The 56,511-nt window shown below is 71.0% G+C and carries 56 protein-coding genes and 3 tRNA genes (1 of these 59 only partly in view); 32 read left to right on the plus strand and 27 right to left on the minus strand.

Going from position 1 to position 56,511, the window contains the following annotated elements:
* Both IF22_RS33065 and IF22_RS0112865 read right to left on the minus strand, forming a co-directional pair.
* On the minus strand, positions 1–324 hold a 324-nt coding region (locus tag IF22_RS33065), incomplete at its 3' end, for an RICIN domain-containing protein (protein ID WP_167337299.1).
* A 569-nt stretch (positions 325–893) separates the two neighbouring features.
* Entirely contained in the window at positions 894–2,006 is a 1,113-nt protein-coding gene (locus IF22_RS0112865) for a ricin-type beta-trefoil lectin domain protein (RefSeq protein WP_030331585.1), read from the minus strand.
* A gap of 257 nt (positions 2,007–2,263) precedes the next feature.
* Here IF22_RS0112865 and IF22_RS0112870 point away from each other — a divergent pair, with 257 nt between their 5' ends.
* The gene (locus tag IF22_RS0112870; RefSeq protein ID WP_030331587.1) at positions 2,264–2,605 is read left to right on the plus strand and encodes a hypothetical protein; all 342 of its coding nucleotides are present in this window, start codon (positions 2,264–2,266) and stop codon (positions 2,603–2,605) included.
* A gap of 348 nt (positions 2,606–2,953) precedes the next feature.
* Here the strand turns inward: IF22_RS0112870 and IF22_RS0112875 are convergent.
* Together IF22_RS0112875 and IF22_RS0112880 are read right to left on the minus strand one after the other, a co-directional pair.
* Positions 2,954–3,026 (minus strand) — tRNA-Arg (locus IF22_RS0112875).
* A gap of 35 nt (positions 3,027–3,061) precedes the next feature.
* Positions 3,062–3,152, minus strand: a tRNA-Ser gene (locus tag IF22_RS0112880).
* Between the two features lie 239 nt (positions 3,153–3,391).
* Between IF22_RS0112880 and IF22_RS0112885 the strand changes: the two genes are divergently transcribed.
* On the plus strand, positions 3,392–4,630 hold the full coding sequence (locus IF22_RS0112885) for a hypothetical protein (RefSeq protein ID WP_245233620.1): 1,239 nt from the start codon (positions 3,392–3,394) through the stop codon (positions 4,628–4,630).
* Between the two features lie 4 nt (positions 4,631–4,634).
* Here IF22_RS0112885 and IF22_RS0112890 read toward each other — a convergent pair whose 3' ends face one another.
* Positions 4,635–5,405, minus strand: a complete 771-nt coding sequence (locus tag IF22_RS0112890) for a CPBP family intramembrane glutamic endopeptidase (protein WP_030331591.1) — start codon at positions 5,403–5,405, stop codon at positions 4,635–4,637.
* Between the two features lie 144 nt (positions 5,406–5,549).
* On the opposite strand from IF22_RS0112890, the gene IF22_RS0112895 reads away from it, so the two are divergent.
* A complete protein-coding gene (locus IF22_RS0112895; RefSeq protein WP_030331593.1) occupies positions 5,550–6,665 on the plus strand; it encodes a globin domain-containing protein in 1,116 nt (371 codons plus the stop codon).
* 68 nt (positions 6,666–6,733) lie between these two features.
* On the opposite strand, the gene IF22_RS0112900 is transcribed toward IF22_RS0112895, so the two are convergent.
* Entirely contained in the window at positions 6,734–8,263 is a 1,530-nt protein-coding gene (locus IF22_RS0112900; protein ID WP_030331595.1) for a peptide deformylase, read from the minus strand.
* Between the two features lie 325 nt (positions 8,264–8,588).
* Here IF22_RS0112900 and IF22_RS0112905 point away from each other — a divergent pair, with 325 nt between their 5' ends.
* Positions 8,589–9,365 (plus strand): IucA/IucC family C-terminal-domain containing protein, encoded by a 777-nt coding sequence (locus IF22_RS0112905; protein ID WP_030331597.1) that lies wholly within the window; start codon positions 8,589–8,591, stop codon positions 9,363–9,365.
* Positions 9,366–9,387: 22 nt separating this feature from the next.
* Here IF22_RS0112905 and IF22_RS0112910 read toward each other — a convergent pair whose 3' ends face one another.
* Complete coding sequence (locus tag IF22_RS0112910; protein WP_030331599.1) at positions 9,388–11,223, minus strand: DUF6311 domain-containing protein; 1,836 nt, start codon at positions 11,221–11,223, stop codon at positions 9,388–9,390.
* 213 nt (positions 11,224–11,436) lie between these two features.
* On the opposite strand from IF22_RS0112910, the gene IF22_RS0112915 reads away from it, so the two are divergent.
* Entirely contained in the window at positions 11,437–12,147 is a 711-nt protein-coding gene (locus IF22_RS0112915; RefSeq protein ID WP_030331601.1) for a class I SAM-dependent methyltransferase, read from the plus strand.
* A 99-nt stretch (positions 12,148–12,246) separates the two neighbouring features.
* On the opposite strand, the gene IF22_RS0112920 is transcribed toward IF22_RS0112915, so the two are convergent.
* Positions 12,247–12,789 (minus strand): YbhB/YbcL family Raf kinase inhibitor-like protein, encoded by a 543-nt coding sequence (locus IF22_RS0112920; RefSeq protein ID WP_030331603.1) that lies wholly within the window; start codon positions 12,787–12,789, stop codon positions 12,247–12,249.
* Between the two features lie 128 nt (positions 12,790–12,917).
* Between IF22_RS0112920 and IF22_RS34990 the strand changes: the two genes are divergently transcribed.
* Positions 12,918–13,073, plus strand: coding sequence for a hypothetical protein (locus tag IF22_RS34990; protein WP_156057529.1), 156 nt, complete (start codon positions 12,918–12,920; stop codon positions 13,071–13,073).
* A 301-nt stretch (positions 13,074–13,374) separates the two neighbouring features.
* The gene (locus tag IF22_RS0112930) at positions 13,375–14,265 is read left to right on the plus strand and encodes a hypothetical protein (protein ID WP_030331605.1); all 891 of its coding nucleotides are present in this window, start codon (positions 13,375–13,377) and stop codon (positions 14,263–14,265) included.
* A gap of 40 nt (positions 14,266–14,305) precedes the next feature.
* Here the strand turns inward: IF22_RS0112930 and IF22_RS0112935 are convergent.
* Positions 14,306–14,395, minus strand: a tRNA-Ser gene (locus IF22_RS0112935).
* Positions 14,396–14,556: 161 nt separating this feature from the next.
* On the opposite strand from IF22_RS0112935, the gene IF22_RS0112940 reads away from it, so the two are divergent.
* Positions 14,557–15,555, plus strand: a complete 999-nt coding sequence (locus IF22_RS0112940; RefSeq protein WP_030331607.1) for an NAD(P)H-quinone oxidoreductase — start codon at positions 14,557–14,559, stop codon at positions 15,553–15,555.
* Between the two features lie 28 nt (positions 15,556–15,583).
* On the opposite strand, the gene soxR is transcribed toward IF22_RS0112940, so the two are convergent.
* Entirely contained in the window at positions 15,584–16,057 is a 474-nt protein-coding gene (soxR, locus tag IF22_RS0112945) for a redox-sensitive transcriptional activator SoxR (RefSeq protein WP_030331609.1), read from the minus strand.
* Positions 16,058–16,104: 47 nt separating this feature from the next.
* On the opposite strand from soxR, the gene IF22_RS0112950 reads away from it, so the two are divergent.
* Positions 16,105–16,797, plus strand: coding sequence for a thiamine pyrophosphate-dependent enzyme (locus IF22_RS0112950; RefSeq protein ID WP_030331611.1), 693 nt, complete (start codon positions 16,105–16,107; stop codon positions 16,795–16,797).
* 8 nt (positions 16,798–16,805) lie between these two features.
* On the plus strand, positions 16,806–17,699 hold the full coding sequence (locus IF22_RS0112955) for a transketolase family protein (protein ID WP_030331613.1): 894 nt from the start codon (positions 16,806–16,808) through the stop codon (positions 17,697–17,699).
* Here the strand turns inward: IF22_RS0112955 and IF22_RS0112960 are convergent.
* On the minus strand, positions 17,685–18,392 hold the full coding sequence (locus IF22_RS0112960) for a glycosyltransferase family 2 protein (RefSeq protein WP_030331614.1): 708 nt from the start codon (positions 18,390–18,392) through the stop codon (positions 17,685–17,687). The two genes, IF22_RS0112955 and IF22_RS0112960, sit on opposite strands and share 15 nt — an antisense overlap.
* A 123-nt stretch (positions 18,393–18,515) precedes the next feature.
* Here IF22_RS0112960 and IF22_RS0112965 point away from each other — a divergent pair, with 123 nt between their 5' ends.
* Together IF22_RS0112965 and IF22_RS0112970 are read left to right on the plus strand one after the other, a co-directional pair.
* Positions 18,516–20,741, plus strand: a complete 2,226-nt coding sequence (locus IF22_RS0112965; protein WP_030331616.1) for a glycosyltransferase family 39 protein — start codon at positions 18,516–18,518, stop codon at positions 20,739–20,741.
* Positions 20,742–20,989: 248 nt separating this feature from the next.
* A complete protein-coding gene (locus tag IF22_RS0112970) occupies positions 20,990–22,591 on the plus strand; it encodes a ricin-type beta-trefoil lectin domain protein (protein WP_030331618.1) in 1,602 nt (533 codons plus the stop codon).
* Positions 22,592–22,631: 40 nt separating this feature from the next.
* Here the strand turns inward: IF22_RS0112970 and IF22_RS0112975 are convergent, their stop codons facing one another.
* The 6 genes from IF22_RS0112975 to IF22_RS0113000 form a co-directional block, all read right to left on the minus strand.
* Positions 22,632–23,231 carry a hypothetical protein gene (locus IF22_RS0112975; protein WP_030331620.1) on the minus strand — a complete coding sequence of 200 codons (600 nt, stop codon included), beginning with the start codon at positions 23,229–23,231 and terminating at the stop codon, positions 22,632–22,634.
* A gap of 56 nt (positions 23,232–23,287) precedes the next feature.
* Positions 23,288–24,754, minus strand: coding sequence for a sensor histidine kinase (locus IF22_RS0112980; RefSeq protein WP_030331622.1), 1,467 nt, complete (start codon positions 24,752–24,754; stop codon positions 23,288–23,290).
* Positions 24,747–25,439 (minus strand): response regulator transcription factor, encoded by a 693-nt coding sequence (locus IF22_RS0112985; protein WP_030331624.1) that lies wholly within the window; start codon positions 25,437–25,439, stop codon positions 24,747–24,749. The genes IF22_RS0112980 and IF22_RS0112985 overlap by 8 nt, the downstream gene beginning before the upstream one ends.
* 90 nt (positions 25,440–25,529) lie before the next feature.
* Positions 25,530–26,036, minus strand: a complete 507-nt coding sequence (locus tag IF22_RS0112990; protein ID WP_030331626.1) for a hypothetical protein — start codon at positions 26,034–26,036, stop codon at positions 25,530–25,532.
* Positions 26,037–26,147: 111 nt separating this feature from the next.
* Positions 26,148–27,161 carry an aminoglycoside phosphotransferase family protein gene (locus IF22_RS0112995; protein WP_030331629.1) on the minus strand — a complete coding sequence of 338 codons (1,014 nt, stop codon included), beginning with the start codon at positions 27,159–27,161 and terminating at the stop codon, positions 26,148–26,150.
* 55 nt (positions 27,162–27,216) lie between these two features.
* On the minus strand, positions 27,217–28,389 hold the full coding sequence (locus tag IF22_RS0113000) for a thiolase family protein (RefSeq protein WP_030331630.1): 1,173 nt from the start codon (positions 28,387–28,389) through the stop codon (positions 27,217–27,219).
* Between the two features lie 98 nt (positions 28,390–28,487).
* Between IF22_RS0113000 and IF22_RS0113005 the strand changes: the two genes are divergently transcribed.
* Positions 28,488–28,916, plus strand: a complete 429-nt coding sequence (locus tag IF22_RS0113005) for a PH domain-containing protein (RefSeq protein WP_030331632.1) — start codon at positions 28,488–28,490, stop codon at positions 28,914–28,916.
* 4 nt (positions 28,917–28,920) lie between these two features.
* On the opposite strand, the gene IF22_RS0113010 is transcribed toward IF22_RS0113005, so the two are convergent.
* Together IF22_RS0113010 and IF22_RS0113015 are read right to left on the minus strand one after the other, a co-directional pair.
* Entirely contained in the window at positions 28,921–29,832 is a 912-nt protein-coding gene (locus IF22_RS0113010; RefSeq protein WP_030331633.1) for a rhomboid family intramembrane serine protease, read from the minus strand.
* 88 nt (positions 29,833–29,920) lie between these two features.
* Positions 29,921–30,451, minus strand: a complete 531-nt coding sequence (locus IF22_RS0113015; protein WP_030331635.1) for a peptidylprolyl isomerase — start codon at positions 30,449–30,451, stop codon at positions 29,921–29,923.
* 84 nt (positions 30,452–30,535) lie between these two features.
* Between IF22_RS0113015 and IF22_RS0113020 the strand changes: the two genes are divergently transcribed.
* Positions 30,536–31,315 carry a hypothetical protein gene (locus tag IF22_RS0113020; protein WP_030331637.1) on the plus strand — a complete coding sequence of 260 codons (780 nt, stop codon included), beginning with the start codon at positions 30,536–30,538 and terminating at the stop codon, positions 31,313–31,315.
* A gap of 66 nt (positions 31,316–31,381) precedes the next feature.
* On the opposite strand, the gene corA is transcribed toward IF22_RS0113020, so the two are convergent.
* From corA to IF22_RS0113040, 4 genes are all read right to left on the minus strand, one after another.
* A complete protein-coding gene (corA, locus tag IF22_RS0113025) occupies positions 31,382–32,530 on the minus strand; it encodes a magnesium/cobalt transporter CorA (RefSeq protein WP_030331639.1) in 1,149 nt (382 codons plus the stop codon).
* Positions 32,531–32,856: 326 nt separating this feature from the next.
* A complete protein-coding gene (locus IF22_RS0113030; protein WP_030331641.1) occupies positions 32,857–33,951 on the minus strand; it encodes an aminotransferase-like domain-containing protein in 1,095 nt (364 codons plus the stop codon).
* A gap of 106 nt (positions 33,952–34,057) precedes the next feature.
* Positions 34,058–34,516 (minus strand): ester cyclase, encoded by a 459-nt coding sequence (locus IF22_RS0113035; RefSeq protein ID WP_030331643.1) that lies wholly within the window; start codon positions 34,514–34,516, stop codon positions 34,058–34,060.
* A gap of 84 nt (positions 34,517–34,600) precedes the next feature.
* Positions 34,601–34,993, minus strand: a complete 393-nt coding sequence (locus IF22_RS0113040; RefSeq protein ID WP_030331644.1) for a CBS domain-containing protein — start codon at positions 34,991–34,993, stop codon at positions 34,601–34,603.
* Between the two features lie 109 nt (positions 34,994–35,102).
* On the opposite strand from IF22_RS0113040, the gene IF22_RS0113045 reads away from it, so the two are divergent.
* The 5 genes from IF22_RS0113045 (at position 35,103) to IF22_RS0113065 (ending at position 38,880) form a co-directional block, all read left to right on the plus strand.
* The gene (locus IF22_RS0113045; protein WP_030331646.1) at positions 35,103–35,555 is read left to right on the plus strand and encodes an NUDIX hydrolase; all 453 of its coding nucleotides are present in this window, start codon (positions 35,103–35,105) and stop codon (positions 35,553–35,555) included.
* Positions 35,552–36,319, plus strand: a complete 768-nt coding sequence (locus IF22_RS0113050; RefSeq protein WP_030331648.1) for a helix-turn-helix domain-containing protein — start codon at positions 35,552–35,554, stop codon at positions 36,317–36,319. The genes IF22_RS0113045 and IF22_RS0113050 overlap by 4 nt, the downstream gene beginning before the upstream one ends.
* Positions 36,320–36,396: 77 nt before the next feature.
* Positions 36,397–37,128 carry a phosphocholine cytidylyltransferase family protein gene (locus tag IF22_RS0113055; RefSeq protein WP_030331650.1) on the plus strand — a complete coding sequence of 244 codons (732 nt, stop codon included), beginning with the start codon at positions 36,397–36,399 and terminating at the stop codon, positions 37,126–37,128.
* Positions 37,116–38,183 carry an iron-containing alcohol dehydrogenase family protein gene (locus IF22_RS0113060; RefSeq protein ID WP_030331652.1) on the plus strand — a complete coding sequence of 356 codons (1,068 nt, stop codon included), beginning with the start codon at positions 37,116–37,118 and terminating at the stop codon, positions 38,181–38,183. The genes IF22_RS0113055 and IF22_RS0113060 overlap by 13 nt, the downstream gene beginning before the upstream one ends.
* Positions 38,158–38,880, plus strand: coding sequence for a CDP-alcohol phosphatidyltransferase family protein (locus tag IF22_RS0113065; RefSeq protein ID WP_030331654.1), 723 nt, complete (start codon positions 38,158–38,160; stop codon positions 38,878–38,880). Before IF22_RS0113060 ends, IF22_RS0113065 begins: the two co-directional genes overlap by 26 nt.
* A gap of 148 nt (positions 38,881–39,028) precedes the next feature.
* On the opposite strand, the gene IF22_RS0113070 is transcribed toward IF22_RS0113065, so the two are convergent.
* Positions 39,029–40,336 (minus strand): glycosyltransferase family 4 protein, encoded by a 1,308-nt coding sequence (locus IF22_RS0113070; RefSeq protein WP_030331656.1) that lies wholly within the window; start codon positions 40,334–40,336, stop codon positions 39,029–39,031.
* Positions 40,337–40,360: 24 nt separating this feature from the next.
* On the opposite strand from IF22_RS0113070, the gene IF22_RS0113075 reads away from it, so the two are divergent.
* From IF22_RS0113075 to IF22_RS0113095, 5 genes are all read left to right on the plus strand, one after another.
* Positions 40,361–41,221, plus strand: a complete 861-nt coding sequence (locus IF22_RS0113075) for an Fpg/Nei family DNA glycosylase (protein WP_030331658.1) — start codon at positions 40,361–40,363, stop codon at positions 41,219–41,221.
* Between the two features lie 263 nt (positions 41,222–41,484).
* On the plus strand, positions 41,485–43,056 hold the full coding sequence (locus IF22_RS0113080) for a sugar transferase (protein ID WP_030331660.1): 1,572 nt from the start codon (positions 41,485–41,487) through the stop codon (positions 43,054–43,056).
* Between the two features lie 39 nt (positions 43,057–43,095).
* Positions 43,096–44,322, plus strand: coding sequence for a sensor histidine kinase (locus IF22_RS0113085; RefSeq protein WP_030331662.1), 1,227 nt, complete (start codon positions 43,096–43,098; stop codon positions 44,320–44,322).
* Positions 44,323–44,345: 23 nt separating this feature from the next.
* Positions 44,346–45,107, plus strand: coding sequence for a LytR/AlgR family response regulator transcription factor (locus IF22_RS0113090; RefSeq protein WP_030331664.1), 762 nt, complete (start codon positions 44,346–44,348; stop codon positions 45,105–45,107).
* Between the two features lie 65 nt (positions 45,108–45,172).
* Complete coding sequence (locus IF22_RS0113095; protein ID WP_030331666.1) at positions 45,173–45,835, plus strand: DUF5701 family protein; 663 nt, start codon at positions 45,173–45,175, stop codon at positions 45,833–45,835.
* A gap of 37 nt (positions 45,836–45,872) precedes the next feature.
* Here the strand turns inward: IF22_RS0113095 and IF22_RS0113100 are convergent, their stop codons facing one another.
* Positions 45,873–46,424, minus strand: coding sequence for a Uma2 family endonuclease (locus IF22_RS0113100; protein ID WP_167337300.1), 552 nt, complete (start codon positions 46,422–46,424; stop codon positions 45,873–45,875).
* Between the two features lie 203 nt (positions 46,425–46,627).
* Here IF22_RS0113100 and IF22_RS0113105 point away from each other — a divergent pair, with 203 nt between their 5' ends.
* The 4 genes from IF22_RS0113105 to IF22_RS0113120 all read left to right on the plus strand — a co-directional run bounded on the left by IF22_RS0113105 (position 46,628) and on the right by IF22_RS0113120 (position 51,305).
* On the plus strand, positions 46,628–47,041 hold the full coding sequence (locus IF22_RS0113105) for a DUF485 domain-containing protein (protein WP_245233621.1): 414 nt from the start codon (positions 46,628–46,630) through the stop codon (positions 47,039–47,041).
* Positions 47,042–48,685, plus strand: coding sequence for a sodium/solute symporter (locus tag IF22_RS0113110; protein ID WP_030331672.1), 1,644 nt, complete (start codon positions 47,042–47,044; stop codon positions 48,683–48,685). It abuts the gene before it with no gap.
* 167 nt (positions 48,686–48,852) lie between these two features.
* Positions 48,853–49,617 carry an ABC transporter ATP-binding protein gene (locus IF22_RS0113115; RefSeq protein WP_030331674.1) on the plus strand — a complete coding sequence of 255 codons (765 nt, stop codon included), beginning with the start codon at positions 48,853–48,855 and terminating at the stop codon, positions 49,615–49,617.
* Positions 49,614–51,305: a hypothetical protein gene (locus tag IF22_RS0113120; RefSeq protein WP_030331675.1), complete on the plus strand. Its 1,692-nt coding sequence runs from the start codon at positions 49,614–49,616 to the stop codon at positions 51,303–51,305. Before IF22_RS0113115 ends, IF22_RS0113120 begins: the two co-directional genes overlap by 4 nt.
* On the opposite strand, the gene IF22_RS0113125 is transcribed toward IF22_RS0113120, so the two are convergent.
* Complete coding sequence (locus IF22_RS0113125) at positions 51,302–51,508, minus strand: DUF397 domain-containing protein (RefSeq protein WP_030331677.1); 207 nt, start codon at positions 51,506–51,508, stop codon at positions 51,302–51,304. The genes IF22_RS0113120 and IF22_RS0113125 overlap by 4 nt on opposite strands.
* Positions 51,505–52,290, minus strand: coding sequence for a helix-turn-helix domain-containing protein (locus IF22_RS0113130; protein ID WP_030331679.1), 786 nt, complete (start codon positions 52,288–52,290; stop codon positions 51,505–51,507). The genes IF22_RS0113125 and IF22_RS0113130 overlap by 4 nt, the downstream gene beginning before the upstream one ends.
* Before the next feature lie 659 nt (positions 52,291–52,949).
* Here IF22_RS0113130 and IF22_RS0113135 point away from each other — a divergent pair.
* From IF22_RS0113135 to IF22_RS0113150, 4 genes are all read left to right on the plus strand, one after another.
* Positions 52,950–53,702 carry a flavin reductase family protein gene (locus IF22_RS0113135; protein ID WP_030331681.1) on the plus strand — a complete coding sequence of 251 codons (753 nt, stop codon included), beginning with the start codon at positions 52,950–52,952 and terminating at the stop codon, positions 53,700–53,702.
* A 177-nt stretch (positions 53,703–53,879) separates the two neighbouring features.
* Positions 53,880–54,245 (plus strand): DUF485 domain-containing protein, encoded by a 366-nt coding sequence (locus tag IF22_RS0113140; protein WP_030331682.1) that lies wholly within the window; start codon positions 53,880–53,882, stop codon positions 54,243–54,245.
* On the plus strand, positions 54,223–55,914 hold the full coding sequence (locus tag IF22_RS0113145; RefSeq protein ID WP_030331684.1) for a solute symporter family protein: 1,692 nt from the start codon (positions 54,223–54,225) through the stop codon (positions 55,912–55,914). The genes IF22_RS0113140 and IF22_RS0113145 overlap by 23 nt, the downstream gene beginning before the upstream one ends.
* A gap of 89 nt (positions 55,915–56,003) precedes the next feature.
* A protein-coding gene (locus IF22_RS0113150; RefSeq protein WP_030331686.1) for an NAD-dependent epimerase/dehydratase family protein crosses the window boundary here: on the plus strand, positions 56,004–56,511 show its 5' portion. It continues 470 nt past the right edge of the window; the window shows 508 of its 978 coding nt (coding positions 1–508); the start codon lies at positions 56,004–56,006; the stop codon falls past the right edge of the window.

The raw sequence follows: 56,511 nt of genomic DNA on the forward strand, positions 1-56,511 counted from the left end.
CGACTTCACCCGGTAGTAGCCTCCACCGGAGTCGACGAACTGCCACTGCTGCTGGTTACCGTTGTTGCGGGTCCACTGCGTGATCCGCGCGCCGTCGTTCGTGGCCAGGTTGTACACGTCCAGGGCCTTGCCGCTGTTGCGATTGATCAACACGTACCACGCGTTCGTGTCGACGGTCGCCGCTGCGGCGGGCGACGACACCACCGCTACGGCGGCGCCACCGACCATCAACGCCGCCGCGCTGGCGGCGAGGAGACGGGGCAACCACCAACGTTGCCGCCGCGACGGCGGTGCGATTGTTGGAGACCTATCGAGGGCAGACATGATCCTCCTCCAATGACCAAGAGCCGAACGGCCTGCCCGGGGTGGGCGTACCGCGACGCGTGGCCGAGCAAACAGGCGTCAAGAAGTTAGCGTTAACAAGATGCCGGCGAGCCCTGGCGCACGCCTGATTCGAGATCGACGAGGCAGGGCTTGCCCGGAAAGCCAAGGTGTCGTCGTCCTTAGGCATCGACTGTGAGCGATAACATGCCGTTCGTCAAGACGTAACGTGCTGGGAACATCAACGGTCGTCGAACCACGGATCTTGGAGCGGAACACCCTCGACCGACTTCCCGCAGGCATCGCCCCAGATCCCCGCCCAGAGCACGACCACCACCCTTGAGGCGGCGTCGAGCGCGCGTTAACATCGACGTTTGCCCATCGCCTGGGGAGCCGTGCGCCGTGGCCATCAGCGCGGGCGTCCTGGTCGGCATCACCCTCACCGACACCCGGCGCCAACGGCGTGCGGTGTCGGCGGCGCCGGGTGGACGGAGTGGTTGATCCCGCAGTCCAGCCGTCTGTTGACGTCGAACGTGGGGATGCGGTCCGACCACCCGGCGCGAGCGCCCGAGCTATCGGCGGCTCCACTGCTGGTTGGTCTGTCCGGTGCAGGTCCAGAGGACGAGCTTCGTGCCGTTGCCGGTGCCCATGTTGTAGGGGTCCAGGCAGAGGCCGGACTGCACCCCGGTGATGGTGCCGTTGGCGTTCACGTTCCACTGCTGGTTCGTGCCGCCGTGGCAGTCGTAGATGGTGACCTGGGTGCCCGGGGAGGTGCCGTAGCCGGCGGCGTCGAGGCACTTGTTGCCGTACACGGTCAGCGCCTTGCCGCTCGTGTAGGTCCACTGCTGGTTGGTACGACCGTGACAGTCCCACAACTGCACCTGCGTGCCGTTGGTGGTGGACGAGCCGGGGACGTCGACGCAGCGGCCGGACAGCGCGCCCACGATCGCGTTGGTCTGCCCGGAGCCGGTGCCCGGGTCGCCGATGCTGCCGGGCACCGACTGCAACGCGCTGTACCAGCGGGCGGCCATCTTGTCGTAGCCGCCGGAGGTGGGGTGGATGCCGTCGATCAGGTCGCCAGTGGTGAGGGCGCTGTGCATGTCGACCAGGCGCACCCGCTTGCCGGCGTTCACCTTGCTCTGCACGATGCCGGGGATCGCCGCGTTGAACGTGCGGACGGCCGCCTCCTGGTTGCTGTTGGACAGCGGGATGATCTGCGCGACGAACACGTCAGCGGTGGGAGCCGTCGTCGTGATCCGGTCGATCAGGGTGGAGAGCCGGTTCGGCGCGGTGCTCACGTTGTAGTTCTGCAGGATGTCGTTGGTGCCGATGTGCAGCAGGACGGTCCGCGGCCGTTGGGTGTTCAGCCAGCCGACGATGTTCGCGTCGATCTGGTCGATCCGCCAGCCCGGGTGCCCCTGGTGGTCGTGGTCACCCAGGCTGGCCGGCCCGTTGAACTGCGACCCGACGAAGTCCACCGTGTACCGACCGTTGACGAGGCGCTGCCAGAGCCCGATCCGGTACCCACCCGGCACCTGGGTGCCCTCGGTGATGGAGTCGCCGAGCGGCATCACCCGTACCCCGCCGTTGGATTCCGCGCTGGCCGGACCGGTCGAGGTCAGCACCCCGGCGAGGACGACCCCGAGCGCGGCGGTCGCCGCGAGCCATCTTGCCCTCGTTCGCATAGATTTCTCCCCTGCAGTGGTAGTGCTGACCGAGGAGTCAGGCCGTGGCGACCGTCACCACATCGGCATGACGATGCCGTCGCAGCACTGGGACGGGTTTGTTAACGCTAACAGCGATCCATGTAAATTCTTGTCGCTGACCTCGCCCACGTCAAGCGTGCCAGCACCCTTGGGTAGCGGCGCCGAACCAGCGCGACGCCCGCGCCCCTGCTGGCGGCGGTGATCCACGTCAACCGAGCCGACAGATCAACCAGTTCGTGGCCGTAGAGAGCCGGATCAGCGAGAACGTCGCCAGCACGAACAGCACCATCGAACACGGCGGCGGCGTCTACAACGGCAGCGGCACCGTCGTACTGCGCCGCACCCACGTCGACCGCAACCGGGCCATCGGCTCAAGCTCGCAGGGCGGCGGGATCTACAACAACGCCACCCTCAACCTCACCGAAAGCAAGATCACCGACAACATCTCCACACTGGCACCCGGCGGGATCTTCAACGACGGCGGCCAGGTCACCGTGGACCAGAAGACGGCCATCACCGGCAACCGGCCCACCAACTGCACACCCAGCTCACCGCCAGTGCCCAACTGCTTCGGCTGATCAGCCGAGGCGCACGGCACGTGGGTTGTCAGACGGGCATCCGGTCCCGCACGGATTCGATCATGACGATCGGACCGCTGCGGGACCGGACACCTGTCTACGGGACGACCTCAGCTCGGCCCCGCAAAGCGGGGACACCAACTGACGGTGCAGGGCGCATTGCGGCGACCCGAACTGCGCAGACCTACGCCCGTTCAATGCCCCCACCAGGAGAGCGGGGCCACCAACCGACGACCCAAGCGTGATTACGGAAAGCGACGACACCAACCTGGCAGCCAGCGCCCGACGGGGGTGGCCAACAAAAAACGTCTGGCCGCGTTTCCGCAGGCCAGACGTTTTATGATCTTGTGCGCCCGAAGGGACTCGAACCCCTAACCTTCTGATCCGTAGTCAGATGCTCTATCCATTGAGCTACGGGCGCTTGTGCTCAGCCAGTGTACACACCCGGCTTTCGCGCGGAGACTCCGGGATTCGAACCCGGGAGGGGCTTTAAGACCCCAACCGCATTAGCAGTGCGGCGCCATAGACCAGACTAGGCGAAGTCTCCCTGGTGATCCTCAGACCACCGCGCCCGAGGATACAGGTCGCCACCCACCGGGAGCAAAACGACTTCCGGGGTACGCCCGCCAGGGCCACCCGCCCTCGGTGATTCCACGCTGTGCGACGGCGTGATCGGGACTACGCTCCATCGATATGCAGGAGCAGCCGCCCAGCGAGTCGACCCGTCGAGAGCCTGCTGAGGGAGCGCGTCGGCGCTCCCCACGGGCCACCTTCAGGCCGCCGATCGTGGCCGAGCCGACGGTGGCCGAGGAGCCGACCGGGACGGCGGAGTCCACCGAGGCGGCGGCATCCCCGGCAGCCGCGCCGGCGAGCCCGCGTCCTCGACGGGCCAAGGCCGCCCCGGCGGTGCTCTTCCAACCACCGGATCCGGACCGCCCACTGCCCCGACAGCCTGGACGCGCACCGGCCGACCTGACCACCGACGCGACAGCGGGTCAACCAGAACCGTCGAACGGTGACGAACCAGGCCCGCCGAAGGCCCGCACCACCCCCACCCGCAAGGCAGCTGCCCGGAGCGCGGCCGAGCCGCCCGCCGAGGCGATCCCGACCACGCCGGCACCGCGCAAACGTGCCGCGAGCCCCACCAAGGCCGCGAACACCAGGGCCGCGAGCCCCACGAAGGCCGCGAGCACCACAGCCACGAGCCCGAACGAGGCGACGAGCCCTAGCAAAGCGGCGACCCCGGCCAGAGCCGCAAAGGCCACCAAGCGCGCGGCCGCCCCGCGCAAGAGCACCACGCCGGCCGAGCCCGCCCCCGAACCTGTCGCCGAGCAGGTCACGGCACCGGCGGCGCCCGTCGCGCGGCAGGCTGAGCCGGCTCTGGGGCGTACCCCGGAATCGGAGCTGCGGGCGGTCGCCGCGCGCGTGCTCGACCACCCTGGCTTCGCGCCGGAGCTGTTGGCGCTGGCCGCGGTGCGGGCGTTGGGGCCCGGCGCGGCCGGATGGGCGGCGGGGTTGCGCACCCGGTATCCGGACGCGTCGGCGGACGGCCTGGGACGGTTGGCGACCCGGCGGTTCGTCCGTTCGGCGGGTGCGGGCGGGGCGACCGCCGCGCTTGCCGGTGTCTTCGCGCCGCTGGCCGAGTTGGCCGCGGTGCTGTGGACGCATGCGGAGCTGGTGCTGCACCTGGCCGCGGCGTACGACAAGGATCCGACGCATCCCGACCGGGCCGTCGACCTGCTGGTGCTGACCCAGGTGCACCCGGACCGGGCGAGCGCGGTGGCGGCCCTGGCCGCCGCGGAGTCGGCGGGCGACCCGGTCGAGGGGGCGTGGCCTCGGGCGGCGGAGGCGGCCTGGCGGTTGGCCGCGCCGCTCACCGCGCAGGCCGGTGGTTGGGTGGCGTTGCGGCTGGTGGCCCGGTTGCTGCCGGGGGCGGCGGTGCTCGCGGCGGCGCTGGGTGACGCGGCGGCGGCCGACCGGCTCGCGGCCCGGGCGGTGGCCGTCTATCGACCCGGTCGGGGCTGACCGGTCAGAGCCAGTCGAACCATTCGCGGGGCAGCAGCGCGTAGCCGACGAAGGCGAACACGTCGAGCAGTGTGTGCGCGATGACCAGCGGCATCACCCGCCGGGTGCGCAGGTAGAAGAGGCTGAACACCACACCCATGATGGCGTTGCCGACGAACGCGCCGAAGCCCTGGTACAGGTGGTACGAGCCGCGGAGCAGCGCGCTGGCCGCGATGATCGCGGCCAGCCGCCAGTGGAGCTGGCGCAGCCGGGTGACCAGGTAGCCGACCACGATCACCTCTTCCAGCACGGCGTTCTGCACGGCGGCGAGGATCAGCACCGGGACCGCCCACCACACGTCCGGCAGCGCGGCCGGCACCAGCGTCGCGTTGAGGCCCAGGTGGGCCGCGACCCAGAACAGCGCCAGCCCGGGTAGGCCGATGAGCGCCGCCAGGCCGGCACCGCGCGCCACGTCCTGGCCGGGCCGCCGGGCGTCCAGGCCGAGGGTCCGCGCCGGGTCGCCGGGGTCACGGCTGAGCAGGTGTACGGCGAGCAGCACCGGCAGCAGCGCGAACACGATGCCGAGCAGTTGGTACGTGAGGTCCAGCCAGGGTCGGGCCGACGCCGAGGTGTTCAACGAGGCGGTCTGCTTGGAGAGCGGACCGTCGGCGGTCAACTTCGCGATGATCGACACCACCGCGTAGATCGCGGACTGGCCGAGGGAGAGGCCGAGGACCAGCAGCGTCTCGGTGCCCAGCAGTCGGCGGGACACCGGGCGGGTCAGCTCAACGGTCACCGCACCACTCTGCCCGACGGGCGGCGGCGGTGACATGGCCGACCGGCCAGCATGAGCCGATCGCACATTCTGTGCGACCAGTCGACACTCTCCGTGGAGATTCTATGGGCGCCCGATCCGTTGCCGTCTGGAGAAGGAGCGCCCGTGGACAACCTCGCGCGGTTGCTGAAGGAGAGTTGGGCCCTGGTCGAGGACGACCGGGTCCGGTTGAGCGGTCACTTCTACGCTCGGCTGTTCCTGCTCGACCCCGCCCTGCGGCAGCTCTTCCCGGTGCAGATGACCGGCCAGGGCGACCGCCTGCTCGAAGCGATCATCGCGGCGATCCACACCGTCGACGACCCGGAGAGCTTCGACGAGTTCCTCCGGGCGTTGGGTCGCGACCACCGTAAGTACCACGTCGACGAGCAGCACTACGCGACGATGGGCACCGCGCTGCTGGACGCCTTGCGCAGCATCGCCGGTGACGGCTGGAACCTGGAGTACGACCAGGCGTGGCGGGAGGCGTACGCGGCGATCGCCGCCCTGATGGTGGCCGGCGCGGCCGCCGACGACGACCCGCCGTTCTGGCACGCCGAGGTGCTGACCCACGAGCGGTACGGCCCGGACACCGCCGTGCTGACCTGCCGGGCGTTGCAGCATCCGCTGCGCTGGCAGGCGGGGCAGTACGTGAGCCTGGAGGTGCCCCGCTACCACCCCCGGGTGTGGCGCAACTACTCCGTGGCGAACGCCCCGAACGACGACAACGTGCTGGAGTTCCACGTGCGGTCTCCCGGGGCCGGCTGGGTGTCCGGCGCGCTGGTCCGGCGGGTGCGGCCGGGTGACCTGCTGCGCCTGGCGGCGCCGATGGGGTCGATGACGGTGGACCGCGCCTCGGAACGGGACATCCTCTGCGTGGCCGGCGGCGTCGGGTTGGCACCGATAAAGGCGCTGGTGGAGGAGTTGGCCACCTTCAACCGGACCCGGTGGGTGCACGTCTTCTACGGTGCCCGGCAGGCGGCCGACCTGTACGGCCTGGCCGCGTTGCAGGAGTTGGTGGCCGTACACCCGTGGTTGTCGGTCACCCCGGCGTGCAGTGAGGACCCGGACTTCGACGGCGAGCAGGGCGACATCCCGGACGTGGTGGCCCGGTACGGCCCGTGGACCACGCACGACTGCTACGTCTCCGGTGCCGCCCGGATGGTCCGGTCCACCCTGCGGGTGCTCGCCGCGGACGACGTGCCGCCGCCACACATCCGCTACGACACCTTCGGTGACCTCTAGACGTTCCTCCCCCCACACCGGGGCGCGTGCCCCTGCCCCCTGGGGCACGCGCCCCGGTCCCTCGTCGGTCAGTAACTCCACGGGTGGGCGGTCTCGCGGTACTCCTCCACCGGCACCAACGGCACGCCGGGTGCCATCCGGTCCACGTAGAGCCGGCCCTCCAGGTGGTCGACCTCGTGTGCGACAAGGCGGGCCATGCCGAACTCGAACGAGGTGATGATCCGGCTGCCGTCCCACCGGGCGTGCTCCACGTCCAGGCGCAGCGGTCGGGGCACCAGACCTCGGTGGTCGAAGAAGGAGAGGCAACCCTCGTACTGCTCGTCGGTTTCCAGGTCGGCGTCGACCACCCGGGGGTTGAGCAGCACGACCGGCTCCGCCGCCCGGTCGGGGGGCCGCACCACCGCTGCCGCCCGGTCGATGCCGAACTGCGGGGCGGCGACCCCCACTCCCTTGCTGAACGGGTGCAGCTCGTCCAACCGGGTCAGGATCGCGGTGAGCCGGTCGACAACGGCCCGGGCCCCCCGTTCCTCACTGGGCAGATCGAACGGGCGGGCACGCTGGCGGAGCAGATCGGCGCCGCGTTGCAGCACGCCGAGGCCGCGCATCCGGTCGCTGGGTCGGACCCGGGTGGCGCCGGGTCCGACGTCCGGTTCGGTGTCCGGTCGGGCGCGGAAGCGCCACTGCATCCGGTAGCGGGCGTTCAACGGCGGGTCGTCGGTCTGCCAGTCGTAGATCGCCCGGTCGTCCTCGTCGTGACGCTGCGGGGCCGTCCGCAGCGGGCCCTCCTCCGCGCTGAGCGAGGTCTCCACGCCCCAGACCTGTGGGTCGAGCGCCGCCGGCAGGTCCAGGCGTACGGCCAACTGCCGGGTGGGCAGCCGGACGGCTCGCTGGAACCAGAGGCCCCACTTCTCGTGCCCGACGCTGTACGCGTACTCGACGGTGGCCCGGTCACCCGGGTAGAGGGGGAAGCGCCGCTCTCCGTTCTCGAAGAGCAGCCAGATCTCCTTGAACGCGTCCCGGTCGTGTTTGGCCCGCCAGTGCATCGGCTCCGGGTCCCCGCCGCCGTCGTCCCGGCGGGCCTGTATCTGCAGCTCGGCGAAGGTGAGGGGGTGCTCCCGGTGGTGCCGGTTGGAACGGCCGGGGTCGTTCGGGTAGCGGTCGACGGCGACCCGGACCAGGTAGCGGGTGACCGGCTCAAGGCCGGCGTTGTACAGCTCCCGGCGGATGACGCACCGGTAGCCGTCCTCGGTGTGGGTGAGGGTGGCCAGTTCCCGTTCCACGACCAGGCCGGTGCCGGGTGGCAGCCACTGTCCCGGCAGGTACGGCCCGCGGTGCGGCTGGCCCACCCGGGCGTGCCGGAGGTCGTCGTACTCCCGGAAGCGTTGCCAGATCGCGCCGCTGGCTTCCAGGACGGCCTCGGCTCGGCGGGCGAAGTCCTCGGTGGGGCGGTGCCGGCGCCCCTCGACGTGGCTCACGTAGGACGGGTCGAACCCCATCAGAACGGCCAGTTGCTTCTTTGACAGCCCGCGCCCGGTCCGTTGCCGGGCGAGTTCGGCCGCGAAGGAGTCGGCAGCCCGTTCGAGGGGTGAGGTCGTCATCAGCTTCCTCGTGGCCGGGGATATAAGTTTCACGTTCCGTGCCCGAGCACACACTCATGTGGCATCTTTTCGACACACCGCTTGACAATTCGCCGAAGACACCAGCCGCGTGGCGGCGTTTCCCAGCATCGGCTCCGGGTAGTAGCCGAGGCGTCACACCCGCCGGATGCGGAGTGACCTGCGCCTCCGGGATTGGACCAAGGTGAGCCTTCCCTTACGGTCGCAGGTCTGGTTAGGCTAGCCTTAGCTCAGGACGGCACTCGTTCGTCCGCCGGGGCGCACTCCTCGGTCACAGAGACAGGGGACGACTCAGGTGACAGCGGTGATGCCGAGGTGGGAGGCCGCCACCACGCCGCTCGCTCCCGTCACCGCTGCGCTTCGGGCCATGTTCGGCACCGACGACCTCCCCGGCCTCGCCCGGGGTCTGCTGGTCGAGGACGAGTTCGGCTGGTCGCCCGCCACCACCCTGATCGACGGCAGCCGACTGCCGGAGCTGCTGAACGGCGCCGCCGTCCGCTGGGGCGGCACCCCGCACGCCTGCGCGGCACTGGCCTGGAAGTCGTACAGCTACTGGGCCGCGCTGCCGGTCGTGCTCGGCTGGGCCTCCGCCCGGCGGGTGCCACTGCTCGATCCGGCCGACCTCCTGATCCACTTCGAGGACCACCGGCAGCTGCTCACCATGGGTCTGCGGCGGGGCACCACGGTGGCAGTGCTGCCGAACGACCCGCTGGCGCTCGCCGGCCTGCCGGAGGTGCGGGTCGTCGCCGACGAGGCGGAGCTACTCGCCGCACTGCGCGCGTCACTGCTCGACGCCCATCTGGCGCCGCTCATCACGGCGATCCAGTCCGAGGTCCGGGTGGGCACCCGGACGCTGCTCGGCTCGGTCGCCTCCGGCATCGCGCACGGCATCCTGCGGGCCGCCGACGGTCTGCCCGGCTCCACGGTGCAGAGCATCGAGACCCTGCTCGGCGCACTCGACCTGACCGACCTGATCGAGTTGGTGCCCGGGCCGACCGGTGAGCCGACAGTGCAGCGGCGTACCTGCTGCCTCGCCTTCACCCTGCCCCGGCCGAAGGTCTGCCAGGGCTGCTGCGTCCGTTAGGTAAGGGCTGGGCCGGCGCGGCTCAGTCGGTCAACGACCGGACGTCCCACACCCACACCCCACCGGTGAAGACCGGTTCGATCCCGGTCAGCTCGGTCATCCCCCGACGCAGCGCGGCCTCGTGCTCGTGTGGCCCGAGGATCACCACCCCAGCCCGCCAGTAGCGCAGGTCGTCGACCGCTCGGACCCGACTCTGCGGGGTGATCGGCGGCACCGCGCCCGTGCGCCGGATGGTGGCGAAGAAGTTGCTGGTGGGGCGCGGAACCGCGCCGAACAGCGCGACCTTCGGCGGGTCGGCGTTCGGGCGGGTGTCCGGGCCGAGGAAGTAGCCCCGTGCCAGCGGCATGTCCAGCCGGGTCGACGCGGACCAGCGCAGCGGCTCCGCGTACGTGGTGTCCGGCAACGGCAGGGTGACCACACTGCGCCCACCGCTCACGTACGGACGCCAGGCCCCACTGGTCACGAAGGTGGGGATCGGGTCGAGGCGGGCCACCGGCAGCGGGGTGGGAACGATCGGCAACAGGGCCATCGTGAGCATGGTGGCGGTGACGAAGCGGATCTGTCCCCGGGCCACCGGGTGCGCGTACGCCAACGCGCGGGCCCGTTCGGCGCCGTAGGCGAGCAGCAGCCCGATGATCGGGGTGATCGCCAACGCCCAGCGCGTCGGCACCACCGAGTGCAGGATGGGCAGGTTCTCCAACGCCGCCCAGGGGCCCGGCACACCGGTACCCCGGTTGTTGAAGCGGACCTCCCGACCCAGTGAGAGCACCGCGAAGAGCAACCCGAGCCCGGCCAGCGCGAGCACCACTATCGAGCGGCGCAACCACCAGACCAGGGCGATCACCAGCACCACCAGTGCCCAGCCGAAGAAGCTGTTCTCCTCGGTCGGGTTCTTGGCCAGGCCCGCTGCGGTGCGCGCGTTCCCGGCGAGGGACTCCCGGGAGTACGCGACGAACGAGGCCAGGTCACTGGAGTAGCCGCGGATCAGGCGGGACAGCCCGGAGTACGCGTCCGGGCCGAAGAACTGCACGTACAGGGGGTACGCCAGCAGGAGCGCGGCGATCCCGGCGGCGACGGCCAGGCCGGCGAGGAAGGACCGGGCCCGTGACCGGATGTCCGCGCGGCCGACGGCGAGCACACCGATGACCACGCCGAGCCCGATCGCGGTCATCAGCAGGATCTCCAGGTTGAGGAATGCCTGCCAGACGATGACGAGCGCGAGGAGGACCCCGTTGCGCAGCCAGCGGCCCGGTTCGCCGAGTCGTAGCGTGCGCCAGATGATCAACGGGACGACGAACTGCGACACGATGTTCGGGTGACCATTGGCGTGCGACACCATCGCCGGCGCGAACGCGCAGAAGCCGGCGCCCAGCCAGGCCGGTCCCCGGCTGCCGATCAGGACCCGGGAGAGCACGAAATACCAGGCCGTGGCGGTGGCAATCATGCCGACGGTGAGAAAGACCAGGAATGACGCGCGCGGCCCGAACAGCAGGGTGATCGGCGTCATTGGCAATGAAATGGATAATACGGACGTATTGGCCATCAGATTCACGCCGTCGGGCACGTTCATCTGATTGGAATGGAACGGATACGCAAAGTGCGTGACTACTCGCGCACCGTGGGCCATCATCCATTCGAACTGCGACTGGTCGGACTGGTTGTCCCGCACATCGCTGCCCGGGTCCAGCCAGAGTCGACCGGTGACCCAGAAGCCGAGCACCACGAAGCTCAGCACTGCGGCCAGATCCGCCCATTTCCCCCTGCGGGAAGGCCGAACGGCACCGGAGGCCCCCTCCGCCGACGGCGCGGCGGCCGGGCCGTCGCTGCCGCTGGGCACGTCCGATTCAGGAGTAGTCATGACAATTCATAGGGTAGTCAGCGCATGGCACCGCCGTGACATGTTTCGGGGTACTGCCGTACTATGTGCCGGGTTCGCCGACCGCCGATCACGAATCCACCCCCCCGACCACAATTCGGCCACCCCGATGCCCCGATTCTTCTGCCGTCCCAGCGGATGATTCACTCTGTCGGTCCAGGCACGGGTCGAGTTCATATCGTGAGGAATCGACGCATGGCAGAAATCACTGGGGATCAGCGCGTGCAGTCCGAGGTGCTGGAAGGCCTGGCAACCGCTGTCAACCACCGTCGCTGGTTCATCGAGCTGGCCGTGCCGTACCTCGGCGACGACCCGATCGAGATCGGCAGCGGCCTTGGTGACTACGCGCTGGAATGGTCAGAGCGGCTGCCCCGGTTCACCGCCACCGAGGCCGACCCGGACCGGCTGGTGCAGCTCAAGGAGCGCCTCGCCGACCGTCCGAACATCGACGTCCGGCAGATGCTGCTGCCGCACAACGGCCGGGGCGACTACAGCGCTGCGGTCTCGTACAACGTCCTGGAGCACATCGAGGACCACGTGGGCGCGCTGCGGAGCATGCGCGACCTGGTCCGACCCGGCGGCGCCGTGATCATCATCGTGCCCGCGTTCCAGTTCGCGATGGGCCCGGCCGACATCGCCACCGGGCACGTCCGCCGCTACACCAAGAAGACGCTCGGTGCGGCGATGGCCGACGCCGGCCTGACCGTCGAGAAGATCCACTACGCGAACGCGCTCGGGCTGATCGGCTACTTCATGGCCACCAAGGTCTTCCGGCTGATGCCGAAGGAGGGCCCGATGGTCAAGGTGTACGACACCCTCGTCCTGCCCGCCACCAAGGCCGCCGAGCAACTGGTCCTCCCACCCTTCGGCCAGTCCGTCTTCGCCGTGGCCCGAGTCCCCTCCTGACCCCACCGCCGCGCGATCTTGCGCTTTCGGTCGTCGCTATGCCCTTTATGTCGAGAAAGTCGGGACAGAAAGTGCAAGATCGCGGCGGCTGGGCGGCGGTTACTCCTTGATCTGGTACGTGGGGCGGATTACCGCTCTCGCCAGGGTGTGGAACGTGAGGTTGAAGCCCACGTAGGCGGGGGTGGCGTCCGGGGTCAGGTCGAGGCGCTCGACGTCCACGGCGTGCACCGCGAAGACGTACCGGTGCGGGCGGTCGCCGGGGGGCGGAGCCGCCCCGCCGTAACCCTGGTCGCCGTAGTCGTTACGCACCGAGAACGCCCCGCCGAGGTCGGCGCCCGCCGCGCCGCCCGCCCCGCTGGGCAACTGGGTGACGCTGACCGGCAGGTTCACCAGCACCCAGTGCCAGAAACCGCTACCGGTCGGCGCGTCGGGGTCGTAGCAGGTCACCGCGAAGCTCTTCGTCTCAGCGGGAAAATCCGACCAGGTCAGCTGCGGCGAGACGTTGTCGCCCCCGGTGCTGCCATGCGCGTGCCGGGCGTCCATCGGCTCGCCGTTCTGCACGTCGTCGCTGGTGAGCGTGAACGAGGGCAGCGTCGGCAGCAACTCGTACGGGTCCGGGGCGATCGGTCGTTCCAGGGTCATGGGGACGCGTCCTTCCGATGTGCGGAGATACCAGCCCCTTCATACCCCGCTGCGGCCTGTCCGACGAGCGGCACTGTGGTTTTCCGGAGCTACGGTGGAGTTTCGGGCAACGTCCTCAGGGGGACATCGTGGCCGGCATCTGGCGGGACTTCGTGGTGGCCGTCTTCACCGCGTTCCGCCGCCGGGACGAACAGGCCATCGCCGACGAACGGCGACGCGCGGTCGAGCGACTGGCCGACGAGACGATCCGCCAGCAGCGTCGGACCACCGACCCTCCGCAGTGACCGGAACGTGGGGCCCAGCGGCAGCACAGGGCTGCCGAATGAGCCTTCCACCGGCTTCCGGAAATGGCGTCGTCAGCGTATCGCCACCATCAATCCCCTGGCCGGTGCCGATGTCGTCTACCCGACCTTGGCTGACCCTCAACGAGCGAACCTGCTATCTCTGAATAACGGCGAGACGTCGGCGATATGAGGCGGCAACCCCGCTCGACTGCTAACGAATCCGTGGAATATTCACCGGCCGGGCAGAGACGACGGCAGGGTGTGGGCGACTGATCAGTAGGCCGAGTCACGGAGGAACCGAGTGACTGTCATCGCGGACGGCATCCTGGTCGTCAACTCTCTGCGGTACGCACCACAGTGGGCAGCTGCCGAAATCTTCGCACTGGCGAGAGCGGGACACCTCACACTCGAATCAACAGCAGAGGGTGTGGCAATCACCCGCACCGACAAGGCCACCACCGGCATGGAGCTCGAGGAGCGACTGCTGCTCAATGCCGTCTCGCCACAGGCCGTGCTGCACACCGAACACCAGGTGCCGGTGGCGCAGACAGTCACAGCGCTCACCTGCCAGTTGCTACGCCACCGGGGGCTTGCCCGCAAGCTGAGCCCCCGCCGGTTCATGCGCCGGGTGAGCATCTGCAGCTATGCCTTCTCGACCGCCCTCGGGATAGCGCCGATCGCCATCTTCCATTCCGTCAATTCGGTGTGCCTGGGGCTCGCGCTCTTCGCGACGGGGGTCATGAGTTGGAACACCAACGCCGGTGTCAACAAGGCGAGGGCGCAGGCCGTGCGCTTCACACGGCAGGGAAAACGGCAACACAAGCGGCTCAAGAAGCTCAGCCGTCGCCTGATAGCCAGGTCCGAGCCGAGCCAGGAGGATCTACTTGCCCACGAACTGCTCTGGACCATTCACGTTCCACTCGTTCATGCCCCGACCGAGGCACCGCAATGGTTCACGGGCGAATGGCCCACGGATGCGGCGGAACGAACCGCATTGCTGCGGACGATGTTCGAATCCATCGCGACGGGATTGAACCAGCCCGCCGACAAGAAGGGCCGTTTCGCGTTGGACGAGAACACCATGAAGGAAGCCGAGCTGTATCTGACCATCGATGGCATCAAGGAGACGGGTCAGATCCTGGTCGGTGTCGACACCGGCACGGACGTCGACTTCTCGCCGGGCGGCCCGTAGTCAACGCCCCCGGCAGCCGAGCTGATCACCACCGGGTTGGTGGCGGAGGGTGTGGGATTCGAACCCACGAAGACATCGCTGCCTTACCGGTTTTCAAGACCAGCGCCATCGGCCACTAGGCGAACCCTCCTGGACCGCCACCCGTGGGCGTACGGCCACGCATAGTCTGCCACGGCTCACTCCGGGCGGCCCAGCGTCCCTCCCCGCTGCGCCGGCCAGGCATCTTGGCCCGTCCACTGTGGGCTGGAGGGTGCGCCTGCGGCACCGGGTGAGATCGGGAAGACTGGCCCCATGCGAGCCATCACGATTCCGGAGCCCGGTGGTCCCGACGCGCTGGTCTGGGCCGAGGTGCCCGACCCGGAGCCGGGCCCCGACGAGGTGATCGTGGATGTGCGGGCCACCGGGGTCAACCGCGCTGACCTGCTGCAACGGCAGGGGCACTACCCACCACCGCCGGGCGCGTCGGCGTACCCCGGGTTGGAATGCTCCGGGGTGATCACGGAGGTCGGCGCCCAGGTCGCCGGGTGGGCGGTCGGGCAGCAGGTCTGCGCGCTGCTGTCCGGTGGCGGGTACGCGGAGCGGGTCGCGGTCCCCGCCGGGCAGTTGCTGCCGGTGCCGGCGTGCGACCCGGTCGACGCGGCGGCGCTGCCCGAGGTGGCCTGCACGGTCTGGTCGAACCTGGTCCAGGTGGCCCGGCTCGGCGCGGGCGACACCCTGCTGGTGCACGGCGGGGGCAGCGGGATCGGCACCTTCGCCATCCAGTTCGGGGCGGCCCTCGGCGTCACGGTGCTGACCACCGCGCGCGAGGCCAAGCACGCCCGGCTGCGCGAACTGGGCGCGGCGCACACGATCGACTACCGGGAGCAGGACTTCGTCGAGGAGGCCCGGAGGGTCACCGACGGGCGCGGCGTGGACGTCATCCTCGACATCATGGGCGGGTCCTACCTGGGGCGGAACGTCTCCGCGCTGGCCACCGGCGGCCGGCTCGTGGTGATCGGGATGCAGGGCGGGCGCAAGGCCGAGTTGGATCTCAGCGCGCTGCTGGCCAAGCGGGCGAGCGTCGCCGCGACGTCGCTACGGTCCCGACCGCTCGCGGAGAAGGCGGAGATCGTCCAGGGGGTACGCGACGAGGTGTGGCCGCTGGTCGAGGCGGGCCGGATCCGGCCGATCGTGGACCGGCGGCTCCCGATGACCGAGGCGGCGGAGGCGCACCGGCTCGTCGAGTCGAACGACCACTTCGGCAAGGTGCTGCTGACCCGCCCGCCGGGAGGCGGGTCAGCCGTCAGCTGAGCGAGCCCGCCGGGAGGCGGATCGGCCGTCAGCTCAGCGAGCCCGCCGGGGTTGGGGCGTCCGTCGGTCGGGGCAGCACCAGTCGGGCACCCGGGCCCTCGCCGGCCAGCGTGTCCTCGGGGTTGTTGAGCGTGCAGCGCTGCAAGGACAGGCAACCGCAGCCGATGCAGCCGTCCAGGTCGTCGCGGAGCTTGGTGAGCAGCCGGATGCGTTCGTCCAGTCGGCTCCGCCAGCTCGCCGAGAGCCGCGCCCAGTCCTGTGGGCTGGGGGTGCGGGCCTCGGGGAGCGAGTCGAGTGCCTCCCGGATCTCGTCGAGCGAGACGCCGACCTGCTGGGAGATCCGGATGAAGGCAACCCGCCGCAGCTCGGCGCGGGCATACCGGCGCTGGTTGCCGCCGGTGCGGTCGGCGCGGATCAGCCCGAGTCGCTCGTAGTAGCGCAGCGCCGACGGCGCCACCCCGGAGCGGGCGGACAGCTCACCGATCGTCAACAAATCCGGCATCACCAGGTCCTTGAGTTGAAGTGCACTTCAACTCACACAGTAGTGGCATGACCACCGCACTGACCACCGACAGCAGCGCCCGCCTACCCGGGTTGATCCGCCGACTGACCGGCGACGAGAAACACGCACCCAGCGCGCACTCCACCATCGACGTCCTCCAGGTGCTCTACGACCGGGTGTTGCGGGTCACCCCCGACACCGTCGACGACCCGGAGCGGGACCGGTTCCTGCTCTCCAAGGGCCACGGACCGGCCGCCTACTACGCGGTGCTCGCCGCGCACGGCTTCATCCCGGACACCTGGCTCGACGACCTGGCCGGGCCGGCGAGCCGGCTCGGCCACCACCCGGACCGGCTCCTGGTGCCCGGGGTCGAGATCGGCTCCGGCTCCCTCGGGCACGGGTTCGGGCTGGCCGTCGGCACCGCGCTCGGCCTGCGCGCCCAGGGGCTGACCAAACCCCGGGTGTACCTGCTGCTCGGCGACGCCGAACTGGACGAGGGATCCAACCACGAGGCGATCGCGTACGCCGGAGCGACCGGCCTGGACAGCCTCACCGCGGTCGTGGTCGACAACGCGTCGGCCAGCCACGGGTGGGCCGGCGGCATCGCCAGCCGGTTCACCGTCAACGGCTGGACCGCCGACACCGTCGACGGCCGGGACCACGAAGCCCTGTACGCGGCGTTGACCGGGCACCGGCCACGACAGCCGCACCTGGTCGTCGCCCGCATCGGGAGCAACTGATGACCGACATGCGTACCGCCTTCATCGACACCACCACCGCGCTCCTCGACGAGGATCCGCGTACCGCACTGGTGCTGGCCGACATCTCGGCGAGCCAGTTCGCCCCAGTCGGGCACCGGCACCCGGACCGGGTTCTCAACGTGGGGATCCGGGAGCAGCTGATGATCGGTGTGGCCGGCGGGCTCGCCCTGACCGGGCTGCGTCCGATCGCGCACTCGTACGCGACGTTCCTGGTGGACCGGGCGTACGAGCAGATCAAGTTGGATCTGGACCATCAGGGCGTGGGGGCGGTCCTGGTCAGCATCGGCGCGTCGTACGACGGGTCGGCGGAGGGCCGCACCCACCAGTCGCCCGGGGACGTGGCGCTCTTCGACTCACTCGGCGACGGCTGGACGGTCCGGGTGCCCGGTCACCCGGACGAGGTGGCGCCGCTGCTGCGCACCGCCGCCACCACCGACGATCCGATCTACCTGCGCCTTTCCGAGCAGAGCAACGCCGAGGCGTACCCGGATGCCGCCCGGCTACGGGTGCTCCGGCGGGGCGGGACGGACGCGCCACTCGTGGTGGCGGTCGGGCCGATGCTCGACCCCACAGTGGCGGCGACGGAGGGGATGGACGTGACGGTGGCGTACACCCACACGCCCCGGCCGTTCGACACGCGGGGGCTGCGGGCGCTCGTCGACACCGATGTGGTGCTGGTCGAGCCGTACCTGGCGGGGACGTCGAGCGCGCTCGTCAGTCGGGCGCTGGCGGACGTACCGCATCGACTGCTCGCCCTCGGGGTGGGTCAGACCGACCTGCGACGGTACGGGAATCCGGCCGACCACGCCCGGTGGCATGGTCTGGACGCCGACGGTCTGCGGCGGTCGATCAGCGCGTTCCTGGGGTCAGTTGGCGGCTGAGGCGGTGGGGCGGCGACGAGCGCGCTCGCGCCCGAGGATCCAGATCGCCTCGACGCCGTCCTTCCAGGTGATCTTCTTGCCCTCTTCCCGGCCGCGCGCCCGGTAGCTGATCGGCACCTCGTACGGCCGGATCCGGCGACGCAGCAGCTTGCCGGTCACCTCGGCCTCCATGCCGAAGCCGCGCGAGCGCACCTCGAGCGACCGGTAGAGCGCCACCGGCATCAGCTTGAAGCAGGTCTCCAGGTCGCCGATGTAGGAGTTGAACAGCACGTTCGCCGCCATCGTGACGCCCTTGTTGCCCATCACGTACCAGAAGCTGTAGGCGCTGTGGCTGCCGAAGGTGCGGTTGCCGTAGACCACGGTGGCCCGCCCGTCGAGCACCGGGTCGAGCAGCTTGGGGATGTCCTGCGGGTCGTACTCCAGGTCAGCGTCGAGGATGACCATGTAATCGCCCTCGGCGTTGTCGACCGCCGTCTTGATGGCGGCACCCTTGCCGGCGTTGCGCTGATGGGTGATGACCCGCAGGCGGGCGTCGTCGGCGCGACCGAGGACCTCCCCGGTGCCGTCCCGGCTGCCGTCGTCGACGACGACAAGCTCGACCTCACAGGGATAGTCAACCGCCAGTGCCTGCTTGAGGGCATCCGCGATGCGTTCTTCCTCGTTGTAGACCGGCATGAGGATCGAGAGCTTCACGGGGATCTCCACGGTGGCGGCAACACGTCGGCCATAGCCTAGCCTGGTTGGTTTGTTCATCACCTACCGCCACTGCGGGGCAGTCGACGTGGCGGGTTCAGATCAATGGTGTTTACTTCCGCCATGTCGGCTGCCGGCTCCCTGCTCGCGGTGGTTCCCGCCGCCGCGGTGCTCCTGCTCACCGTCGCGGCGAGGCCACGCACGGTGGGCACCGTGGCACCGCTGCGGCTCGCCGTGGTGAGCGCCGTCCTGCTCGCCGGGGCGTACGCGGTGCTCGTCGTCGAGGTGCTCGGCGCGACCCACGCGCTGACCCGGCCCGCATTCGCCGTCGCCTGGCTGTTCTTCCTGGTCGCTGCCGCGCTGGCGGCAGGTCTGCGCTGGCGACGGGAGACCCGCCTCGGGCAGTCGGCGGCCGCCGTACCGCTGGCGGTGCCGGTCGGCGCGGTGGTGTCCGGTGGTGGCTCCGAGGTGTCCGCCCCGACCGCCGAGCGCGGTGAGCCCGCGCCCGCGCCGCCCCGGGCCGGTCGGGGGCCTGCCGGTCTGCTCGCCGCGGCGGTCGACACCTGGCATACGGCCCGACCGGGCGAGCGGCTCCTCGCCGCCACGATCGGCGGGCTGGTCCTGGTGGAGTTGCTGGTCGCGCTGCTGGCCGAGCCGAACAACTTCGACTCGCAGACGTACCACCTGCCGAAGGTGGAGCACTGGGTGGCCCAGGGTGACCTGGACTTCTGGCCCACGGCTATCCACCGGCAGGTGACCATCCCGCCGGGGGCCGAGTACCTGCTGCTGCACCTGCGCCTGCTCAGCGGCGGGGACCACCTGTACAACCTGGTGCAGTGGGTGGCCGGGGTGGTCTGCCTCCTGGTGGCCGCACGGATCACCGCTCAGCTCGGCGGTGGCCGGCGGGCCCAGTTGCTCACCGCGTTCGTGCTGGCGACCACGCCGATGGTGGTGCTCCAGGCGACCAGCACGCAGACCGACCTGGTCTGCGCGGCGTGGGTGGCCTGCGCGGCGACCCTGGCGCTGGACGGGCTGCGTCGACGGACCGGCTGGGGCACGCTGCTCGGGCTGGGGGCGGCTACCGGGCTGACCGCGGTGACGAAGACCAGCGGCCTGATCGCTGTCGGTCCGCTGCTGGTGCTCTGGGGGTTGGCCCAGCTACGGCTGGCCCGCACCGGGAGCGCGGCGGCGACCGAGCCGGCGGTGGGGAGCGCGGCTCGGCGGTCCCGGCCGCTCGGCGGGCTGGCCCGCACGGTCGGCGGTTCGGTGCTGATCCTGGTGGTCGCGGCCGTGGTGGTCGGCCCGTTCCTGGCCCGGGTGACAGTCGAGTTCGGCCACCCGCTGGGGCCACCCCGGCTGCGCGAGTCGATCCCGATGGAGCGGCACGACCCGGCGTCGGTGGTGGTCAACGCGCTGCGGATCGGGCACACCGCGTTCGACACGCCGCTGGCGCCGCTGCGCCGGGCCGGGGCCGAAGTGATCATCAGTGGTGCCGAGGCGATCGGGGTCGATCCGCAGGACCGTGCAATCACCTTCGGCCGGGAACTCTTCCCGGAGCCGGCCTGGTACCCGGACGAGGACCGGGTGGCGTTTCCGCTGGCCGGGGTGTTGGCGGTGATCGGCGCGGTGATCGCGCTCGGCCGGCCACGGCAGATCGCCCCCGAGCGGGCCGGGTCGCTGCGGGCGTACGCGGTGGTGGTGCTGACCGCCGTGCTGCTGCACACCGCGATGATCAAGTGGCAGCCGTGGGGCAACCGGCTGCTGCTCTACGCCGTGGTGCTCGCCGTGCCCCTCGCCGGCCTCTGGTTGGACGCGCTCTTCCGCCGCCGCTCGGACGACCCCGCACCAGCGGCTGCCGGCGGCGCGTCGGTGGGCGGTCGGGGACGTCGTTCGGTGGCCACCGTGGCTGCGGTCACCGTGCTCGCCACCTCGGCGTTGGCCGGAGTGCTCGCGCTGTCGTACGGCTTCCCGCGCCGGCTGGTCGGTGCGGGCTCGGTCTTCACCACCTCGGACTGGGACACCCGGTTCCTGCGCCGACCGCAGTGGGCCGACGAGTTCCGCTGGGCGGCGACAGCGGTCCGGGACAGCGGTGCGCGCCGGATCGGGTTGGTGCAGCAGAACGACAACTGGGAGTACCCGTGGTGGCTGCTGCTGCGGCAGCCCGACGGCGGCTCGCCTGAGCTGGTGGCGTTGCAGTCGGTGCTGCCGGAACGACCGCCGGCAGATCCCGCCTCGGTCGACGCGATCGTCTGCACCGGCGGCAAGGCGGCCTGCGCCAAGCTCGTTCCGGCCGGCTGGCGGCTGGAGTTCCGCGGCTACGTCGGCTACGCGCTGCCGCCGGGCCGCTGAGCGGGACGACCGACCGGACGCCGCCGGGTCCGGAGCCCGGTGCCGTCGACCTCGGACGGTCCGCCCCGGCGGCCAGGAACGGACCAGCACGGCCACCGAACCGCCGGACCAGAGGCCCGGATAGTCCGATCCGGGCGGTTCTGCATCCCGCGCGCAAGGATCCGAAGCGCATTCACATCTGTTGATCCGCACGTTACCGTCTGGTAACTCAATCGACGTCCCGCGATTGAGCCGAAAGGAGTGCGTCGATGCCTGCAATCCCCGCCAGGCCCGAACGCGCGACCCGACGACGGGCCATCACCGTCGCCGTCGCCGTCGCCGCTCTCGTGCTACCGATGCTCGCCGGACCGGCCACCCCCGCCAGTGCCGCCGACCGACCGACCGTCCAACCACTCCCCGCCAACCTCGAAGCCATCCGGGCCGCCGAGGCGACCGCCCTCTACGGCAGCCCCGCGATCCGCCCGATCGAACAACGCCGAACCGCGTTGATCACCATGGGTGACAGCGAGATCTCCGGTGAGGGGGTCGGCAACTACGTCCCCGGCACCCACCAGGACGGCAACTGGTGCGACCGCTCGTACGACCAGGCGGTGTTCCGCACCGGCATCACCTCGGACGCGCAGTACAACATCGCCTGCTCCGGTGCCACCCCCTGGAACCTGATCGCCGGCGGCCCCACCCAGCACAACGAACTGAACCAGGGCGACTACCTGGGCATCAAGGCGCGCAACACGCACGTGAAGCTGATCTGGGTGGTGGTCGGCGCGAACGGTGACGGCACCATCCAGTTCGGTCCGGTCGCCACCGACTGCGCCGTCCGCAGGGTGTTCTTCCAGGGCGCCTGCTACCCCACCTACACCGACCAGTGGACGATCCGCACCGACGGCAGCCGACAGGCGGTGGAGTCGGCGCTCACCGACATCCGGCAGACCATGACCAAGGCCGGCTACCTGCGCTCGGACTACGAGCTGGTGCTGATGTCGTACCCGAGCCCCGGCAGCCCCGACGTCGAGGACAACCCCAACTTCCCCGGCTGGTACGCCGGCGGCTGCCTGCTCTACCTGGCCGACGCGGCGTTCGCCCGGAACAAGGCGGTGCCGATGTTCGAGTCGGCGCTGCGGTCGGCCGCGGCGAACACCGGCACCCGCTACCTGGACGCCAGCCGGCTCTTCCACGGGCACGAGGTGTGCACCGACAACACGTCGGTACGCGGCCTGTACATCGAGGTCGGCATCTGGAACGAGAACGCCGCCCGCCAGTCGTTCCACCCCAACGCCCGTGGGCACGGCATGTTCGCCCAGTGCATCACCCAGTTCTGGAACTCCGGGCAGACGCGGGCCAGCTGCGTCGACCCGGCCAGCACCGGCAGTGGTGTGCTCTACCCGGGGCTGCTGGAGTTCAAGCAGTTGCGCAACCTCGCCACCGGCACCTGCGTCGACGGCAAGGGCTACGACTCCCGCAACGGCACCGTGCAGCAGCCGTACTCCTGCCACGGCGGGCGCAACCAGGGCTTCTGGTACGACTCGACCCGGCGGTCCCTGCACTCGGAGCTGTCCCACGACCGGTGCCTGGACGTCGCCAACAGCTCGATGACCGCCGGCACCGCCGTCAACATCTACGACTGCAACGGCACCGGCGCGCAGCAGTTCGTCTTCTCCGGCAACCAGATCAGGCCGGCCGCCGCGAGCAACCTCTGCGTGGCGTTCGACAACCCGTTGCTGGGCAGCTCCCGCCTGCGGTTGGCGACCTGCTCCAGCAGCACCCGACAGCAGTGGTCGTTCGAAGCCCGTACCGCCGCGAACCCGGTCGGCTACGGACACGACGACTTCATCGGCTCCCGCGTCTACTGAGTGGGGGCAGGGGCCCTGGCGTCGACCAGGGCCCCTGCGCTCACTTGGCGCGGGGAACGAGGATCAGCCGGGCCACGCCCTTGTCGCCGTCCTTGGCGCCGGCGACGCCGAGCGTCGCGCCGACTTTGACCTCGCTCGGCTGCACGGTGGCCCGCCGCTCGACGACCCGCAGGTCATCGCCGAAGGTCCAGGTCATCGTGAAGCCGTCGGAGGACTTGACGGTCATCGAGTCGCCGTCGATCGCCGTCACCTCACCGCGCTGCACGGCGACGGTCCGCGTACCGCCGTCCTTCGTCTTCACCACCGCCTCACCGTGCAGGGTGTTCTTCCGCAGCAGCACGCGGGCCTGGCGCCGCTTGCGCCACTCCTCGCCGCGCTTCTCCCGGCCCTTCTCCTGGGCGGCGGGGGATCCGCCCGGCGTCGGGGTGGCCGGTGCGGCGACGGTCAGTACGTCCAGGTCGTCGGCGTCGAAGCCCATCGCGGTCAGCGCCTGACCCTCGACTCCCATGGCGGCGGCGACCTCGACGGCGGTGTCCCGGGCGGGCTGGCTGGCCACCTCGGCCGCGCCGCAGCCGCTGACGCCGAGCGCGACCGCCGCGAGCAGTGCCGTGGTGCCGGTGGCGATACCCCAACGTGGCATGACTCTCCCTCTCGTCAGTGGAGCCCTCAGCCTTCCTGGGAACGACGAGCGGAGCGTCAAGCCGATGTTCGGGTCAGGTAAGGATCACCGGGCAGCCGGACCGTGAAGGCGGCACCGCCCTCCGGCGCGTGCCCCGCGGTGATCTCCCCGCCCAACCGGCGGACCAGCCCGGCGGCCAGCGCCAACCCCAGGCCGCTGCCCACCTTGCGCACGCCCCGGTACCGCTCGTGCAGCGCACCGCGTTCGAAGGCCACCGCCAGGTCGTCGTCGGTGAAGCCCGGCCCGCCGTCGCGGACCTCGAACACGCCGCCGTGCGCCGGGTCCGCGCCGGCCGACCGGACCGCGAGCACCACCGGCGACCCCGGGGGTACGACCCGCAGCGCGTTCTCCAGCAACCCGTCCAGCACCTGCCGGATCCTCCCCGGATCGGTGTACCCGGGCACCGGCCGACCTGGCGTCTCCACCCGGAACGGCACGCCCACCGCCGCGCACCGACCGGACCAGGTCGGCTCCGCGTCCACTGCCAACTGGGTCAGGTCCACCGGCACCGGTTCAAGGGGGAAGTCGGCGGCCTCCAGCCGGGCCAGCGCCAGCAGATCACCGATCAACCGGTCCAGGTGCTGCGCCTCGGCCAGCACCGTCCGGCCGGTGTCCACCGTGTCGTCGGCACCGAGCACCCCGTCGGCGAGCGCCTCGGCGTACCCCCGGATCGCTGTCAGCGGGGTGCGCAGCTCGTGCGAGACGGAGAGCAGGAACTCCCGCTGCCGGCCCTCACTGGTGGCCAGCGCGGCAGCCAGCCCGTTCAACGCCTCGGCCAGGTCGGCGACCTCGTCCGGCGGCTCGACCGGCACCCGGACGGCGCGGTCACCCGCACGCAGCCGGGCGGCGGCGGTGGCCGCGACACGGATCGGCCGGGCCAGCCGGCGGGCCAGCAGCAGCCCGGCCACCACACCGGCGGTCAACCCGGCCAGCAGCGGCAACCAGAGACTGAGCAGCACGCGCGCCCACAGCCCGGTGGCCAACGGGCGGGAGAGCACCACCCCGTTGCCGCCGGCCAGCGCCCGACCCTCGACCAGTGCCCACTCACCGTTGACCGAACGGCGAGCCGACACGTTGCGGCCCTGCCCGATCCGCTGCACCACCCGGGGAGGCAGGCCCGGCCGGTCGGCGGCACCGCGCCTGATCAGGTACGCGTCGATGCCCTGGTCGCGCAGTTGCTGGATGAGCCGTTCCTCGTCGGCGCTGCGACCCCGGTCCAGGCGGGTCCGCAGCACCTCGGCGGCGAGCCGGGCCTGGGCGGCGAGCGCCTCCTGCTCGCCCCGCTGCACGCCACGGATCGCCAACGGCACCGCCACGATGGCGGTGACCAGCACCGACACCAGCGCCACCGCACAGGTGACGAGCACCGCGCGGGCGGTCAGCGTACGGCCGAACCGGCCTCGTCGCGGTGCAGCGGGTGGGGTAGCGCCGACCACCGGCAGGGCCATGGTCGGCGACTCGACGTGCCCGGGGTGATCACGCATCGACCGCGTACCCCACCCCGCGATGGGTGCGGATCACGCTGGCCGGCCCGAGCTTCGCGCGTACCTGGGCGACGTGCACGTCCACCGTCCGGGTGCCGGCGTGCGCCGCGTACCCCCAGACCCCGGCCAGCAGCTCCTCCCGGGTGAAGACCCGGCCGGGCCGGGCCATCAGGTGGGCGAGCAGGTCGAACTCGGTGGAGGTGAGCTGCACCGGGGCGCCGGCGGCGGTGACCGTACGGCGGGCCGGGTCGAGCGTCACCGGGCCGACGACACGTGCCCGGTTCGCGGCCTCCGGGCCACCGGCGGTCCGGCGCAGCACGGCGCGCACCCGGGCGACCAGCTCCCGCGGGCTGAACGGCTTGGTGACGTAGTCGTCGGCACCCAACTCCAGGCCGATGATCCGGTCCACCTCGTCGTCCCGGGCGGTGAGGAAGATGACCGGAGTCCAGTCGCCGGCCTCGCGCAGCCGGCGGCAGATCTCGGTGCCGGGGAGGCCCGGCAGCGCGATGTCCAGCACGCAGGCCACCGGACGCAACCGGCGGGCCGCGCTCAGACCGGCCTCGCCGTCACGTTCCAGGTGGACGCCGAACCCGTCCCGGGTGAGGTAGAGCCGGACCAGGTCGGCGATGGCCGGCTCGTCCTCCACGACGAGGACGAGCCCGCGATGCGGCGTTTCGGCGGTCACCGGCCCATGATTGCCGACCCGGTGGGCCGGGTGCGATCGGTGCGTGTTCGAGTTCGGTAAAGGCGGTGCGAAGCCCGACGGGGCGTCAGCTCACCAGGACGGAGCGAACATCCCGGGCCGCGCGGCGGCCGGCGTGTCACCGATGCTGGCGACGACCCGCGCGCCGGTTGGCCGCAGGCGGGTCCGGAACGCCTGGTTGAGCAACGCGTCGAGCTGCCAGACCTGCTTCGGGTGGCTGGTCCGGATCAGGAACCGCTCACGGATCCCGTCGATCGCGGTGGCCGCCATCTCGACCGACTGCAACCGCGGGTCCGGGCTCCAGGTGACGTTGCTCAGCTCGCGGAGCTCGGTGTTGAGGTGCAGGCGCAGTCGGTGCAGGAGGCGGGTCTGCTGGGTCACCACCAGTCGGCGGTGCGTGAGCAGCAACAGGTAGTCGCCGGTGACCGGGCGGTCGGGGCGGCTGCAACGGGTGACCAGGATGGTGGCGTCACCGGAGCCGACGCAGCGGCGGAAGACCGGCATGTGCCGGCTCACCGTCTGCACGGCCAGGCCAGCCTCGGCGGCGGCCGGAAGGAACGTTCGGGAGAAGACGTCCATGACCTGCCCAACGACGTCCCCAGCGGGGTGACGTGGGTCACGGAGCTTTTTTGGAAGTTCCACGCCGCCAGTCGCACTGCCTGTCCGATTTTCGACTCGGACGGGTAGTGGTCAGACGGTGGGCTGAAGTGGACTGGCGGCGAACAGCTCCTCCAGCCAGCCCGGGACAGCGGCGGCGTACTCGGCGCGGGACTCCGCCGCCGTGTCCAGCGCGCGACGCCAGGAGAGCGACCGGCTCACCGGCCCCAGGGCGATCGCGAGGTCGGCGGCCTCCACCAGGGTCCGCCGGTCGTACCGGTCGGTCCACGCCTCCAGGTAGGCGTCTCGCAACCGAACCAGTTGGGCGTCGTCGGTGGCGAGCTTCCTGGCGTCCGCGACGGCACGCAGGGTCACCAGCAAGGTGCCGAACGGGTGCGCCACCGAGGCGTCGCCCCAGTCGAAGTAGCGGTAGCCGTCCCGACCCGCGAAGACGTTGCCGTCGTGCAGGTCGTCGTGTTGCACGGTGGCCGGGATGCCGATGTCGGCGAGCCGCCGGCACCGCTGCGCGTACGACGGCACCTCGGCCCGCAACCGCTCGTGCGTCTCCGGGCTGAGCCCGCCCTCGGCACCGATCAGTAACGCCTCGCGGTCGTCGAGCAGCTCGACGAAGAGGTCGGCCAGCACCTCCGGCCGCTGGTCCGGCACGCCCCGGGCGACCAGCTCGTCGGCGTGCGGGGCGCTCGCCAGTTGCAGCGCCGCGTACCCGGGCAGCGCCCGCTCCCAGTGCGCCAGATCACTGTCGCGCGCCAGCACGTCGCGCAACGACTCGCCGCCGTCGGGCAGCAGCGACCAGCCCTGCTCCGGGTCCACAGCTATCGGCGTCAGCACCCGGTCGGGCGTCAACTCGGCGAGCGCCGTGATCAGGACCGCCTCGTGCACGGTGCCGGGGTTGTTGGCCTTGAACCAGACCGGGCCGTCGTCGGTGGGCACCCGCCAGACCAGCGACCAGGGCCGCTCCCGAGGCTCCACCAGCCCGGTCACCCGGCGACCGGCCCGGCTCAGCTGCGCGTCGACCCAGGAGCGGGCCCGCATCTGCCACCGTTCGTCGGACCAGTCGGGGGCGCGCTCACCGGGGATCGTCGTCACACCGGGCACCCTAGGTGGCCCTCCCGGCCGGGGCCACGTCTTTTCCGACCGCGAGTCAGACCAGCTCGACGATGGTGGCGTTGGCCATGCCACCGCCCTCGCACATGGTCTGCAGGCCGTAGCGGATCCCGTTGTCGCGCATGTGCTGGAGCATGGTGGTCATGATCCGGGCACCGGAGCCGCCGAGCGGATGACCGAGGGCGATCGCCCCGCCGCGCGGGTTGAGCCGCTCCGGGTCGGCCTCGGTCTCCGCCAGCCAGGCCAGCGGCACCGGCGCGAACGCCTCGTTCACCTCGTACACCCCGATCTCCTCGATGCCCAGCCCCGCGCGGCGCAGCGCCTTCGCGGTGGCCGGGATGGGCGCGGTGAGCATGGTGACCGGGTCGTCGGCGGCGACCACGGCGGTGTGGATCCGGGCCAGTGGGCGAAGGCCGTGCCGGCTGGCCCAGTCGGAGGTGGTCACCGCGAGGGCCGCGGCGCCATCGGAGATCTGGGACGCGGAACCGGCGGTCACCACGCCGTCGGCGCGGAACGGAGTCGCCAGCTCGCCCAGCTTCTCCAGGGAGGTCTCCCGGCGGATGCCCTCGTCGGCGGCGAACTTGCCGCCGTCGGCGAGCGGCACCGCCGCCAGCTCCGGGTCGAACGCGCCGGCGTCCTGTGCGGCGGCCGCCTTCTCGTGGCTGGCCAGCGCGAACTCGTCGAGCTGGGTACGCGAGAGGCGCCACCGCTGGGCGATCAGCTCGGCCCCGACCCCCTGGTTGAACGGCAGCGGCGCGTCGTCGGCGAAGCCCTCGACGCCCCGGTAGCGGGCGCGCAACTGGTCACTGAACGGCATGCCGCCGGCCACGCTGGAGCCCATCGGCACCCGGGTCATCGACTCGACTCCACCGGCGACCACCAGGTCGGCCTGGCCGGAGAGCACCGTCGCGGCGGCGAAGTGCAGGGCCTGCTGGCTGGAGCCGCACTGCCGGTCCAGTGTGGTGCCGGGCACCGACTCGGGCCAGCCGGCGGCGAGCACGGCGTTGCGGGCGATGTTCCACGACTGCTCGCCGACCTGCGACACGCAGCCCCAGAAGACGTCGTCGACCTGGGCCGGGTCGAGCCCGGTGCGCTCGGCGAGGGCGCGCAGGACGTGCGCCGAGAGGTCGACGGGGTGGACGCTGGCGAGGCTGCCCTTGCGCCGCCCGACCGGGGTACGAACCGCGCCGACGATGACCGCGTCACTCATGTTTACTCCCCGGTAACTTGGGCTGCCCCGATCCTACGTCGTCAATCGGCGGGTCGTCCGCCCAGGCGGTACCCGACCACCGCTGGCATGCTGGGCGGGTGGATGAGACCTCCCCGGTACGACAGTGGCGAGTGCCGTCGACCCTCCCGGCGGCGAAGCTGGCCGGTGCCGTCCTGCTCGTCGCGCTCGGGTTGCTCTTCGCCGACGGTGACCCGGTCCGCCTGACGGTGGCCGCCCTGGCCGCCGCGGCGCTGGCCGGCTGGGCGGTACGTGACCTGGTCGCGCCGGTCCGGTTGGCGGTCGACCCGGCGGGGCTCACCGTCATCCACGGCTTCGCCGGGCGGCGGCTGCTGCCCTGGTCGGCGGTCGAGGCCATCGCCGTCGACCGACGACCCCGGCTGGGGCTGACCAGCGAGACCCTGGAGATCGACGCGGGCAACTCGCTGCACCTGTTCGGCCGCTACGACCTGGGGGCCACCCCGGAAGAGGTGGCCGCCGCCCTGCGGGCCGCCCGCCCGGTCAGCTGATCTGTCAGCTGAGCAGTTGGGCGGTGCGGAAGAGGACCAGCGCGAGCAGCACCGCCAGGATGATCGCCCCACCGGCGACCTGCACCAGCGTCCGCCGACCACGCGGCGCGTACGCGAGCACCAACGCCATCAACGCGCCGACCGCCAGCCCGCCCAGGTGCCCGGGGATCGAGATGCCCGGCACGGTCAGCGTGAACACCAGGTTGATCACCAGGATCGGGATCACCTGAGAGATGTCCCGACCCAGCTTGCGTTCGATGATGATCAGCGCGGCGAAGAGGCCGAAGACCGCCGTCGACGCGCCGGCCGTGGCCGAGTTCTGCGCGCTGAACAGGTAGGCGGCGACGTTACCGCCCAAGCCCGCGATCAGGTACAACGCGCCGAAGCGCAGCGGCCCGAGGTTGGCCTCCAACGACCGGCCGAGCACCCACAGCGCCCACATGTTCAGCAGCAGGTGGATTACGCCGTAGTGCAGGAACATCGCGGTGACCAGCCGGTACCACTCGCCGTCGGCGATGCCACCGAGCGTGCCGTCCGGGAAGAACGCCAGCCCGAGCACCGAACCCCAGTTGGTCAGCGGGGTGCTGCCACCCATGAGGCCGCCGAAGCCGGAACCGCCCACCGCCGCGTCCCCACCCCGGTCCGAGGCGATGGAGAGCAGCATGAGCAGCACGTTCAGGGCGATGAGGCCCTTGGTGACATAGCCGTGCCGGCCGGCCGTACCGCCGCCGAAGGCGGTACGCGCCGGCCGGACACTGCGACGCCCCTCGTTGACGCACTCCGGGCACTGGTGCCCGACCGAGGCCTCCCGCATGCAGTCCGGGCAGATCGGCCGGTCGCAGCGGGTGCAGCGGACGTAGGTCTCCCGACCGGGGTGCCGGTAGCAGACCGGGGTGGTCGGTGGCGACTCGCTCACCGGGCCGACCCTCCGTCCGCCGCCGCGCGGTCCACCGGCCATGCTCCGGAGCGCTCAATCATGCGAGCAAAGGTACCTCGCCGGTCGCTCAGGAAGCAGACCGCTCGATCTCGACCCGCTCGATGACGACGTCCTGGAGCGGACGGTCGCTCGGGCCGGTCGGGGTGTTCGCGATCGAGTCCACGACCTTCACCGACTCCTCGTCGGCGACCTGGCCGAAGATGGTGTGCCGGTTGTTGAGGTGCGGCGTCGGGGACACGGTGATGAAGAACTGCGAACCGTTGGTGCCCGGTCCGGCGTTCGCCATCGCCAGCAGGTAGGGACGGTCGAACCGCAGCTCCGGGTGGAACTCGTCGGCGAACTTGTAGCCCGGCCCGCCCCGACCGGTGCCGGTCGGGTCGCCCATCTGGACCATGAAACCGCTGATCACCCGGTGCGAGATGGTGCCGTCGTAGTACGGACCGTTGCCCGGCTGACCGGTGCGCGGGTCGGTGTACTCACGGTTGCCCTCGGCCAGGTCGACGAAGTTGCGGACGGTCTTCGGCGCGTGGTTGGGGAAGAGCTCCAGCCGGATCGGGCCAGCGTTGGTGTGCAGGGTGGCGTAGACAGCCTCGGCCACGGGTACTCCTCACTCGTTGGTCAGTTCCATGCGGATCCTCCCATGTGCCCGATCTGGCATCGCGGAGGCATCCGAAGGTGGAGGATGACGAAGGAACAACTCCCAGGAGGTAGGACCGTGTTTGGATTCGGGCGGCGGCAGTCCCAGGCGCAGTTGGCGAAGGCCGAGCTGAACCAGAGCATCAGCCACCTGATGCAGGCAGCCAACCACGCCGCGAAGGGCGCCGGCGCGACCGTCGGCCCGCGGGTCCAGGTGGCCCGGGGCTACGTCGGGCCGACCGCGGTGAAGGTACGCGACCGCGCGGCGACCGGCTGGGGCACGACTCTCACCACGCTGGCACCGCTGGCGGCGGCAGCTCGTGACGGCGCCGCTCAGGCAGGGCCGCTGACCAGGAAGGCCAAGTCGAAGACCATGCGGATCACCGGTAAGAAGAAGCAGCCGCGTCGTCGCGGCTCGATGATGACCGGCCTGTTGGCGGCGGGTGCCATCGCCGGCCTGGCCGGCGCGGTCGCGTTGCGCCGCCGCCGGGAGCAGCAGGAGTGGGCCGAGTACGACCCGACCCGCAGCACCCTGGAGCCGATGCGCGACGAGGTCGACTCGATCGAGGTCCGTACGCCGTCCGCCGCCAAGGGGTCGGACGGTTCCGCCATCTCCGGCGCGGCGGGGATGACCGGCGCGGGCAGCTCGGCGGTGGCCGGCGGTTCCAGCGCCAGCACCACCGCCCCGGCCAAGCAGACCGGTGTCCGCCCGACCGACAAGGTCCCGTCGGTCGCCGAGGGCGCCACTGACGTCTCCGGCCGGCCGACCGACGACCTCACCAAAGCGCTGGGCAAGGACACTGCCCGCACCAACGGCCGCCGCTGAGGTCAGCGACAGCGCGTGAAGCGCCGACGAGTGGTCCCCCCGCTCGTCGGCGCTTCCGCGTCACGGTCAGAGCCAGCCGTTGCGGCGGAACCAACGGTAGAGGGCCAGCGAGACGCCGAGCATGAGGGCCAGGACGACGGGATAGCCGTACGTCATCTTCAGCTCGGGCATGTTGTCGAAGTTCATGCCTTCGACGCCGGCGATGGAGGTCCACACCGCGGCGATGGCCGCCCAGGCGGCGATCTTGCGCATGTCGTTGTTCTGGTCGACGGTGACCTGGGCCAGCCGCGCCTGGAGGATCGAGTTCAGCAGGTCGTCGTAGGAGTTCACCTGTTCCACGGTGCGGCTGAGGTGGTCCTGCACGTCCCGGAAGTACTTGCGGATCTCCTTGGGCACGTCCCGGTTGACCTGCGAGGTCAGCGTCATCAGCGGCCGTTGCAGCGGCACCACCGCCCGCTTGAACTCCACCAGCTCCCGCTTCATCTGGTAGATCCGCTGGATCCGGCCGTGGCCGTGCCGATCGAAGACCTCCGCCTCCAGCACGTCCAGGTCGTCCTCGATCTGCTCGGCCACCTCCAGGTAGAGGTCGACCACCCGGTCGGTCACCCCGTACGCCACCGCCCACGGGCCGTGCAGCAGCAACTCCTGCTTGGTCTCCAGGTCGGCGCGGATCGGGGCGAGTCGGCAGGCGTCCCCGTGCCGGACGCTGATCACGAAGTTCGGGCCGATGAAGAGCATCACCTGCCCGGTCTCCACCACCTCGGAGTTCTCGGTCAGCTCGGTGTGCTCGCAGTACCGGGCGGTACGCAGCACCAGGAAGACGACGTCGCCGAACCGCTCCAGCTTGGGGCGCTGCTCGGCCTTGACCGCGTCCTCGACCGCCAACTCGTGCAGGCCGTACGTCTCCGCGATGGCGGTCATCTCGGCCAGCTCCGGCTGGTGCAGGCCGATCCAGACGAAGCCGTGCTCCTCGCGGCGGGCCGCGGCCAGCGCATCCGCGTACGTCCAGTCGCCGGGCTGCCGTTTGCCGTCGACGTAGAGCGCGCAGTCGACCACCGCGCTGCGGCCGGGGCCGGTCGGGGTCGGGGCGGGCGCCGAGCCGTCGGCGTTGAGGATGCGGGTCATCGCCCGCACCGGGGAGGGCCACGCCCGAGGTCGTAGCACCCGACCGGTGGTCGACGGTGCCGTCCGGTCCCGCTCTGTCCGATCCGTCATCGCGTCACCTCCCGCGCTCAGCTGCGGCTTGCAGGCTACGCCGACCGGCGTCGAGGACCGGTGTGACGGCGGTCGCGTGGGGGGCGGCGCCGGGCGGGCCGGGCCGCATCGGGGGGTGTGCGGGGGACGACACGGCCCGCCCGGCACCTGTGGGGGCGGGAGGTTGTGCTGCCGCGTCCACCCGGGCGGGGCCGGCCCGGGGGGCCGGGCGGTGATGTCCGCAGCTGACGGGGTGACGCTCGCAGCATTGTGGGTCAGCCGGCCGCCCGGAGGGGAGCCCCGGGACGGCCGGCATCGTCGTTCTGTCGGGAACCCGACAGATAATGTCAGTCCCGGACGGCCTCGACGGCCTCCGCGAGCCGCCGGACGCCCTCGTCGATCCGGTCGGCGGTCACCGCCGAGAAGGCCAGCCGGAGCGCGTGCCGCCCGCCGTCCACCATGAAGTCGCTGCCCTTGACCACGGCGACGCCGCGCTCGGCCGCCGCCGGGGCGAGCCGGTCGACAGACACGTCCTGCGGGAACTCCACCCACAGGAAGTAGCCACCGTCGGGCTCCACGAACCGCGCCTGCGGCAGGTGCCGGCGCAACGACTCGGCGAGCACCTGGGCCCGTTCGCCGAGCGCCGCCCGGACCGTCTCGATCGAGCGGTCGATGTCACCGGAGACGCAGAACTGGTGCACGATCGCCTGGGACACCATCCCGGGGGAGATGTAGAGGCTCGTCGCGTTCTTCGCGATGGCGGCGATCAGGTCGGCCGGGCCGACCAGGTAACCCACCCGCACACCCGGGCAGACCGTCTTGGTGAAGCTCGACGCGTGCACCACCACGTTGCGGGTGTCCAGCGAGAGCATCGACGGCAACGCCTCACCACGGAAGCGGATGTCCGCGTACGGGTCGTCCTCGAAGATCGTGAACTCGTACTCGGCGGCCAGGTCGAGCAGCTCCCGGCGCTTCTCCAGCGACAACGTCATGCCGGCCGGGTTCTGGTAGTTCGGGATGACGTGCGCGAGTCGGGGCCGGACCCCGGACTCCAGGAGCTTGCGCAGCTCGGCAGTGTCCAGGCCATCCGGCTGGACCGAGATGCCGTGCAGCTCGCTGCCCATCCGCTGGAGGTTGAGCAGCGTCCGGTCGTACGTCGGGCGCTCCACCACCACCGCGTCGCCGGGGCGGACCAGGTGGTCGAAGAGGAACGCGTCGGCCTGGAGAGACCCGTTGGTGACCAGCACCTGGTCGGCCTCGACCCCGTGCTTCTCGGCGATCCACTTCCGCAGCGGGAGATACCCGACGGAGGTGCCATACGCCGTCACCCCCGCGGGGTCGGCGTCGAAGGCGCGGACGGCGGCGGCCTTGAGCCCCTCGACATCGACGATGTCCAGCGAGGGAGCCCCACGGGCAAAGGAGATCAACTGCTCGGCGGTCATGGATGTTGAGCGTACGGGCGGCGACGGGGAACGCGCGGTCGGCACGGCGATGTCCGCATCCTGAGCCACCGGGTCGGGTGACCCCGCTGGACCGGTCGGCGGCAGATCAGACCGGAAGGGCGAGCGCGTCGTGCTGCGCGGCCCGGGAAAGTCCCCCCAGCTGCACGCCGAGCGCGTCGAGAAGCTGACTCCAGTCGAAGTAGGAACGCCAGGCGGTGATCCGGCCCTTGCGGGCCCGGACCACGTCGGCCACCTCCCAGCTCACCACCCGGCCGGTGGGAGCGACAGTGCCGTACGGGGAATGCAGGGTGCCGGTGTGGGTGCCGGTCAGCCGCAGCTCGACCGCCGCGCCCCCGCCGGTGCGGACCGAACCCATGGGATCGACCCGCAGATCCGCGAAGGCGCCGGTCCAGGTGCGCAGCAGCGCGGGCAGCTCGATCGGACGGACCGTCACGCCCGGCATGGCGTAGAACGCCTCCGGTGCGTAGAGATCCGGCAACCGGGCCACGTCCCGACGCAGAAGCATCGCGTACTGCTGCTCGACCAGCCGTTCCGCGTCGCGCATCGGGACCTCCCCCGCGGGCCACGGCATTTCCTCGCCCGCACGGGGATGTCTACCCATCGATCCGACCCGGCACACCACCCCCGGTCAGGTCGTGGCGACCGCCTGGTTCTCCGACCAGACCCGCATGATGTCCCGCACCGAGATCACGCCGGCGACCTCCCGGCCGTCCAGCACCACCAGGTGCCGGAATCCGCCCCGGGCCATCGCGGCGGCGGCCTCGGCCACTGTCCACTCCGGCCCCGCGTAGACAACGTCCCAGGTCAGATGGGCACCGGTGCGTTCCACGTCGCAGTCCAGGCCGGCGCCGATGGCCTTCAACACGTCGCGTTCGGTCATGATCCCCACGCCCTCGGAATCCGGGTCGATCACGACCGCCGACCCGACACCACGGGCCGACATCATCCGGGCCGCCTGGCGGAGCGTGTGCTCCGGACCGACGACGAGGACCTGGCTGGACATCGCATCCCGTACCTGCATCACGCATCACTCCTTTGGGACGGTGGCATTCGGTACAGACATGGTGGTCGGTGGATGTTTCCGGGACAAGAGCGGCATCGCACAAGCTGCGGACGCTGGCTACTGTCGGATGGTGTCCACCGAGCCCCTGCGCTGCGCCGGCGCGCTGATCGTCGACCATGACGGCCGCATCTTCTTCCAGCGCCGCTCACCACACCGACGCCTGTTCCCCAACTGCTGGGACATCGTCGGCGGCCACCTGGAGCCGGGCGAGGACATCGACGAGGCGCTCCGCCGGGAGATCACCGAGGAGACCGGTTGGGTCCTCTCGCACGTCCTGGGCCAGGTGGGCGAGTACAGCTACGTCGGCGACGACGGCCTGGCCCGGACCGAGCACGACTTTCTGGTCCGCGTCGACGGTGACCTCGACCGCCCGAGGTTGGAAGCCGGTAAGCACACCGAGTACCGCTGGCTGGCCGAGCACGAGCTGACAGTGCTCGACGAGCACCGCGACGTCAACGACGGGCTGATCCGGCGGATCGCCGAGGAGGGCTTCGCCGTCCTCCGGTCGATCGGTCTGTGAACACCGTCGCGCTGGCGCCCCACCGGATCGCCGGGCTGCTCGCACCGGCGGTGGACCGGACCTTCCGCGCCGGCATGCTGGCCGGCCGGGACGGTGGTGGCGCCGAACTGTCCCAGCGCTACGGCGGGGTCACGGCGACCGGCTTCCTGGTCGACCTGCGCACCCGACTGGCCGCACCCGGTGGCACCGTCGACGGGCCCGGGTTCGCGGCGATCACCCGCTACCACGACCCGGTCGTCTGCCGGCGAGCCGTGGACAAGCAGGTGGCCCACGGGATGATCTACCGCAGCCCGGACGGCACCCTCTCCGCCACCGAACGCGGCGCCGCCTTCCTCGCCGAGCTCTACCAGGTGCACGCCGAGGTCACCGAGGAGCTGTGGGCCGGTCACGACGACCGGGTGGCCCGACTGGTCGCCGTGCTCGGCCGACTGCTGTCGTACGCCCTGGTGCTGGCCGACGAGGAAGAGGACCGGGGCGGGTCGGCCTTCGCCGCGCTGGCGCCCCCGTACGAACCGGACGGCACCCCGTCGGGCGTACTGCTGCTCAACCGGCTCGGCGCGCTGCGACACCACCGGGCCGACGCGCACGCCGCCGCCTGGGCCGCCGCCGGGCACACCGCGTCGAGCATCGCCGCCCTGCCGCCCGGCCCCGAACGGCTCGCCATCGAACTGGAGACCGACCGGCGGGCCGCCGGCCCGTACGCCACGCTCGGCGCGGAGGAGCGCCTGACCATGCTCGCCGACCTGGCGGCGTTGCCCGGCTGACCGGTTGGCCGGAGCGACGCACCCGGCCGGGGCTATCCTCCAGCGGTGACCGGAGCAGGACGAGGGAGGATGTCGCGATGATCGGAATGGTGCTCGCGGCCGGCGCGGGACGACGGCTGCGCCCGTACACCGACACCCTGCCCAAGGCGTTGGTGCCGGTGGACGGCGAGACGACGATCCTGGACATCGCGCTGGGCAACCTCGCCGAGGTCGGGCTCACCGACATCGTGATCGTCGTCGGCTACGCGGCGGACGCGGTCCGCGACCGGCAGGCCGACCTGGAGAAGCGGTACGGGGTCACGCTCACCCTGGTGCACAACGACAAGGCCGAGGAGTGGAACAACGCCTACTCGCTCTGGCTGGCCCGGGAGTACTTCGCGCGCGGGGTGCTGCTGGTCAACGGGGACACCGTGCACCCGGTGAGCGTGGAGAAGACCCTGCTCGCCGAGCGTGGTCCGGGCATCCTGCTCGCCGTGGACACCCTCAAGCCGCTGGCCGAGGAGGAGATGAAGACCACCTTCGACGCCGCCGGCCAGCTCACCCGGATCACCAAGATCATGGATCCGGGCGAGGCGTACGGGGAGTACATCGGCGCGACGCTGATCGAGCCGCAGGTCGCCGACGCCCTCGCCGACGCGCTGGAGGCCACCTGGCGACGGGATCCGAACCTCTACTACGAGGACGGCTACCAGGAGTTCTCCGACCGGGGCGGGGAGGTGCGGGCGGCGCCGATCGGTGACGTCCCGTGGGTCGAGGTCGACAACCACGCCGACCTGGCCCGCGCGCGGGAGATCGCGTGCCGCTACTAGCTCGTAGCGTCCTCACCCCGCTGCACATCGACGTGCGACGCGGGGCGGTCGCCGACCTGGGCGCGATCCTGGCCGACGGGCGGATCTCCTCCGGGGGCGACGTCGCGGTGGTGGTCGGTCCGGGTCAGGGTGCCCAGATCGCGGAGCTGATCCGACCGTCGCTGCGCTCGGCGGACGTCTTCACCGTCTCCGGCGGGACCTTGGACGCCGCCGACGACCTGGGCGGCAAGCTCCGCGCCCGGTCGTACGACGCGGTCGTCGGCATCGGCGGCGGCAAGACCATCGACGTGGCCAAGTACGCGGCCACCCGTCGCGGGCTGCCGATGGTGTCGGTGGCGACCAGCCTCGCCAACGACGGGATCGCCTCCCCGGTGGCCAGCCTGATCACCGACGGGATCAAGGGCTCCTACGGCGTGCACATCCCGATCGGGGTGATCGTCGACCTGGACTTCGTGGACAGCGGCCCGGACCGGCACAACCGGGCCGGCATCGGCGACGTGATCAGCAACATCAGCGCGCTGGCCGACTGGGAGCTGTCCCGGCAGGTACGCGGTGAGCCGGTCGACGGGCTGGCCGCCTCGCTCTCGCGGGCGGGCGCCGAAGCGGTGCTCAACCACCCGGGCGACATGAGCGACGACGCCTTCGTGATCGTCCTCGCCGAGGCGTTGATCTCCAGCGGCCTGGCGATGGCTGTCGACGGCACCAGCCGCCCGTGCAGCGGCGGCTGCCACGAGATCATGCACGCTGTCGACTCGCTCTTTCCCGGCACCGCCTCGCACGGCGAGCTGGCCGGGCTGGGCGCGCTGTTCTGCACCTGGCTGCGCGGAGACCTCCGCCGCTTCGGCGAGATGTCTGCCTGCCTGGCCCGACACGGTCTGCCCCGGCTCCCCGCCGAGGTGGCGCTCACCGACGACCAGTTCATCGAGGCGGTGCAGTTCGCGCCGCGTACCCGCCCGGACCGGTACACCATCCTCGAACACCTGGCGCTGTCGCCTACCGAGACCCGGGAACGGCTGGCAGACTACGCCGGTGCAATCCGCGACCAGCTTGGCTGACCCCCGTCCCACCATCGCCGACTTCCACCGGGTCAACCGGGGTGGCGGCCTGTTCAGCGAGTCGATCAGCCAGTGGCTGGGGGCCGTCTTCGCGCTGGTAGCCCAGCGGCTCGGGCTGCGACCGACAGCGTTGACCATCACCAACCTGGTGCTCGGACTGGCCACCTCGGTCACCGTGGTGGCGCTCGCCGGCCCGGTCGCCGCCGGGGACGTACCGGCCTGGCTGGTTGGTCTGCTCGCCCTGATCGGCTGGCAGGTGGCGTACTCACTGGACTGCGCGGACGGGCAGCTGGCCCGGGTGACCGGCCAGGGCAGCGCGGCCGGCGCCCGGGTCGACGTGCTCTGCGACGTGGCCGCGCAGATCGCCCTGGTGGCCGCCCTGGCCGCCACCGCCGTGGCGCAGCAGCCGTCCACGCCGACCTGGCTGGTGGCGGCCTTCGCCGGCACCTGGATGGTCAACCTGGTCACGTCGGTGATGCAGGCCGGCCCGAACGCGGCCAGCATGGTCACCTCGACCTCGCTGCCGGTGCGCCTGGTGAAGCTGGTCCGCGACTACGGCGCGGTGATCTTCGTGGCCGCCCTGGTGCTCGCGGTGGCCCCCGCGCTGGCCCTCTGGGTGATGATCGCCTTCACCATCGTCAACGGCGGTTTCCTGCTGGCCAGCATCGCCTTCTCCGCCCGCGCCTCGCTACGCTGACCGCCCCGCCCCCCGGCCGGGCATCCGCCCCGCCCCGCTCCAAGATCCACACAACTTCCCTGATGTTGCTGCCTCCAGCCGCCGGCACACCGCAACAACCCTGAAGTTGCTGCCTCACACCGGCGGCGGGGCGGCGAGCGGCGCGGGTTCAGACGTGGTGGGGGGCACGGGACAGGCCCGCGTAGATGTCGATGAGCCGCTTGGTGACGACGTCGGGGTGGAAGGTGCGCTCGTAGCGGGCGCGGGCGGCCGAGGCCAGTCCGGGCGCACCGGCGCGGGCGACCGGCAGGGCGGCTGCGAGCGCGGCTGGCTCCGGCGCGACCACCCAACCGGCCTCGCCCTGAGCGATACCGGCCGGCATCGCCGACCGCCCGACCCCGGGGGCGATCGGCGAGGCGACCTCGGACGCGACAGGTGAGGCGACCGTTGAGGCGACGGCGGCCGGGCCGGTGCCGGCGGGCTCGTGCGGGGCGTCGGCCCCGACCAGGTACGGAATGCCACCCAACGCCGTACCGAGCACCGGCCGGCCGCTCGCCATCGCCTCGATGATCACGGTGGGCAGCACGTCGTGCCACATCGCGGCGGCGATCACCACAGCGCTCGCCTCGACCGCGGCCCGCACGCCGGCCCGGTCGAGCTGACCGAGGTAGACCACGTCGGGCCGCTCGGCGGCGGCTGCCTCCACCAGGTGGCGCAACTCGCCGTCGCCGGCCACCCGCAGCGTGCCCAGCGAGCCCACCGGGTGCCGACGCCAGGCGCCCAGCAGCAGGTCGACGCCCTTCTCCGGGGAGAGCCGGGCCATGTAGAGGAACCCGTCACCGAGCGGCGCCGGCCGACCCGGGTCGGGTACGGAGTTCGGCTTCACCACGATGCGCTCGTCCGGGATGCCGTAGTCGCGCAGGTGGTCGGCGATCGCCGAGGTGAGCGCGATGTACCGGTCCACCGAGCGCCAGGTGCCCCGGTGCACGGCCAGGGTGGTCGCCATCAGCGCGCTCTGCACCGCCGAGTCGCGGTAGCAGCGGTGCTTGATCGCCGGCACCCCCAACGCCCGACCCTTGCAGTCCTGACAGATCACCCCGTCGCGGAAGTAGATCCCCGAGGAGCAGACCTGCCGGTAGTTGTGCACCGTCTGCACCACCGGCACGCCGTGTCGGTGCGCGGTCCGCACCACCCAGGGCGAGAGCAGGGGGTACGGGTTGTGCAGGTGCAGAACGTCCGGCCGGTGCTCGGTGAGCAGGCGGCTCAGGTCGTGCTGGGCGCGCGGAGCCCAGATCGGCGAGATCGGCAGCAGGGCCTTGGCCGCCTTCGACATCGACGGGATCTCGTCCGAACTGCGGATGAAGGGCAGCACCTCGACGCCAGCGGCGGTGAGCTGAGCGATCTCCGAGTCGACGATCGTGTTCTCACCGGAGGGCTGGGCTTCCCGGTACCGGTTGTGCGCCACCACGATTCTCACGGGAAAGAAGGCTACCGTTGGGTCGTGCCCGAGCTACCGGAGGTTGAGGCGCTCGCGGGTTACCTGCGACAGCGCGCGGTGGGGCGGCGTGTCGATCGGCTGGAGATCGCCGCGATCAGTGCCCTGAAGACGTACGAGCCGGCGCCGACCGAGGTCGCCGGCCGGGCGGTGGTCGACGCCAGTCGGCACGGAAAGTTCCTCGATGTCCTCTTCGAGGGTGGCCTGCACCTGGTGGTGCATCTGGCGCGGGCCGGCTGGCTGCACTACCGGGAGGCGTTCCCCGCCACCACCCCACTACGGCCGGGCAAGGGCCCGATCGCGGTGCGGGTACGCCTCGACGACGGTTCCGGCTTCGACCTCACCGAGGCGGGCACCCAGAAGAAGCTGGCCGCATATCTGGTCACCGACCTCGCGGCGGTCCCCGGGGTGGCCAAGCTGGGCCCGGACGCGCTCGCCGCGGACCTGCCCACCTTCACCGAGCGGTTGCGGAGCCGGCGGGGGCAGGTCAAGGGGGTGCTGACCGACCAGTCGGTGCTGTCCGGCGTGGGCAACGCGTACTCCGACGAGATCCTGCACGCGGCGAAGCTGTCGCCGTTCGCGATCACCGATCGGCTCACCGACGCCCAGCTCGCCACGTTGCACGCCGCCACCCGGCAGGTCCTCGGTGACGCGGTCGAGCGGTCCCTCGGTCAGCGGGCCGCCGAGCTCAAGGGCGAGAAGCGCTCGGGTCTGAAGGTGCACGCGCGGACCGGTCTGCCCTGCCCGGTGTGCGGGGACACCGTGCGCGAGGTGTCGTTCGCCGACTCCAGCCTCCAGTACTGCCCGACCTGCCAGACCGGCGGGAAGCCGCTCGCTGACCGTCGGTTGTCCCGTCTCGTACGGTGAGTAATTACACTCGGTGATCACCGAGTGGAATCGCCCTCACTGTGCCGAAGCTCCGGTCCGCCGGTCCCGCCGTTCGGGTATCCATCGGTATAGTGGCCCGGTCCCCGGCTTCTGAAATGGTGTGGAGCCGGCCAGATCCCACCGTAACCATCGGTCGCCAATCTCCTTCGGGGCGGCAACCGGTCGGGCTCGCGTGGGAGACTGGGACGGTGGGCGACCCGGGCCTTCACGCCGAGTGAGCGGCCCGTGTCATGCGGGAGGACATGGGTGAGGTGACGGCAAGCCTCCAGCGCCCGGTATCCAACGAAGGCCGGAGCAGACTCGTGCGGCACGTCGACAGCTTCGAGATCCAGCCGCCGACGCCGACTACGCACAACGGTGTACCCCGGTCGGCGTGGGCCAGGGCGCGACGTCGTGTCTCCCGTTGGCACCGCCCCTACACGGCCATCCTGGTGCTGCTCGACTTCGGCGCGGCGGCGTTCGCCAGCTGGATCGCCATCCAGCTCTTCGACCAGGCCGCCTCCGGGTTCTCCGGCACCAAGCAGGACCCGACCTGGTTCCACACCATCTCCTACCTCCTGCTCCCGCTCGGCTGGGTCGTCATCCTCTGGGGCAACCGGGCGTACGACCGGCGCTATCTGGGGCTCGGGCCCGACGAGTACAAGCGGGTCATCCGGGCGTCGGTGACGGTGGCCGCGAGCGTCTCCTTCCTCGCCTTCGCCACAGTGACCCAGCTCTCCCGGTTCACCGTGGGCACCGCGCTGGTCGGTGCGGCGCTGCTGATCCTCTGGGGCCGGTTCGTGGCCCGCTGGGCCCTGCACTACATCCGCCGGCAGGCCGGCCAGGCCGCGCACCGGATGGTGCTGGTCGGCACCCTGCCGGAGTGCCTGGAGGTCTACGCGGCGGTCACCCGCAGCCCGTCCGCCGGGCTGATGCCCGTCGCCATCCACATCACCAACGGGTACGCGGCGGCCCGGGGGATGCCGACCCCGGTGCCGGTCTACTCCGGCCGAGACGTGCTGGCCCTGGTCCGTGAGGTCGGCGGGGACACCATCGCCGTCTGCGGGTCGGCCAGCGCCGAGCCGGGTGAGCTGCGGCGGCTGGCCTGGCAACTGGAGGGTTCCGGTGTCGACCTGGTGGTCGCCCCGCAGCTCACCGACATCGCCGGCCCCCGGGTGCACATCCGGCCGATCGAGGGTCTGCCGCTGCTGCACGTCGAGGAGCCGACCCTTTCCGGGCCGGCGCTGCTGGCCAAGAACCTGCTGGACCGGGTCGCCGCCGGCCTCGGTCTGCTGCTGCTGATCCCGCTCTTCCTGGCCATCGGCGTGGCGATCCGGATCTCCGACCCCGGGCCGGTCTTCTTCCGGCAGCCTCGGGTGGGGCACGAGGGGCGCACGTTCCGGGTGTGGAAGTTCCGGACCATGTACGTCAACGCCGAGGAGCGGCTGGCCAGCCTGGTCGACCGGAACGACACCGACGGCATGCTGTTCAAGATGAAGGAGGACCCACGGGTCTTCCCGGTGGGCCGCTTCCTGCGGGCCACCTCGCTGGACGAACTGCCCCAGCTGATCAACGTGCTCTGGGGCGAGATGTCGCTGGTCGGGCCCCGCCCGCTGCCCGCCGACGACGGCGACTTCCTGGGTGACGTGCGCCGCCGCCTGCTGGTCCGCCCCGGCATGACCGGGCTGTGGCAGGTCTCCGGCCGCTCCGATCTGTCCTGGGACGAGTCGGTCCGACTGGACCTCTACTACGTCGACAACTGGTCGCTCGCGTACGACCTGAGCATCCTGTGGCGCACGGTCGGGGTGGTGCTCGCCCGCAAGGGCGCTTACTAGAGGCTTGGCGCGCTGGCCCGCAGGGGCGAGGATCGCTGCGTGGCTGCCAACCTCTCCGCCGTGGTCGGCGTCGTCTCGCTCGTCACCGCGCTGACCGCGGCCCTGTTGGCGGTGCTGCGGCTGCGGGCCCGCCGGGGCATCGCCACCGCCACCCAGCGGGCCACCTACGAGGTGCTGCACACCGCCGGTCTGGCCGCCGAGCCGCTGCGCGCGGGGTTGAGCGAGGCGGGCGCGGCGAAGGCCGTACGTCATCTGCGGGCTCTGGTGGGCGCGGCCGGTCTGGCACTCACCGACGCCGACCGGTTGCTGGCCCTGGACGGGCGCGGCACGCACCACGGGGAGCAACTGCTCGCGGCGGCCCGGCGGACGGTGGACACCGGCCGTTCGACGGTGCTGGGTGAGCAGGATCTGCACTGCGACCGGGTCGACTGCCCGATCCGGGGGGCGGTGGTCGCACCGTTGCTGGGGGCGGACGGCCGGGTGGTGGGCGCGCTGGTGGCGGTCGCCGACAGCCCACCGCCTCCGGGGTTGGTGCAGGCCACCCTGGAGACGGCGCACTGGGCCGGCAACCAGCTCGCCCTGGCCGAGTTGGACTCGTCGCGGGAGCGGCTGGCCCGCGCCGAGATCCGGGCGTTGCGGGCGCAGATCAGCCCGCACTTCATCTACAACGCGCTGACCGCGATCGGCTCGTTCGTGCGCACCGACCCGGAGCGGGCCCGGGAGCTGATCCTGGAGTTCGCGGAGTTCACCAGGTACTCGTTCCGGGCGCACGGGGAGTTCACCACGCTGGCCGAGGAGCTGCGGTCGATCGACCGGTACCTGACCATCGAGCGGGCCCGGTTCGGCGACCGGTTGCAGGTGCGGTTGCAGATCGCCCCGGAGGTGCTGCCGGTGACGCTGCCGTTCCTCTGCCTCCAACCGTTGGTGGAGAACGCCGTTCGCCACGGGTTGTCCCGTAAGCCGGGCACGGGCATGGTGAGCATCGAGGCCCGGGACGCGGGGGCCGAATGTCACATCACGGTGGAGGACGACGGAGTGGGAATGGATCCGACCACGCTGACCGCCGGCATCGCCGAGCTGGCCCGCGGCATCGGCGACCCGGGTGACGACACGAGCCAGCACGTCGGCCTCTCCAACGTCGACGAGCGGTTGCGCTCGGTCTTCGGTGACCGGTTCGGTCTGGTCGTGGAGACCGGGCTGGGTTCGGGTACGAAGGTGAGCATGCGGGTGCCGAAGTTCCACCCCGGCGTACGGGCCGGCTCGTGAGCGAGCGAGCCGGGACGGGTGTGGTGAACGCGTCCGGTTTCCTGCGCGTCCTCGCCGTCGACGACGAACCGCCCGCGCTCGACGAGTTGGCGTACCACCTGCGGGCCGATCCCCGGGTGGCCCGGCTGCACACGGCCTCCGACGCCACCGAGGCGTTGCGGTTGTTGCGCGACGCCGACGTGGACGTGGTCTTCCTGGACATCCGGATGCCCGGCCTGGACGGCATGGAACTGGCCCGGGTGCTGCGCCGCTTCGCCCGCCCACCGGCGATCGTGTTCGTCACCGCGTACGACGACGGCGCTGTGGACGCCTTCGATCTGGGCGCCACCGACTACGTGCGGAAACCGGTTCGCGCCGATCGGCTGGCCGAGTCGTTGCGCCGGGTGATCGGCTCGCGGGTGGTGCCGTCGCATCCGGCGGCGTTGGCCCGCGCGGAGGAGGACCCGACCATCCCCATCGAGTTGGCCGGCACCACCCGCATGCTGCCCCGCTCGGCGGTGCGGTGGGTGGAGGCGCAGGGCGACTACGCCCGGTTGCACACCGCGGAGGGGTCGCACCTGGTGCGGGTCTCGCTGGCCACGCTCGCGGAGCGCTGGGCGGATGCCGGTTTTGTCCGGGTGCACCGGTCGTACCTGGTGCAGTTGAAGTTGATCGCGGAGTTGCGGCTGGTCAACTCCGGCTACGTGGTGGTGATCGACTCCACCGAGCTGCCGGTGAGCCGGCGGCACACCAGGGAGTTGAAGGACAAGCTGGTCAGGGCTGCGAAACAGGACTGGAGTCGCTGAGCCGGGAATGAGAAGCGGCGTGCCGTACGTTGTACGATAGGTCGTACGACTTCCGGGAGGCCCGCGTGACCGAGACCCCGTTCAACGCCGAATCCGAGTTCGACAATCAACTCGACCGACTGGTGCAAATCGGCTATCCCGCCCTCGCCGGGCTGACCGAGAACGCCTTCCGCGACCTGGTCGCGCCACTGCGGGCCAGGGCGGTCGAGGGCACCGCCGGGCTGCCCGCCCCCACCGACGCCCGGGTGCCGTTCCTGCTGGTCATCACCCGGGACCTGATCGGGGTGCCGGAACGGGTGGCGCTGACCACAGTGGCCGGCAAGCGCAAGCCTGGCGTCGTCGACCGCAACTACGCCGAGGACGACCTGCCCCGCTTCGACCCGATCAAGGAGTTGGAGGTGCCCGCCGGGCCGGCGTACCTGCTCTTCGACGTCGACCGGGGCGAGGAGTTCCGCAACCTGGCACCTGCCACGGCCATGGAGGGGATCACCGCCCAGGGTCGACTGCCGCTGAGCATCGACGAGGGGCTCGCCTTCATCACGCTGCACCCGGCCGCGTTGGCGAGCAACAGGTGCTTCTCGCTGGTCGGCTCCCGCTGCGGCGACAAGCGGGTGCCGGCGCTCTGGATCAGCCAGGGCGCGCCCAAGCTGGGCTGGTGCTGGTACGGCAACCCGCACACCTGGCTCGGCTCCGCCTCGGCCCGGCCGGAGCGCATCGGCCTGGACTGACAGTCGACGCGGCGGGCGGGCGGCTCCCGGTGACGGGTCAGAAGATGTCGGCCAGCGGCAGGGCGAGAGGGAACGGCCGCTCGGCGCGGTAGACCTCGCCGACCGGCAGAACGACCTGCTCGCGGTAGCCGCCCGCGCCGTTCACCAGCACGGTCAGGGTCTGCTTGCGGGGCTCCACCAACCAGTAGAGCGGAATGCCGACGGCCGCGTACTCGTGACGTTTGAGGACCAGGTCGCGGCCGGCGTTACTTGGCGAGATCACCTCGACGACGAGGAGCACGTCGGCCGGGTCGAGCGCGGCGCCGCCGCTGTCCAGTGCGCTCTCCGTGGCGACGAAGAGATCAGGCACGAAGTACGACGAGCGTTTCGCGCTGACCCCGATGTCCTGACCGACGAGCACACCGGCGGGGGCCTGCCGGTCGAGGGCACGGCGGAGGCGGTTGGCGACCGCGCCATGGAAGACGTCCGCATGGGGGGACACGAGCAGGCTCCCGTCGAAGATCTCGTAGACCTGGTCGTCCTCGGGGAGGCTCTGGAGGTCGTCCACCGTCCAGGCGTCGCCCCAGCCGGGCCGGGCAGGGTTGGTCACCGTCACACCTCCTCTCTACCGGACCACCCTGACAGCTCAGTCGGTTGTCCACAACGAGCCTCGGGAGTTCCCACACGCCAGCCGGGGTGATCCCCGAGTTATCCACAGGCGTGAGCGGTTCTCCACAGGTTATGCACAACGCCACCCACCGATGTGCACACCGCACTGCTTGACAATCGCGTACGGCCGGCGAGACTGCCGGGGTGGCCAAGCAACTCCCGGACGTGGGGTCAGGCGCTGCGGTGCCGCCGCCCCGGCGGTCCCGGATCGTGCTGGCCGAGATCACCCGGCAGGACACCCGCGCCGAGCGGACCCGCACCGAACTGGCCCAGCAGACCCAGGTCGGCGAGGCGCTGGTCCGCGGCCTGGTCCGGGCCCAACTCGCGTTGGCGCTGCGGCTGTCCCTGGTGGTGGCCATCGGGTTGGGCGGGCTGCCCTGGCTGTTCGCGATCGCGCCCTCGCTCGGCCGGACCACCGTGGCCGGCGTCAACCTGCCCTGGCTGCTGCTCGGGGTGGCCTCCTTCCCGTTCCTGATCGCCGTGGGCTGGGCATACGTGCGGCTGGCCGAACGCAACGAGCAGGACTTCACCGACCTGGTGCAACGGCCGGAGCGCTGAGTGGGCAACGACTTCGTGGTCCCGGCCATCGTCGCGGTCACCCTGGTCACCGTCGGGATCGGCTTCTACGGGCTGCGGTTGGCCCGGACCACGTCCGACTTCCTGGTGGCGTCCCGGGCGATCAGTCCGACGTGGAACGCCGCCGCCATCGGCGGGGAGTACCTGTCGGCGGCGAGCTTCCTGGGCATCGCCGGGCTGGTCCTCAAGTACGGCGTGGACGTGCTCTGGTACCCGGTCGGGTTCGCCGCCGGCTATCTGGCTCTGCTGCTGTTCGTGGCCGCGCCGCTGCGCCGCTCCGGCGCGTTCACCCTGCCCGACTTCTGCGAGCTGCGGCTGGGCTCACGTCGACTCCGCATCCTGGCCACCGCCTTCGTGATCTTCATCGGTTGGCTGTACCTGGTGCCGCAGCTCCAGGGCGCCGGGCTGACCCTGGCCACGGTGGCCGGCTCCCCGTACCCCCTCGGAGCCCTGCTGGTGGCCGCCGTGGTCACCGCGAACGTGGCGCTGGGCGGGATGCGCGCGATCACCTTCGTGCAGGCGTTCCAGTACTGGCTCAAGCTGACCGCACTCGCCGTACCGGTGATCTTCCTGGCGCTCCAGTGGCAGGCCGACGGCCGCCCGGCGGTGACCCCACCCGACGGGCCGACGTTCCGGGCCGCGACCACCGTCGTGGTCGAGCACCGGGCGACCCTCACCCTGCCCGACGGCGACATCCGGGAGGTACGCCCCGGCGACGAGCTGACCTTCGCCGCCGGTGACCCGGTGCCGGCGGTGTCCGGGGCGGCCACCGACGCCAACGACTGGTTGCTGCCCAGCGCCGCCGGTGCCGACGACCGGGGCCTGTTCGCCACGTACTCGCTGATCCTGGCCACCTTCCTGGGCACCATGGGCCTGCCGCACGTGCTGGTGCGCTTCTACACCAACCCGGACGGCGCGGCGGCCCGCCGGACCACCCTGGTCGTGCTGGCCCTGGTCGGCGTCTTCTACCTGCTGCCCACCCTGTACGGGGTCCTCGGCCGGATCTACACCCCGCAACTGCTGCTCAGCGGCCAGACCGACGCGGTGGTGGTGCTGCTACCCGGCGCGGCCCTGGGTGACGGGCTGGTCGGGCGGCTGCTCGCCGCGCTGGTCGCCGCGGGCGCGTTCGCGGCGTTCCTCTCCACCTCGTCCGGGCTGCTGACCAGCGTCGCCGGGGTGATCTCGACGGACGTGCTCGGTCGGGGCTCGGTACGCGGTTTCCGGCTCGCCACCGTCATCGCCGGCGGTGTGCCGGCGGTGCTGGCACTGCACGTCTCCGGGCTGGACGTGTCGCAGGTCGTCGGGCTGGCCTTCGCGGTCGCCGCGTCGAGCTTCTGCCCGCTGCTGGTGCTCGGCATCTGGTGGCGCGGGCTGACCGACGTGGGCGCCGCCGCGGGTGTGGTGGTCGGCGGCGGCGCGGCGATCGGCGCGGTGCTGGTCACCGTGCTCGGCCCGCCGCTGTCCGGTTGGCCGGCCACGCTGATCGCACAGCCGGCCGCCTGGACGGTGCCACTGGCCTTCACCGTGATGGTCGCCGTGTCGATGGCGACCCGCAGGCGGGCCCCGGCCGACATCGCCGCCACCATGCTCCGCCTGCACACCCCGGAAGCCCTCCGGATGCAGTAAGCGCCAGGACCGCGCCGATCTTGCACTTCCGGTTGTTGATAAAGGTGGTTATGTACCTTGTGTCGGGACAGGAAACGCAAGATCGCGATGTGGTCCGCCTCAGGGAGGATCGCGGGTCCGGCCGGCGGCGGAGGGCGTGACTGGCGATGGGCGGATAACGTCGGCGCATGACTGTTGAGCACCCCGCGCTCGCACTGCGTGGCCTGGCCAAGCGGTTCGACGGCACGATCGCGGTGGCCGGCGTCGACCTGGACGTCCCCGCCGGCTCCTTCTACGGCCTGCTCGGCCCGAACGGCGCCGGCAAGACCACCACCCTGTCGATGGCGGTCGGGCTGCTGCGTCCGGATGCCGGCTCGGCCTGGGTGCTCGGCCACGACGTCTGGCAGGACCCGGTGACCGCCAAGCGGTTGCTCGGCGTGATGCCCGACGGGGTCCGGCTGTTCGACCGGCTGACCGGGGCGGAGCTGCTGGCGTACAACGGCTTGTTGCGGGGGATGGACCCGGCGGTTGTCGACCAGCGGGCAGCCGAGCTGCTGGACGTGCTGGCGCTCGGCGACGCCGGTCGGACCCTGGTGGTGGACTACTCGGCGGGCATGAAGAAGAAGATCGGCCTGGCCTGCGCGCTGCTGCACGGCCCCCGGGTGCTGGTGTTGGACGAGCCGTTCGAGGCGGTCGACCCGGTCTCCGCGGCGCTGATCCGGGACATCCTCACCCGCTACGCGGCCGGTGGCGGCACTGTCGTGTTCTCCAGTCACGTGATGGAGGTCGTCGAGCGGCTCTGCTCGCACGTGGCGATCCTCGCCAGCGGCACCATCAAGCGGGTCGGGACGATCGACGAGGTCCGTGGCGACCGCTCGTTGGAGCAGGTCTTCGTCGAGGTGGTCGGCGGGCGCACCGCGACCGGCGAGGAGTTGTCGTGGCTCTCCCGGTGAGCGCTGACGCCACCCCCGCCGCGCCGGCACGGCCGGTCTCCGCCCGCCACTTCGTGCGGCTGAAGCTGCGGGTGATGGCCAACAACTTTCGGGGCCAGGGCTGGCGGATCGCCATGTTCATCGGCGGCGCGTTGCTCGGGCTCTGGTTCGCCGCCAGCGGCTTCTTCCTTTTCGCCGCGCCCGGCCTGACCGACAACGGCCGGTACGCGGTGCTGGTCGCGGCGGCCGGCGGCGGGCTGCTGGTGCTCGGTTGGCTGCTGCTGCCACTCGTCTTCTTCGGCGTGGACGAGACACTCGACCCGGCCCGGTTCGCGCTGCTGCCACTGCCCCGGCGCACGTTGGTGACCGGCCTGTTCGTGGCGGCCCTGATCAGCGTCCCGGTGGTGGCGGTGCTGGTCGCGGCGTCCGGGCTGGTGTTGACCGCCTGGTCGCTGGGTGGCTGGTCGGCGGGGGTGGTCGCCGTCGTGGGGGTGCTCGCCGGTTTGCTGCTCTGTGTGGCCGCCAGCCGGGCGGTGACCAGCGCCTTCGCCACCATGCTGCGGTCCCGACGGGTCCGCGACCTGGCGGCCGTGCTGTTGGCGGTGGTCGCCGCGTTGCTCGGCCCGTTGCAGATCTTCGGCCTCGCCGCGCTGCGTGAGGCGGACTGGGATCGGCTGGCAGGTGTGGCGACGGTGATCGGTTGGACGCCGCTGGGCGCGCCGTGGACCGCCGGCATCGACGTGGCCCAGGGGCGGGTGTGGGCGGCACCGGTCAAGTTGCTGATCACGGTGGTGGCGCTCGTCGCCCTGCTGGCCTGGTGGTCCCGTTCGCTGGAGTCGGCGATGGTGGGTGCGGCGAGCGCCGGTAAGGCCCCGGCACGACGAGGGGTCGACGGTGGCGCGGTCGCCCAGCTGTTTCCCCGGGTCGCCGGTTGGGCCCGCCGGGACCGGTTCGGTGCCCTGGTTGCCCGGGAGGCCCGTTACTGGTGGCGGGACGCTCGCCGCCGGGCCAACCTGATCACCATCGCGGTGGTCGGCATCTTCGTGCCAGTGATGATCAACGTTACCGGCGGGGACTTCGCGGCCGTCGGCGACGAGGGCTTCACCGCGGCTGCCAGTGACAGCTCACCGGTCGTGGTGACCATCTCGATGGTCTTCGTGGGGGTGCTCGCGGCCGTCACCCTGGCCAACCAGTTCGGTTTCGACGGCAGCGCGTACGCCGCGAACGTGGTGGCCGGGGTGCCCGGCCGGGTCGAGCTGCGAGCCCGGATCACGGCCTTCTCGCTGTACGTCCTGCCGATGTTGACGGTCGTCGCGGTGGTGCTGTCGTTGCTGCTCGGTGAACCGGGTTGGATCGGGCTGACCGCCGGTGCCCTGGTCGCCACCTACGGCGTCGGGCTGGCGGTGAACTGCCTGGTCTCGGTGCTCGGGGCGTACTCGCTGCCGGAGACGAGCAACCCGTTCGCGATGAACAGCGGCGCGGGCCTGACGAAGGGGCTGCTCACTCTGCTGGCCATGCTCGCCTCGGCGGTCGCCGCGGTGCCGATGGTGGTGGCCGCCGCGCTGCTCGGTGACGCCTGGCTCTGGCTGGCCCTACCGGTCGGCGCCGGTTACGGGCTGGGTGCGGCGCTGCTGGGCGCGTACCTGGCCGGCGACGTGCTGGACCGCCGGATGCCGGAACTGCTCGCCACCGTCACCCCGCGCCGTTAACCGGCGCGGCGGCCCGGGGTTTGGGCGGCGTCGGCGACGAAGCCGCGCCAGGCACCCGGGGCGAAGGCGAGGATCGGGCCGGAACGGTCCTTGCTGTCCCGGACCAGCACGATGCCGGGCAAATTGTCGGCCACCTCGACGCAGGCACCGCCCGTGTCGCCGGACCTGGTCGACGTCCGCCAGCGGGGTTGAGCAACGGTCATGGCGTCACCTTCAGCTTCCGGATCAGATCCAGCGAGGCGCTTGTAGAGAGTGCTTCGCCGAGCAGGCTATCCCATTTCCGACCAATCAGACGGACGACGTCCGGGTCGTCGATGACGTGCCCACGAGCGACATCCTCAACGTAGGTGACCCGTTCCCCGTCGGGCAGTTCAGCGAGCAGAAAGCCGCCGGTCAGCCCGACGTGAGCACCGGCGCCGAGTGGCACGACGTGCAGCCTGACGCTGGGCATGACGGCGAGTTCCATCAGCCGACCGAGCTGAGCGTCCAGTACCGCCGGCCCGCCGACCGGGCGGCGTAGAGCCGTCTCGTCGAGGACGAAGACGCACTGCGGCGACTCCGCCCGCTGCCACAACTGCTGTCGTTCCATCCGGACCGTGACCAGCTCGTCCACCACCTTGGTGGGATTCAGTCCACCAGCGGAAATGACCGCGCGGGCGTAGTCCTCGGTTTGCAGGAGCCCCGGAATCAGGCACGGCTCGAACTCGCAGAGCCTGATCGCCTGCTCCTCATGATTGCGCCATGGAACGAACCACGTCGGCAGCCGCTGGCGATCGGCAGCACGCAACAGTTCGGCGAGGAGGCCGCCGGTGGCTAGGGCCTCGTCGGCGGCGACCGCGAACTCCATTGTCGGTCGACGTCGGCCGGTCTCGATGGCCGCCACTGTGGATGGACTCCACTTGGTAAGGCTCGCCAGAGCTTCCTGGGACACCTCGGCACCGGCTCGGGCGGCCTTCAACGCCCGCACCCACATTTCGACGTTCATCCTTACCTCTCCGGTAAGTACGTGACTGCGTTGCGTAGTAATCCCTGGCATCCTCCCCTGCCCGCGCCTTTCCGTCCAGGGTGGAGAGCACGCGGCCCGGCCGGTGGAGGCGACGTCCCGGCGACTGGGTCCTGCGTTCGGGCCGCCCCGGTCATCCCCCCGATCGGGGCGGCCCTCGTCGACCGGGAGGAGATGAGCCATGTTCCGATTCATCCGGGGCAGGAACGAAGCGCGGTGGTCGTACCGGAAAAAGAAGGTTGCGGCACCGGCGGCCGTGCCGGGCGCGACCGGCTCGGAGCGCTCGGCAGGCCCGCCGGATCGAGCACCCGCATGGGCGAACGGGCCGACGGTCGCCTTGCCGCGACCAGGCCGGGCCGGCTGGCTGACCCCGGCGCAGACCTGGCGGGCGAACGGTGGTCGCTGGTGAATCCCGCAGTCCGGCAGCCGGATCGGGCTTCAGACGGCGCAAGCGACCGGACGGAGCATCGCCGCAGGGATTGGTGTGCCATTGCGAGCGTGATGTCCCTGAGGCATCAATATGACTCAGCGGCATCACGGTCATTCGGGCATCGCCCTCCGGCGAGCGGGGCGCGCCGGAGCCGGGCGACTCCACCGCCCCGGACGGCCGGAGAGCCGAGGTGAGCAGGCCGCACCTGCCGATGCGGCCGCTCTGGCGGTGTCGCGGCTGCGGGGCGCCCTGGCCGTGCCAGCCGGCGCGGCTGGCGCTGCTCGCCGAGTACCGGCACGACCGGGTGGGGCTGCTGGTCTACCTGGGTGCCCTGATGACGGAGGCCGGCGCTCAGCTCACCCGGCTCCACGGGCGACCCGCCGACCTGCACGAGCGCTTCCTTGGTTGGGCGCGGGGCCGGGGCGGCACAATGTTTCACGTGAATCATGAGCCGGGTGCCGAGATCCACCACACCGATCCGTTCGCGGTGCCGACCGGGCAACGGTCGCCGGTACGCCGGCTGCGTGGTCGGCTCGCCGCACCGGTGACCCTCTGGACGGCGCCCGGTCCGGCCGGGCTGACCGTCTCGTCGACCCTGGTGGCCGAGGGGGAACCGGACCGACTGCTCGGGTTGATCGACCCGGAGTCCGACCTCTGGGCGGCCGTCGAGGAGTCGGGTCGGTTCGCGGTCACGCCGCTCGGCCCGCCGCACCGGCAGCTCGCCGACCGGTTCGCCGGCCTCTTTCCGGCTCCGGGCGGGCTGTTCGCCACCGGCGACTGGGTCGAGACGTCGTACGGGCCGGTCCCGGCGGACGGCGGCGGCTGGGCCGGGTGCCGGCTGGACACCGCACGGGAGTACGGCTGGGGCCTGCTGGTCGAGGCCACGATCGAGGCCGTCGAGCTGGCCGAGGAGTCCGTCCCGCTGCTGCACTACCGCGGTCGCTACCACGAGTTGCCGACCTGACCGGGGCGTCTCGTCCGGGCCCGACCGATCACCGCAGTGACCTGAGTCACTTGGCGCAGCCAGCCAACCGCTCGGCGCACTCGCCGACCGTCGTCGATCTCAGCCTTCCCTGCCGGGGAGTGCGCTCTTTACGGTGCGCGAAACTCCTCTGACGCCTGTGAAGGTGGTGATCCACAGATGTCCACGGACACACCCGCTCCGGCTGCTTCCGAGTCGGACAAGTACCTGGCCGTACAACGGTCGGACGAGTTCGCCGGGCTGCGGCGTGCGCTGCGCGGCTTCGTCTTCCCGATGACCGTCGCGTTCTTCCTGTGGTATGCGCTCTACGTCATTCTCTCCGCGTACGCCCGGGACTTCATGGGCACGAAGCTGTTCGGCAGCAACATCAACGTCGCGCTGGTCTTCGGCCTGCTCCAGTTCGTCTCCACGTTCCTGATCGCCTGGCTCTACTCCCGGTACGCGGACCGGAAGATCGACCCCATCGCGGACCGGATCCGCGCCGAGATCGGGGAGGTGACCCATGAGCACGGTCCACGCGGTTGAGACGTTCCTCGCGGCTGAGGCGGGCAACCACACCGCCCGCAACCTGACCATCACGCTCTTCCTGGTCTTCGTGGCGGTGACCCTGGGCATCACCATCTGGGCCAGCCGGCAGACCAAGACGGCGACCGACTTCTACGCGGGTGGCCGGTCCTTCTCCGGTTTCCAGAACGGCATGGCGATCGGCGGCGACTACATGTCGGCCGCCTCGTTCCTCGGCATCGCCGGCATCATCGCGCTGTACGGCTACGACGGCTTCCTGTACTCGATCGGCTTCCTGGTCGCCTGGCTGGTGGCCCTGCTGCTGGTGGCGGAGCTGCTGCGGAACTCGGGCCGGTACACGATGGCGGACGTGCTGGCGTTCCGGATGCGTCAGCGTCCGGTGCGTACGGCGGCGGCGGTCTCCACCATCACGGTGTCGATCTTCTACCTGCTCGCCCAGATGGTGGGTGCCGGCGCGCTGGTCGCGCTGCTGCTCGGCATCCGGCCGGGGACGACCTTCCTCGGCATGGACGCGGACACCGCGAAGGTGGCCACCATCATCATGGTCGGCGCTCTGATGATCATTTATGTCACGGTGGGTGGCATGAAGGGCACCACCTACGTGCAGATCGTCAAGGCGTTCCTGCTCATGGGCGGTGCGCTGCTGATGACCATCCTGGTGCTGGCCAAGTTCAACTTCAACCTGTCGGCGCTGCTGGGCCAGGCGGCCGAGGCATCCGGCAAGGGCAGCGCGTTCCTCGAACCCGGGCTGCGGTACGGCGTGGAAGTCGCCGGCAACTCGACGCAGACCTTCTACAACAAGGTTGACCTGCTGTCCCTGGGCATCGCCCTGGTGCTCGGCACCGCCGGCCTGCCGCACATCCTGATCCGCTTCTACACGGTGCCGACCGCCAAGGCGGCCCGCAAGAGCGTGCTCTGGGCGATCGGCATCATCGGCACCTTCTACCTGCTCACCCTGGCCCTCGGCTTCGGTGCGGCGGCGCTGGTCGGCAGCCAGGCGATCACGGCGCAGGACAAGGCCGGCAACACCGCGGCGCCGCAGTTGGCCGAAGCGCTCGGCATCGACTTCTTCGGCGGCGAACTGGGCGGGGCAGCCCTGCTGGCGATCATCGCGGCGGTCGCCTTCGCCACCATCCTCGCGGTGGTCGCCGGGTTGACGCTGGCCTCGTCGTCCAGCCTGGCGCACGACTTCTACGCCAACGTGCTGAAGAAGGGTGAGGCGTCGGAGCGGCAGGAGGTGCGGGTCGCCCGGATCTCCGCCCTGGTGATCGGCGCGGTGTCCATCCTGTTGTCGATCTACGCGCAGAACCTCAACGTGGCGTTCCTGGTGGCGTTGGCCTTCGCCGTCGCCGCCTCGGGCAACCTGCCGGCGATCCTCTACAGCCTCTTCTGGCGGCGGTTCAACACCTCCGGCGCGGTGTGGGCGATCTACGGCGGGCTGCTCTCGGCGGTGCTGCTGGTGTTCTTCTCGCCGGTGGTCTCCGGTGCGGCGACGTCGATGTTCCCGGACCACGACTGGCAGTGGTTCCCGCTGTCCAACCCGGGCATCCTCTCCATCCCGTTCGGTTTCCTCTGCGGGTGGATCGGCACTGTCATCTCCAAGGAACACGACGAGGACAAGTACGCCGAACTGGAGGTGCGCGCCCTCACCGGTGCTGGCGCGCACTGACAGCGGTACCCGACAGGGGGTCCCCTGTTGACGCACGACGTCAACAGGGGACCCCCTGCACCAATTCGACGGTCGGTAGGCTGAGCGGTATGAAGGTTGCTGAGCGCTTTGGTTCCGGTCACCGCGTCCTCGTCACCGGCGGAGCGGGCTTCGTCCCGTCGCACCTGGTAGACGCCCTGATCGCCCGAGGTTGCACAGTGGTGGCGCTGGACAATTTCGTGACCGGCTCCAAGGAGAACGTCGCCCACCTGCTGGACCGGCCGACCTTCACCCTCGTCGAGGCCGACATCTCCGAGGGTCTGCCGACCCACCACCCCGCGCTGGCCGAGCGGTTCGACGCGATCCTGCACATGGCCTCCCCGGCCAGTCCCACCGACTTCGCCCAGCTGCCGGTGGAGATCCTCCGGGTCGGCTCGGTCGGCACCCTGCACCTGCTGGAGCGCGCGGTCGCCGACGGCGCCCGGTTCCTGATGGCCTCCACCTCCGAGGCGTACGGGGACCCGAAGGAGCACCCGCAGCGCGAGACCTACTGGGGCAACGTCAACCCGATCGGGGTCCGCAGCGTCTACGACGAGGCCAAGCGCTTCTCCGAGGCCG

Source organism: Micromonospora parva (assembly GCF_000718515.1).
Classification (GTDB): domain Bacteria; phylum Actinomycetota; class Actinomycetes; order Mycobacteriales; family Micromonosporaceae; genus Micromonospora; species Micromonospora parva.

Coding starts and splice junctions, on each gene's coding strand:
- IF22_RS0112865 (WP_030331585.1), bottom strand. CDS start 2,006: ATGCGAACGAGGGCAAGATGGCTCGCGGCGACCGCCGCGCTCGGGGTC.
- IF22_RS0112900 (WP_030331595.1), bottom strand. CDS start 8,263: ATGACGACCTCACCCCTCGAACGGGCTGCCGACTCCTTCGCGGCCGAA.
- IF22_RS0112905 (WP_030331597.1), top strand. CDS start 8,589: ATGCCGAGGTGGGAGGCCGCCACCACGCCGCTCGCTCCCGTCACCGCT.
- IF22_RS0112910 (WP_030331599.1), bottom strand. CDS start 11,223: ATGACTACTCCTGAATCGGACGTGCCCAGCGGCAGCGACGGCCCGGCC.
- IF22_RS0112915 (WP_030331601.1), top strand. CDS start 11,437: ATGGCAGAAATCACTGGGGATCAGCGCGTGCAGTCCGAGGTGCTGGAA.
- IF22_RS0112920 (WP_030331603.1), bottom strand. CDS start 12,789: ATGACCCTGGAACGACCGATCGCCCCGGACCCGTACGAGTTGCTGCCG.
- IF22_RS0112940 (WP_030331607.1), top strand. CDS start 14,557: ATGCGAGCCATCACGATTCCGGAGCCCGGTGGTCCCGACGCGCTGGTC.
- soxR (WP_030331609.1), bottom strand. CDS start 16,057: ATGCCGGATTTGTTGACGATCGGTGAGCTGTCCGCCCGCTCCGGGGTG.
- IF22_RS0112950 (WP_030331611.1), top strand. CDS start 16,105: ATGACCACCGCACTGACCACCGACAGCAGCGCCCGCCTACCCGGGTTG.
- IF22_RS0112955 (WP_030331613.1), top strand. CDS start 16,806: ATGCGTACCGCCTTCATCGACACCACCACCGCGCTCCTCGACGAGGAT.
- IF22_RS0112965 (WP_030331616.1), top strand. CDS start 18,516: ATGTCGGCTGCCGGCTCCCTGCTCGCGGTGGTTCCCGCCGCCGCGGTG.
- IF22_RS0112970 (WP_030331618.1), top strand. CDS start 20,990: ATGCCTGCAATCCCCGCCAGGCCCGAACGCGCGACCCGACGACGGGCC.
- IF22_RS0112975 (WP_030331620.1), bottom strand. CDS start 23,231: ATGCCACGTTGGGGTATCGCCACCGGCACCACGGCACTGCTCGCGGCG.
- IF22_RS0112980 (WP_030331622.1), bottom strand. CDS start 24,754: ATGCGTGATCACCCCGGGCACGTCGAGTCGCCGACCATGGCCCTGCCG.
- IF22_RS0112990 (WP_030331626.1), bottom strand. CDS start 26,036: ATGGACGTCTTCTCCCGAACGTTCCTTCCGGCCGCCGCCGAGGCTGGC.
- IF22_RS0113000 (WP_030331630.1), bottom strand. CDS start 28,389: ATGAGTGACGCGGTCATCGTCGGCGCGGTTCGTACCCCGGTCGGGCGG.
- IF22_RS0113020 (WP_030331637.1), top strand. CDS start 30,536: ATGACGAAGGAACAACTCCCAGGAGGTAGGACCGTGTTTGGATTCGGG.
- corA (WP_030331639.1), bottom strand. CDS start 32,530: ATGACGGATCGGACAGAGCGGGACCGGACGGCACCGTCGACCACCGGT.
- IF22_RS0113030 (WP_030331641.1), bottom strand. CDS start 33,951: ATGACCGCCGAGCAGTTGATCTCCTTTGCCCGTGGGGCTCCCTCGCTG.
- IF22_RS0113035 (WP_030331643.1), bottom strand. CDS start 34,516: ATGCGCGACGCGGAACGGCTGGTCGAGCAGCAGTACGCGATGCTTCTG.
- IF22_RS0113040 (WP_030331644.1), bottom strand. CDS start 34,993: ATGCAGGTACGGGATGCGATGTCCAGCCAGGTCCTCGTCGTCGGTCCG.
- IF22_RS0113045 (WP_030331646.1), top strand. CDS start 35,103: ATGGTGTCCACCGAGCCCCTGCGCTGCGCCGGCGCGCTGATCGTCGAC.
- IF22_RS0113055 (WP_030331650.1), top strand. CDS start 36,397: ATGATCGGAATGGTGCTCGCGGCCGGCGCGGGACGACGGCTGCGCCCG.
- IF22_RS0113080 (WP_030331660.1), top strand. CDS start 41,485: ATGGGTGAGGTGACGGCAAGCCTCCAGCGCCCGGTATCCAACGAAGGC.
- IF22_RS0113115 (WP_030331674.1), top strand. CDS start 48,853: ATGACTGTTGAGCACCCCGCGCTCGCACTGCGTGGCCTGGCCAAGCGG.
- IF22_RS0113125 (WP_030331677.1), bottom strand. CDS start 51,508: ATGACCGTTGCTCAACCCCGCTGGCGGACGTCGACCAGGTCCGGCGAC.
- IF22_RS0113130 (WP_030331679.1), bottom strand. CDS start 52,290: ATGAACGTCGAAATGTGGGTGCGGGCGTTGAAGGCCGCCCGAGCCGGT.
- IF22_RS0113135 (WP_030331681.1), top strand. CDS start 52,950: ATGCGGCCGCTCTGGCGGTGTCGCGGCTGCGGGGCGCCCTGGCCGTGC.
- IF22_RS0113140 (WP_030331682.1), top strand. CDS start 53,880: ATGTCCACGGACACACCCGCTCCGGCTGCTTCCGAGTCGGACAAGTAC.
- IF22_RS0113145 (WP_030331684.1), top strand. CDS start 54,223: ATGAGCACGGTCCACGCGGTTGAGACGTTCCTCGCGGCTGAGGCGGGC.